Consider the following 57284-nt stretch of genomic DNA (forward strand, 5'->3'; position numbering starts at 1 on the left):
GCGCTATCAAATGCGCTATTTTGTTTCCCGACTACATATTAAGTAGTGGTGCCGGCGATAGGACTTGAACCCACAACCCCCTGATTACAAGTCAGGTGCTCTACCAATTGAGCTACACCGGCATTTGTTTTGTTTTCCGTTGTGTGCGTTTCGTGTGTGTCCCGCTCACGAGATTTAATATAGCACGTATGAATTTTAAATGCAATAGAAAATCTAAAATAATTTCATTCATAATAAAAATCTAGTGAAAAAAGAGCAGTGGAATTACTCCCCACCACTCTTTTCTTCTATAATAATATTATCCCGCTCGAAAGCCCTCTCCTAACACTTCTTGAGCAGGGCACAAAATAATAAATGCATCGGGATCCACCGAACGCACCATGATTTTCAGCTTACTCACTTCACTTTGGCTGACAACTGCCATGAGCACCTTACGCGCGTCTCCAGTATATCCACCTGCACCATCCAGCAAAGTGACACCGCGGTCCAAATCGTACAAGATGGTTTCTCTCAGTGTATCTGTTTCATTCGAAATGATATAAGCGACTTTGGAGGTATTCCAGCCCATCTGAACAATATCAATCGTCTTGCTGGTCACAAACAATGCGATAAGTGCATACAATGCTTTTTCCGGATCGAATACAATCCCTGCAAACAAGATCACTAGTCCATCAAACACAGCTACACATGCACCCAAGCTAATTCCTGAATATTTGTGGAGGATTTGCGTTGCAATTGAAAAACCGCCCGTCGATCCTCTCCCCCGAAACACGATACCAATCCCAAGCCCCACCCCGATTCCTCCATAAATACTTGCAAGTAGAAGATTCGTGGTTAACGGCTGCAGGTGACTGGTCAACATGACACACAAAGGGAGAACAATGGAGCCAACCGCCGCCTTCATACTGTATTGCCGATCGAGAAATTTGAATCCTAATAGAAACAAAGGAATATTCATTGCCCACTGCACCACCGCTGGAGAAAAACCAAACAAGTTGTGCAAAATCGTCGATAGCCCAGAAACGCCTCCAGAAGCAATTTGGTTTGGATTCAAAAACAGATTGAAGCTAGTTGCCAAGACTAGCGATCCTAAAACCAGCATGCCGTATTCGAGTACTTTTCGCTGCGGACTGTTCATCTGGATTGCGGTTCGTCTTTTTCGTGCCACATGGTCCCACTCCTGACATTATCACGTAAGCAAAATCCGCACATACACTACCATGTTTTGGTGGAAAAGAAAACCCCTTTTTCCTCATCACTCTTATGTAAGATTTACGCATACCTCAGAAACATGCACACGCAAGCCATGAGCCGGATAAGATACGGAAAGAAAAAGTTGACTGCACACAAAATAAAAAGGATAATTATCATATAGTAATTATTATAATATAACAACGAGGTGACCTGTAATGGACGATCATATTGTCAGTGTCACACAACAAGTCAAGCATCTAGGAAAAAGATTAACCATCCAAAGAAGAGCTGTACTCCTTCTTATGCTTACTACTCGGAAATTCTATACAGCCAAAGACGTTTATCACGCTTTGAAAAATGAGATGCCAAACATCACACTCTCAACCGTTTATACAAGCCTGCGCTTTTTCGTCAAAATGGGTATTTTCAAGGAGCATGTTCACCACGACTCCCCCAATCAATTTGAATGTGTGGTAACGATGGACGACATTCAGTTGCCAGAAGTCATTTGATTTCTATTTCTTTTTCTTCAACGCAAAAAACTCCTGATGATTTCAGGAGTTTTTTGTTTACCGTCAGCTATTAAAAATCAAAGTTATCTGGGTCTGGACCAACACGGTGATTTTGATTCAGAGAATGAATCATTTCCATGTCTTCTTTCGATAGTTCGAAATCAAATACGGATGCATTCTCGACGATTCGATGCTCTTTGGTCGACTTTGGAATGGTCACGACGCCATTTTGCAAATCCCAGCGTATAATGACTTGGGCAATGGACTTCCCGTATTTTTCTGCAATACCTTTTAGTACTGCATTGTCCAATAGCTGACCTTGCATAAGCGGAGACCATGCTTCAAATTGAATCCCTTGCTCCTTGCAGTAGGCACGCAGTTCATCTTGAGACAAACGCGGATGGAATTCCACTTGGTTGACCATCGGCTTAATCTCAGCGTCTTTAAGCAGTTCTTCTAAATGATGAACGTGGAAATTGCTCACCCCGATAGCTTTTACCAATCCTTTTTTGTACAGCGTCTCCAATGCTCTCCATGCTTCTTTGAACTTTCCTTCTACTGGCCAGTGAATGAGGTACAAATCCAAGTATTCCAGCCCGAGTTTTTTCAGGCTCGTTTCATATGCTTGCAACGTGGACTCATACCCTAAATCCGCATTCCATACTTTCGAGGTGACAAAAAGATCTTCCCGAGTAATGCCCGCTTCCTGCAAACCTGCACGGATTCCACGACCAACACCCTCTTCGTTGTTATAAATAGCGGCTGTGTCGATACTGCGGTAGCCATGCTTGATTGCGTTTTTTACAGCTAGCTCGAGCTCCTGACCTTCCTCTACTTTAAAAACACCGAGACCCATCCAAGGCATTTTTACTCCGTTGTACAGTGTAGTTGTATCTTGCAAATGTTTTGGCATAACTTGTCTCCTCCGTCCTTGTACTCTATGGTAGTATGACTGTTTCCAGTCACCTAATGTGCTTCATGTCGTTTGACAAGTGTTATTATGAGATAAACTAACGAAAAGAAAAAGTACGCACTTTTTTGTGTGATAGGCACTAATAAGTACCTATCGTTCAGGAGGAATCAACAGTGAAAAAGAAGTATAACATATCAGTGGAAGCTACACTTGAGGTCATCGGCGGTAAATGGAAATGCGTTATTTTGTGTCACCTGACTCACGGAAAAAAACGTACAAGTGAGTTGAAACGACTGATGCCGGGCATTACGCAGAAGATGCTGACGCAGCAACTTAGAGAGCTTGAAGACGATGGCATCATCAACCGGATTACGTACAATCAGATTCCGCCAAAAGTGGAGTATGAGCTCAGCGAGTACGGCTGGACCTTGAAAAGTATTCTCGATTCGCTTTGCTTATGGGGCGAAAAGCATATCGTTAAGGAATACGGCGACAAGTATGCTGTATTGGAAGAAAGTATCTTAAATCAATAATAGAACGATTCTAAGTTCTGTCCATCAACAGATAAAAAAGCTGCCGATCTAATTATCGACAGCCAAAATCGCGTAGTCATACACAGCTCTTCCCAGTAATCCCAGTGTGTTCAGAGCGGATTGGGGGGTTACATCTTTGGATAAGGCCGTAATGGAAAAGCAGCGATTGTTGGTATATAGCAAGCCTACATCATGCTGTCTGCCGGTATCCCAGCCGGATTTACACGGCAGTTTCCACCCAGGATAATTGGGTTCTTCCTCATTTGGCAATTGGGACGGCAGACCATTACGGACTTGCTGCTTTTTCATAATGGCGATCATCTCTTTGCAGGCACGCTGAGACAGAAAACTGCCCGTTGCCAAATGACCTAGCATACTCGCAACATCCCCAGCGGTTATCTTATTGTTTTCTGTGATATCGAGTGGATAAATCATGAGTTTGCGTGAATAACAGCTTTGGTGCATTCCCAAATCAATCATGGTCTGATCAATCTGATCTTTTCCTACCAAATCAATCAGCATATTTGTCGCTGTATTGTCGCTCTGAATAATCATGAGGGTCACCAAGTCGCGAATCGTGAGCCTCAAGCCTGGGGATAGTGCGTACAAAATCCCCGATCCCCCTACCAGATCCTCTTGGCGTAGGACAAGCTGATCATCCATTCGAAAATGCCCCTGCTCACTTGCCGCGAAAACGGCAGCCATGATCGGCACTTTGATAACACTCTCCGCAATAAACAGCTCGTCCGGTACATGTTCAAAACGGGTTTCTTTCGCTGAGCCCTGTTCCTCCACAACGACGCCCCAAGTCCCCTCCGCTTCTCCGATAATAGCCGACAACCTTTTTTCCAGCTCCACAGCTTTTCTTCCCTTCTCCCGTTGCTCGTAGTTTTTTGTTGCCTTCCGATTATCATACTATTCCGAAAACAATTCAAACAAGAGACCGTACCCGCTTACCGTTCGTTTATCCATCCTGAACTTGGAAATAATACGTAAAATAAACCTACGGACAAGGTGAGGCATCATGCAGAACTCCGATAAAATTGGCAGCCGTCAATTTGTCATCCTCGTAACGTTCATCACCATAGGAGATTCCATCTTGATCTTACCTTCCGTACCTGCGACTGAAGCCGGTCACGATGGATGGCTATCAGGCTTGATCGGCATCGCGCTGGGGCTAGCCATCGTATACTTGTTTTGTGTAGTCGGTCGCATCTACCCCGAACAAACGCTGATTGAAAAGAACAAGCTCATATTTGGACGTTGGCTCGGGACAGTCTTTTCCATCCTCTTTATGGGGGCTGTGTTAATCAATGGCGCAGTCTATATACGAACAATTGGCGATTTCATGACTACGCACATTATGAAAGCAACACCTATCCAAGCTGTCATGTTTTTACTTGTTGCCTGTGCCATATACGCTGTTCGTTTAGGCCTTGAAACTTTTGCACGGACCAGCGAAATCTTTTTCCTCTGGTTTGTCCTTACGTTCGTTTCGTTTTTTCTTTTGTTAACCCCTCAGTTCCAATTCGTGAACCTTCTCCCCTTCTTGGAAAATGGCATGAAGCCCGTTATAAGAGGAGTATTTTCCGTGACCGCTTTTCCCTTCTCCGAGCTGGTTATTTTCCTCATGATTACTCCACTTCTCGATGCAAAACAAAAGCTCACATCTGCATTTTTGCGAGGAGCAATATACGGTGGCGTTTGTCTGCTTGCCGTCATCTTCTTATCGCTTTTGGTGCTCGGCCCGGAATTGGTTTCCCGTGAGACGTTTCCGAGCTACTCCCTCGCCAAACGAGTCCTTGTAGGAGAGTTCTTTCAAAGGCAGGAAGCAATGATGGCTCTCATGTGGTTTGTCTCCATTTATTTCAAAGTCGTACTGTATATGTATGGTTTCTGTGTAGGGATAAAGCAGCTTCTCCGTTTAAAGGAGCATCAGTCGCTCACCTTGCCCATTTGCATCTTATTTGTCGCCATCGCGATTATCATCGTTCCAAACCAAGCTTTTTTATACGAAACGTATACGTACTGGCCATTCTTTGATTTAACAATAGGGTTCTTGTATCCGCTGATTCTTCTCGTCGGTTACTGGATACGGAAGCAAATGAACAACAAGCCGGCTACCCTCCAGAAGTAAAGTGTCGGCTTGTTCGCTTGTTTTATGCTTACAGTAGTTGTTTGATCGCTGCCACTCGCTCTGCATCGACGTATCGGAGAGCCTGTCCTTCCTCTCGTACTGCCGATCCAAAATGAACCTCTTTGACACCCGTACGTTTTACGAGGTCTCCCACGTTAGCCAGCGACAATCCGCTTCCTGCCAAAATCGCGAGCTGTGTGTTCTCTGTCAGCTTGACGAGCTGCTCGATGCAATCAGCACCCTCGATTGCCGTTTTTTTGCCCCCAGAAGTTAGAATCGTACGAACCTGGGGATATTCCAGAAGAATACGTGCTGCTTCCATTTGATCGACGGCATTATCAAACGCACGGTGGAATGTCACATGTAATGAACCTGATTCACCAAGCAACTGCTCCAGCCCCCGCTGATCAAGCCTATTTTCCGGAGTCAGCATGCCAATTACGACACCTGCCGCCCCAAGCTCACGGATGATACGTACATCCTGCCGCATGACAGAAAGTTCTTCTTCTGTATAGCAAAACGATTGGCTATGCGGTCGCACCATGACATTTACGGGAATCGAAACTGCCTTGACCACTGCCTCAATCAATCCCCAGCTCGGAGTAATGCCTCCCTCCAAAATTCCCGAGATGAGCTCCAGCCTATCAGCTCCGCCCTGCTCCGCACGTTTTGCATCCTCAACTGAAGTCGCAATCACTTCCACTAGCATGATACTTCGCCTCCCTTTTTAGCATTTGTTCAAGACAAAAACTGGTCGTTTCTCCCCGACCACCAGCTGATTGTCGTTTTTAATAGCTTTTGGCGCCAGCGTATGGAGTCGGTCGATGGTTTCCTGATTATCATACTGAATCTGCTCCAAGATCGACGCGATTATAAGCGGCCATACTAATTCAGAGCCATTCAGTACCTTCAGCGAGAAGCTGAGTCTCTCCTTTTTCAAAGCAAAGCCGTATACGCCCATCGCTCCGCCTTTGGCGATTATATTTTCATCCATTAAAAGGGCTGTACAGATGAAGTTGTGACTGGCAATGATCTCGGGACTGCTCGTCATCCAGCCTGTCACTCTCTCAACTGCCTCACGCGTCTTCTGATCCTCGATCAGATCCGGGCACGCGAGCTTTAGATAAGCAATCGCCAGGTTCTTGAGCGGCAATGCAAAAACCGGGAAGCCACAGCCGTCGACGCTTAGCTGTACCTGCGCTTTGGGATAATCAGCAAGGTTGGCAAACACCTCCAAAGCCTCTTGTTGCGCTGGATGCTCTGCCTTGTAGTAATCATGAGTGGAATATCCTTGAACCTTTGAAAGCGCCAAGTACCCCAAATGCTTTCCCGCACAGTTATGAAAGAGCCTGCGCTTTTCTTTGCCTTGGGACAAGCAAGCAAACTTTGGCTCCTCGTTGAGCGGATAAGTCGGGCACGTAAGCAATTCGTTTTCCTGAATGCCGGTCTTTTGTAAAATCGACTCCAAGCGTTCTATATGATAGACTTCTCCACGATGTGAGGCTGCAAAGAGTGCTGCTTCACTGTTATTCAGTCCGAATTTTTCATCAATTTTACGTTTGGCGATCGGAATGGCTTGAAAGGGCTTAGCTGCGGAACGCAATAAGGTGATATGATTCACATCGCCTGCCCGATAAACTGCCTCTCCTTTTTCATTCACGCCGCACACGATGCCGTTATGTACGTTCTCCAGAATACCACCGCGATATTCTTCTACTAAAGGGACATCTCTTATCAAAATCACCAACTCCACTCCATGTTGATCGATTATGAAAAAACACTAGCAGTAGCACCCTCCATCCGTCAATCTTTTTCCAAGCGATAATCCCCCCACTTTTGCGGTGATTGTTGTATAATGTCTCAAGGCACCCACTTGGGTTCCACAAATAAGAAATCCGTGCATCTGCACGGGAGAGGTTCGCGAACTCCCTCTATAAAAAACTAAGCTGGATAACAGTACCTTTCTTTGGTATTGTTATTGTTTTTTTGCAGGAAAGTTCAAGAACTCTCTTTCTTCCCATTCAATTAAGAGGAGATGGAGAGCAATGATGAAAAAGGAAAAAGCCGTTGTTGTCTTTAGCGGAGGTCAGGACAGCACTACCTGCCTGTTTTGGGCGAAAGAGCAATTCGGCGAAGTAGAAACCCTCACATTTGACTACGGTCAGCGACACAAGCTGGAGATCAAGTGCGCCCAGCAAATTGCCGCAGAACTCGGCGTCAAAAACTCCGTATTGGACATGAGCCTGTTAAACCAGCTCGCGCCCAATGCACTCACCCGCACAGATATTGACATTACCCAGGAAGAAGGCCAATTGCCATCGACGTTCGTCGACGGACGCAACTTGTTGTTCCTTTCCTTTGCGGGCGTTTTCGCCAAGCAACGAGGAGCACGTCACTTGATTACTGGTGTATGCGAAACGGATTTTAGCGGTTATCCCGACTGCCGTGACGCCTTTATCAAATCACTCAATGTGACATTGAATTTGTCGATGGACTATCCGTTTGTGATTCACACGCCGCTCATGTGGCTGAACAAAGCACAGACATGGAAACTGGCGGACGATCTGGGTGCCTTCACCTATATTCGCGAAAATACCCTCACCTGCTATAACGGCATCAAAGGAGACGGCTGCGGCGAATGCCCTGCCTGCCACTTACGAAAAGCCGGACTGGACACGTATCTTTCCGAGAAAAATCAGCCTGGAGAACAAGCCTGATGAGCGCGAACTTTGATTTTCGTATCGTCGATCGCATGCAGGCCCTGGGTACCCATATTCAAAAATCACAGCTTCGCTACCATAACAAGCGCGTTTTGGTAAGCAAGGAATTTACTTTTGACGCTGCCCATCATCTGCACGCTTATGAAGGAAAGTGCAAAAACCTCCACGGCCATACGTACACAGTCGTCTTTGGCATCAGTGGCTTTCCAGACGAGATCGGACTGGTGATCGATTTCGGTGACATCAAGCAAATCTGGAAAGAGCACATCGAAATCTATTTGGATCATCGCTATCTGAATGAAATGCTCCCTCCGATGAATACCACTGCCGAAAACATGGTCGTGTGGATTTTCGAAGAGATGGAAAAGCAATTGCAGTCAGATGCTTACCGCGACCGCTACGACGGCGCTCGGGTGGAGTTCGTTCGCCTGTTCGAGACACCGACCAGCTATGCAGAGGCAAGACGGGAGTGGATGATGGAATGATCCCGGTCTTGGAAATATTCGGCCCAACGATTCAGGGCGAAGGAATGGTTATCGGACAAAAAACGATGTTTGTGAGAACCGCTGGCTGTGACTATCGTTGCAACTGGTGTGACTCCGCCTTTACGTGGGATGGATCTGCCCGTGATGAAATCCGGCAAATGTCGCCCGAGGCGGTCTGGGAGGAGCTCACTCGCTTAGGCGGGGATCGTTTTTCTCATGTCACGATCTCCGGGGGAAATCCCGCGCTTTTGGCTGGCATCGGTGACTTAGTCGCCCTTTTGAAGGAACATGGCATTCGCACAGCAGTCGAAACACAAGGTAGCAAGTGGCAAGCGTGGCTTCCACTGATTGACGACATTACAATATCTCCTAAGCCGCCTAGTTCCGGGATGCAAACAGATTTTCAAGCGCTTGATCGAATTGTGCACGAGCTCTTGGATCAAAAGCATCCAGGACTTAGTCTGAAAGTCGTTGTTTTCGACGACGCCGATTTTGCCTATGCACGCACCATTCATCAGCGCTTTCCAGGAGTTCCCTTCTATTTGCAGCCAGGAAACAGCGATCTGACTGACGCTGATACGCCTTCGCTTCGGGATAAGCTTTTGGAGAGCTTTGAATGGCTGATCGATCAGGCGATGGCGACAGCTGACATGAATGACGCGAAGGTTCTTCCCCAACTACATGCGCTTGTCTGGGGCAATAAACGAGGCGTTTAAACGATATTTTACTTTCACGAAGAAAAGAGGATTGTACTCATATGGCACATCAACAAGAACGCGATTTATCCTCCCTCACTCTTTTGGGGAATCAAGGGACAACGTACAACTACTCCTATGACCCGAGCGTATTGGAGTCTTTTGACAACAAGCATCCGTACCGCGATTATTTCGTAAAATTCAACTGCCCGGAATTCACCAGCCTGTGCCCGATTACAGGCCAGCCGGATTTTGCGACGATTTATATCAGCTACATTCCTGACATCAAAATGGTAGAAAGCAAGTCGCTCAAGCTATACTTGTTCAGCTTCCGCAATCACGGTGATTTTCACGAGGATTGCGTCAATGTTATCATGAACGACTTGATCAAGCTGATGGATCCGCGCTACATCGAGGTATGGGGCAAGTTCACTCCGCGCGGCGGCATCTCGATCGATCCGTATTGCAACTACGGGAAACCGGGGACGAAATACGAGGAGATGGCGAGCCATCGGATGATGAATCATGATATGTATCCGGAAAAAGTGGACAATCGGTAGAGCGAACAGGTGATGTGAAAGGAGAAACCCTTATTTTTTTATAGGGGTTTTTTCCTTTTTTAATTGGAAATCAAGATCTTGATCGTTGGTGAGATTCTACTCCTTCTGCTACGTTTTAGTGCGGAAGGAGGTGATTACCATGACCAAGCATCTGTATTTCTATGCAAGTTTTGAAGATGCAGCGCGACTCAATCGGGAGTTGATTCAGCTCGGCTACAGGAACTACTATCTGGAGCCACATGAACATCTGGTTGCTTTTGTTTTTGAACCAGTGACCGAAGTGAGTCAAGCGATCTTGAGACACTTGTTTCATGCAGATGGTCCATCGCACCTAGACAACTAGCTTTGCAGTACTGGTGCTCCTCATTTGAGGGGCATCGGTACCTCCATTTACACTGTCGTTCATCTTGTGTTCATGTTCAACGATTACACTTACAAGCGTAGTCAAAAGAAATGAACAGGAGATGATTTTACGTGTTAGTAGCAGCTGTGATTTTTATAAATCTTGCTCTCATTGCCTATACGATTGGGGTATGGAGCGAAAAACGTTCAGGAGAGCTAAAGTTAAAACACCTTATCTTTTTTGGTCTTGGCTTAGCATTCGATACGATCGGAACTACGTTTATGAAACTACTTGCTGAGAACTCCAGTTTAAATTTGCATGGCATTACTGGGTTGATCGCTCTGATCTTGATGTTTTTCCATACAGTGTGGGCCTGTGTCGTCCTATGGAAAAAGAAAGAACATCAAATCAAGCAGTTCCATAAATTTAGCTTGATCGTCTGGATTTTATGGCTTGTACCTTATTCCATTGGTGTCGCTTTAAGCTTTATGAAATAGGAATGCTCTCCATTACGCTCCACACACGGACAGTCTACCTTTACCTCAACCCTCTCAACCGATGAGAGGGTCTTTTGCTTTTCTCGTGGCTGTTCAACCCATCGTCAACTTTGCCTACCATTCGACAATATCTCTTAAAGTAATCAGAATGATAATTGTATAAAATGTAATAAATTGGTATTTTTAGAATTATACTGAACCATTTCGGGAAGGTTGATGCGCATGTTTAAAAAAGCAATTATAATCCTGTCATTAAGTTCAGTCGTCGCAGTACCCTCTCTAGCCACACAAGTCCAAGGGGCGACGCTCGCTCCACAGGAAAAAGCAGCCACGTATGGTGAAGAATTTTGGGTGTCGCTTACCTCGCCTATTCCAGCCGGATGGGTTATCGTTAGAACGTTAGGAACGCAGAACCTGATCAGGAATATGAACGGTGCTTCTTATGGCACGGAGGTAGAGGTGCTGCTAGCTTCGCCTATCCCCAGCGGATGGGTCATGGTTCGAGCCTTTAGAGGATCGAATGTCATCAAGAATATGAACGGTGCTTCTTATGGCACGGAGGTAGAGGTGATGCTCGCCTCGCCTATTCCAGTCGGATGGGTCATGGTTCGAGCCTTTGGAGGATCGAATGTGATTAGAAATGTCAATGGTGCTCCTAACGGAACGCAGATTGAGGTAATGCAAGCCTCACCTGTTCCTGAAGGATGGATCATTGTCAGTTCAGGTGGACATTCGAAAGTAATCAGGAAAATTGGCTAAAACAAAGCGCGCATGGCATACACCGAGTCCGCAGGCTGACGTCGAAAAGCAATCGGCATCAGCTTGCGGGCTTTTCTTTAATAACCTTCCATTAATGGTGGAATATATAAGGGAAGCAAACGTCCTAAGGAGGCCAATGATGAGTACATTTTACGAGAAATACGGTGGGGAAGATACGGTCGCAAAAGTAGTAGACTACTTTTATGATTTAGTTTTAGCTGATGACACCGTGAACCACTTTTTCAAAAACACGGATATGGAAAAACAACGTAGACACCAAACTAAGTTCATCAGCTATGCCCTCGGTGGTCCGAATCAATACACGGGACAGTCCATGGCAAAGGTTCACGAAGGGATGAATCTGCAACCCGTTCATTTTGATGCCATCGTTAAGCATTTGCGTGATGCCTTGGCTCACTTTGGTGTCAGCGAAGAGGATATTGCCGATGCTCTCGGCAAAGTAGGATCACTACGGGATGATATTTTGTATAAATAACCGAGTGATCAGAACGTCTGATCCACTTTTTCTCCATGGCCCTTCGATTTCGATTGGCCATTTTTCGTTTGATCATACACATTTTGTAAAATTATTGTAACTCTATTTCCTTCATTACGTATATCATACGAGTAATATTTCAACTATGGAGGCTGATTCACAAATGAAAGATCAGTTTGTTGTTGGTTGGGGTACATTGGCCCTCATCAACGCCGGACTAGCTCAAGGAAAAAATCGTAGCGGTCTTAACTGGTTTTTTCTCTCTTTATTCCTCGGCCCTATCGCAACGCTAATCATTGTCGTCTGGGAAAAATTGCCCGAGCAGAAAGACTTGTCACAGTGAAACATGTTGAGAAGGAGGCACGCATGATGCAAATCCGAAATGTACAAGAGCAAGACTACTTCAAAGTGATTACCGTCCTCAACGATTGGTGGGGTGGGCGACCAATGTCTGATCTATTACCCAAGCTGTTTTTTATCCATTTCCAGTCAACGAGCTTCATTGTTGAAGAGAAGGGAGAAGTCATCGCGTTCCTCATCGGCTTCTTGTCCCAGACGTTGCCTGGCGAAGCTTACATTCATTTCGTTGGGGTACATCCGGACAAGCGAAAAGATGGCTGGGGACGCGAATTATACCATCATTTCTTTCAAACCGTAGAACAAAAAGGATGTAATACGATTCGATGCATTACCTCCCCTGTTAATAAAGGCTCAATCTCCTTCCACACGAAGCTAGGTTTTGCCGTTGAAAAAGGAGATAAAAGCGTGGATGGAATCGATGTGACTTCGAATTATGATGGAAAAGGAAATGACCGGGTTACTTTTGTTAAAAAGCTCTAATCTTATGGCTACTCGTCATTATCGTTTAAAATATCCAAAAAAGTAGGTCGTTCACATGCTGAAAGCACTTGGATTTGGCGCTGTTTTGCAGATTCTCTGTATGATCATAGCGATAACGACAGGGAACATCGATCAAGTTGGCAATTATGCTGAGTATCTTGCGTTTGGACTCCTTACACTAGCTGGATTAATGGTCTATAACGCCCTTAGCACTCCCTCAGCCTATTCCAAAGAACATGAAGTGCAAGATTATAAAAGCAGATGGAAATGGACCTTTTGTTTCCTGCTCGCCTCTGTCCCCAGCGGCATTTTTGCTGTCATCTTTTTCAGCTTTTTTGCTTAATTCCTTTTGTTTCACAAGCTTCTCTTTTCCATTTACGTAACCAAAAGGCACCTTTTCACGTACTACCAGTAGCCACACTAAAGTAATCTTTCACGGGGAAGGATGCGGTCTGATTTGAAAAGCGCAAAAGAAATATGGGGCTGGACCAAAACATTGGGCATCTCCCTTTCACTCGCAATGCTGGTTAACATATTTGTCCTCCAACCTTTTAAAGTAAATGGACAATCGATGGAGCCCACTTTGCAAAACGACGAACGCATCTATGTGTCGAAATTGTCCCACACATTTTCTTATCTCCCTGAGTACAACGATATTGTCGTGATCGACAGCCGTGTAAACCGAGATCGTACGTTAAAAGATGACATCCTTGAAAATCCTCTACTCATGCTTGCCATGGGTAACAGCGAAGCCAAAACATTCTGGGTAAAACGAGTCATCGGAAAACCTGGCGATACGTTGGAGTTTAAGAACGAGAACCTGTATCGGAATGGACAGCCGTTAAACGAGCCGTACATAAAAGAAAAAATGGTCGACTTACCTGATGCCAAAATCGTCATACCAGAAAACCATGTGTTTGTGATGGGGGACAATCGTAACAATAGCGATGATAGTAGAGTCATTGGCGTGATTCCACTCGATCATATCATGGGGAAAAAACTGTTTTAATCACACGTGAGAGAGCCTTTTCCACTGAGGAAGGCTCTCTTTCCTTTTTCCCAATAGACGAATGCCCGTTTCGAAACGGCTGACAAACGCATTTACTAGTGATAAATGCATACAAAGGGGCGTTTCTTGATGAGCTCTCAACACTCTCATTCATTACGCTTTATTCGATTTGCCGATCGACCCGGGCATTTTCATGGGTATGACACACTGACGAGCATTTCGGATCATCATCGTCACCGAATCCGTGGCAGAACATCGCCCCCAGAAGGAATGAGAGATCGACACATCCATTACTACGAAGGTACCACTACTTTTAATGATGGACATGTGCATCACTACAGGGGCTGGACGAGTCCGCCCATTCCATTGCCAGACGGAAGTCATTACCACGAGTTTTCAGGGCAAACCACTTATGATGACGGGCACACTCATTACTACCGGGGCGTAACTAGCGAGGCCTTTTCTTAAGCGAAAAAGGCTGTCCCTCTCCGGAACAGCCTTCCTTCCTCTTCTCATTTTCCCAACATGGACACCAACGGACAGTCCATTGTATACAGGTTGCGATACCTTGGATTGTCCTGATACAACTCCTCATGTGTCCCTCGCATCGAGATGAATCCCTGCTCCATAAAAATGATCTCGTCCATTTGCTCTAAGCCGCTCAAGTGGTGAGTCACCCAAATCAATGTTTTCCCTTGCAAGACACGAAAGATCGTTGCCATCAAATCGCGTTCAGTCAACGGATCTAATCCCACCGTCGGTTCATCCAGGAGAACAATCGGCTTGTTTTGCAGCAAAATCCGGGCAAGGGCTATCCGTTGCCTCTCTCCGCCAGAGAAGCGCAGACCGGTTTCCTGCATCCGTGTTTGATAACCGTCTGGTAGGGATTCAATCAGCTGATCCAAACCGACTTGAGCTGTCACGGCACGAACCTCTTCATCAGACGCATCGGGTCGACCAAGCCTAATGTTATTTGCTACGGTTGTGTCAAACAAATACGGCTGCTGATTCAACACGGAAAACAAACAAGCAGAAGCCTCTTCTGACTGGACAGGCTGTCCATTTACAGTCACCTGACCTACTTCCGGCTGTATGGCCCCTCGAATCAAGTTCAGTATCGTCGATTTACCAGCTCCGCTGCGACCGAGCAACGCAATTTTTCCCCCTTGAGCCACCTCAAAAGACACGTCCTGCACACTCCAACTGCTGGCTTGTGGGTAGCGAAAACGAACATGCTCGAGCTTCAAAATGCCCCCCGCTTGATCTGCCACCTTTTCCTCCTGCACTTCTACAATGGATGGACGACCGTCCTCAATCTCCCGAAGCCGCTCCAAAGACTCCTTATATTCTGGCATTCGCACAACTGCGTCAGAAATCCGGGTAAACGCATCCATCAACGGGAATGCGACCAGCCCAATCGCAGCAATCAACGTAACAGGAATCTGATTCGCAGCAGCAAGTCCGCCCGCCCAGATGACCAGTAAGACAATGGCTCCACCGATTGCACACTGCAACATCCACTGTACTCGCCATTCTCCGCGTCGGATGGCGTTTTCGATCTGGGCAGCTGTCTTTTGCCGTCTCGTAAACAACTGGAGAAACTGCTGGGTACGACCACTGAGAATCCAATCACTCATGCCAAAAACAGCATCAGTCAGCTCCCGATATGCGGCCTGTCTCTCCTGCTTGAACCGACGACTCTTGGCAATGGATGACCACAAGACTAATGCGGGTGCAACAAGCAGCAGAAAACCACAGTACAACGCCATCAGCAGCGCGAACGTCCCATCCATTCTTCCAAGTGCCACAATCCCTGCCCCGTAGAGGAGGACCGCCGAGACGGCTGGCAGCACAAAGCGCAGATAAACATTTTGTAGTTGCTCGATGTCATCCGCTAGAACACCAAGCAGATCTCCCGTACGAAAACGAGTGCGGAGGAGCTGATCTTGCGGCTCGATAGCCTGGTACAAACGCACACGCATACGCGACAACACACGCAAAGCTGCATCGTGTCCAACCAAACGCTCCAGGTACTGAATGACTGCTTTGCTAAAGCCAAAAGCCCGGACAAGTACGATGGGAACATAGACCATTAAGACGTTTTCGGGCTTGAGTGCGGAGCGGGAAATCAAATACCCGGACGTATACAGCAAAGCACTCGCACATGCCACTGCCAAGGTTCCCAGCAAAGCTGCTGCGGCAAGCTGCCAGAAAAACTGGCGAAAGTATGGAAGAAACCACCCCTGATTGCCTTCTCGCGCTTCCTTCATCCTTTCTCCCCCTTGGCACTAGCTGTCAACAACTGATAAAATACGCTTTTTTGTGCAACGAGCTGTTCATAGGTACCCGTTTCTACCAGCCGTCCCTGGTCCATTACCCAAATCCAATCCATGTCTCGCATCCAATGCAAGCGATGTGTGGCCAAAAAGACTCGCCTGTCCCCCAACACCGACAACATGGTCTGTTTGAGCTCCCATTCCGTTTCAATATCTAAGTGAGCGGTCGGCTCGTCGAGCAAAATCACTGGTCGGTTGCTAAGCAGTGCACGTCCTAATGCAACCCGCTGTGCCTGTCCGCCACTTAACGTGCGTCCCCCTTCGCCAATGATTTCGTCACAGCCATTTGGCAAGCTGTCCACCAGCTCTCCCAGACCAACATCACGAATCACCTGCTCCACCTGTTCCTGCGTCGCTTCCGGTTCATAGAAGCGAATGTTATCCGCCAACGATTGATTGAATAAATACGGATGCTGTGGAATGTAAGCGATTTGCCGCTGCCACTCCTGCTTCGCATCGCCAGTAATGGGGTGCCCATCTACTTGTATCAAGCCAGTTTCGGGATCAGAAAAGCCGCCGAGCACTCCGAGAAGGGTTGATTTTCCAGCCCCGCTCGCCCCTACAATGCCCACTCTTCTCGTGTTGCTGCCCAATTCCGCAGATACCTCACCCAGTAGCTGTCTGCCATCCTCACCGACGACCCGAATATCGGACAAGGTAATCGTTCCATTCCATACACCTGTCAGAGACGTCTGATTATCCGTTACTTGCGGTTCCGCCTTATGTTCATTTGTAGCGGCCCTATCGATAATGGTACGAATCGTCCCCAGCGCTTCCTTGCCATCCAATGAGGCATGATAATCCGATCCAAGCATCCGTACTGGCAAAAAGTATTCTGGTGCAAGAATCAGGATGACCAATGCCGTTTCAAAGCCAACGTTCCCTTCAATCAGCCGCAGTCCTAGACCAACCGCCACAAACGCAACAGACAGCATGCTGAAAAAGTCGAGCGCCAAAGAAGACAAGAAGGCCACGCGCAACGTTCGCATCGTAGCGGATCGATATTGATCGCTCACTCTCTCGACAGTCGCCCCGTGGTCTTTGCTGCATCCCAAAAACCGGAGCGTCGCAAGCCCGCGAAGCGAATCGGTGAAATGATGGGAAAGCATTCGATATGATCGCCATTGTTTGTCTGCCTGTTTACGTGCCGCCAGACCGAGAACGATAAAAAATCCGATGAGAACCGGCATCGTTACCATCAGGATCAGTCCAGAAATCACATCCTGCATGTAGACAAATGCCAGAAGCGGAAACGTAACAAAAACCATATCCAGCGTACGTGGAACAGACAACTCCAGGTAGGTACGTACACGATCTACCCCTTCCAGAACAAGCGTAACAAGCTTTCCGCTTCCTTCACTGGCTGCAAAGCGTGGACCACACTCGAACAATCGGGATAGAACACGCCCTTGCAAAGACTCACTGGCAGCTTCTGCAAAACGGCCAGCGACTTTCTTTTGTAGCCAAACGATGGTATGGCGAGCTACTATCAGGACCAAAAATAGGGCAAGCGGCTGATACACCATCTGAACCGTTTGACCTTCAAACAAGATCGCAATCGACCTCGCCAAAAACAGGGCCTGACCGATAATCGCCACACTTTGCAGGAGGGAAAGACCGGCTAGCAGCAGCATAACCGGTCGGATTCCTTGTAAGCGGAACAATTCCTTGTCCATTAGTACTCCAAATGATCCTTTTCAGTGACTCGTTTGTGGAAAACGAAGTAGCTCCAAGCCTGATAGGCTAGCACAAACGGTAAAAGCACTGCTGCAACAATGGTCATTGCTTTTAGCGTGTATGGACTCGAAGCTGCATTATAAAGGGTCAAATCAAACGCGCTATCAATCGTGCTGACCATCACCCGTGGGAACAAACCGATAAACATCGAGACGAACGTCAACAGGATCATCGCACCTGTCATCCCGAAAGCCCAGCCTTCCCTGCCTTGTCTCAAGTAGTGACGAGCCAGTACAAAAGCGATAACACCTAAGAGTACAGCTACTGTCAACAGAACACCCTGCCGCTCAAACAGATCAGTCACCATGAATGTCCACCCTACAAGCACCGCCATGAGAACCGCTTGCATCGGCAAGAGCTTTGCTGCCAGTACATGTGATTTTTCACGCAGCTCGCCCACTGTACGCAGCGCGATGAAGTTCAGACCGTGCAGCAAGCATAGCCCCGTGACTGTCACACCTGCCCACAACGAGTATCCATTCACAATATCAGAGAAGCCCGCACTCATTTCCATATTCTGATCAATCGGCACACCCTTCACCAAGCTGGCAAACACCATTCCGAACAACATCGGCGGGACAAAGCTTCCAATCAGAATCGCTGCGTCCCACGTCTTTTTCCAAGCCTCGCCTTTCCCTTTGCCTCTGAATTCAAATGCTACTCCTCGCCCAATCAACGCAAGCAGAATCAGCGTAAGCACGAGATAATATCCGCTAAACATCGTGGAATACCACTCTGGAAACGCTGCGAACATCGCACCAGCGGCTGTAATCAGCCACACTTCATTGGCATCCCAGAACGGGCCAATCGTATTGATCAGAACCCGGGTTTGCAAATCATTTCGTGATAGTAGGCGCGTCGCCATGCCGACTCCAAAGTCGAAGCCTTCGAGAAAGAAAAATCCGGTAAACAGTACGGCAATGAGCAGGAACCACAGTTCATTAAGCTCCATAACGTTCACTCCTTACACGATCAAATGGATCCTGAAGCTGCAAATCCTCTACTTCCTCATGACCATCCAATTCCGGCCCTTTTTTGGCCACACGAGCAAACAGATAAGCCAAGAGGCACAGCAGGATGAGATAAATCGTCGTGAAGGCGACGAGAGAGAACCATACCGCGCCTGTGCTAATGCTTGGGGAAACCGAATCTTCAACACGCAACAGCCCGAATACCGTCCATGGCTGACGACCTACCTCCGTCATGATCCACCCTGCTGAGTTTGCGATGAATGGCAACGAGATACCCGCAACCATCAGCTGCATGAATCGCTTATTTGGCTGTTCCAGCTTTTTGCGTAAAGCGAGATATGCCCCGTACAAAGCCAGTAAAATCATTGCACTACCGCCCGCTACCATGATGCGGAAGCTCCAGAAGGTCGTCCGAACTGGTGGTATGTAGTTTCCTGGACCGTAGGTTTTCTCATACTCTGCCTGCAATTCCAACATGCCCGGTACAGAACCTGAAAGTGAGTTGTACGTCAGGACGCTAAGCAAGTAAGGTATTTTTATTTCAAAGCCGTTTTCTTGTTTTTCTGGATCAATCGTTGCAAAAACCGTCCAAGGAGCTGGGTCAGCGCTTGTTTTCCACAGCCCTTCACTCGCTGCCATTTTCATCGGTTGGGTAGCAACCAAATACTGTGCCTGACCATGACCGAATTGAGCAATAGCAAGCGAGGAAATCAATGCGACCACGATCGCAATTTTGAAAGATTGCACAAAGAATGTAACATCTTGTTTTTTCAACAGCTTCCAAGCACTGATTCCTGCTACCAAGAAGGCACCTGTCGCAATTGCCGCAAATACGGTATGCGGGAATTCATATAGTAATTGTCCATTGGTAAGAAGAGCAAAGAAATCGACCATCTCTGCACGTCCGTTATTGATAGCGAAGCCAACTGGCCGCTGCATAAACGAGTTGGCTGCCAGAATCCAAAGAGCCGAAAGAATCGTTCCGATGGATACGAGCCAAATACATGCGAGATGCACACCTTTGGACAAACGATCCCAACCAAACACCCATAGTCCAATAAAAGTCGATTCGAGGAAAAATGCTAAGAGGGCCTCAATCGCTAGTGGTGTCCCAAATACGTCACCGACGAATCGTGAGAAATCAGACCAGTTCATCCCAAACTGGAACTCCTGCATAATCCCTGTCACGATCCCGACAGCAAAATTGATGAGCAAAAAGGTTCCCCAAAACTTGGCCATTTTTTTATACAAATCATTCTTTTTTACCACATACATCGTTTCCATAATGGCTACCAATAAGGACAGCCCGATGGAAATCGGCACAAAAACAAAATGAAAGATCGTTGTTATCGCAAATTGAAGTCGTCCCAAATCCACTATGTCCATGTACAAGATCCCTTTCTATTCGCGTTTTGGCCTTTATGTACCAGAATTATATCTGTGGGGAAATCGGCATATATGACGACTTTGTGAAAAATATCACAAATATATGTGAAAAAAATCACAAATCATTCTCTCTCCTGTACCCCCTTTTCGCATTCATCTTCGTGAGAGAGTTTTTTGTTTTCCCCAATATATCTCCGGTCATGTGTCATTGTAGCAGGACTTTTGACCCTAGGGGGTGTCCGATTCGTTACATGATTTTTAACACTCTGTGACAGCACATAGAAAAATGGGCCCTGTTACGAGGCCCATCTTGAGTAGAACCGTTATCGAAGTCGTTATTTTTTGGCGGATTTCGTTGACAAGGATTCGATGATGTTACCAATGGTCGCAGCATCAAAGCTCTTCTCTGCCATCTGGTACAGCTCGTACGTGAATCCTTCGTGCTCCCAAATCACGATCCCGTTTGCGAAATATACTTTTTTCCCGCCAATGGTTTCAATCTTGACACCCTCCGTCGTGCTAATGCCGTTTTCGCCACTGTTTGAAATCAACAAGGAAATAAATTCTTTCTCTTTTTTATACTGAATCTCTACCATACCCTTACCATGAACGACCGTGTTTTTATAGGAATAATGCTCTGACAACCATGTCGGTGCGGGAAAGTCCATTTTGCTGGCTGCGCGTGCTTCTTCCAACGTCATCTGTGGGGGAGCCTTTTGTTCTATAGGTATCTCGATTTCTTGGGTATTGGACTGTGTAGCAGGCAACTCTTTATCATATTGGGTAATCTCCATGTTCCCGACCTGAAAGCGTGCCAAGATCGTCTGGAGGATTCCTTGGGCAAACGATGTAGTCGAGAATGCACCTAACAGGCAAACAACAGCAACAGCACTAACTGTGGCAGCTTTCCATTTATTCATTTTCATAGAGATCCCGTCCTTTTTACTATCATGTGGTTGTATGTTTCCTGATTCCAATTTGAATTTCAGCCGATTGTAGATACTGGCTTTTGGAGTGGCGTCATCCAGCTCCAGATCAGTAAGCAAGTCGGTAAGTTTACGAAAATCGTCTAGATCATGCTTACTCTTCATAACGGAAGCCCCCTTTTTGCAATTCCATTTGCAGCTTTTTCAAGCATCTGTAGAGAACAACGCCAATATTTGAACCACTCACACCAAGCAGTTCTGCGATTTCTGCGTTTTTAAGACCAGCCGCATATTTCATGGCGATGATATTGCGTTCCTTGTCACTCAGCTTCGCCAGTGCTTGAAATAAGGCTTGATGATTGTCGTCGCGGATCACGATGTCCTCCGGTGACGACTTCGGCAAGACCAGATTCAGAATCGAATCCAATGAAAAGCTCATTCTTTTTTTCTGTGAGCGGAAGTAATCTGTCACAGCGTTTCTAGCGATCGCAAACAACCAGACCTCAAAGTTTGATTTATCCGGTGAGAAGCTGCTATATTTTGAAATCACCATTTCAAACACATGACTGCATATTTCTTCCGCTGTGTAGTGATTATTGATACGATAGCAAATATATTTGTAGACGCGCTTATAGTACGCCCCATAAATGTGGGCAAAAGTTTCTGTCGACATGCCTTCCACTTGCTTTTCGTGTTCTTCTGTTTGGCAGATGCCTGTGTTCACTGGGGCAATCTCCAACTACTTCCCCTCCCTTCTGGATAGAATAAACAAATTGCGCAATTTGTTTGGTTGTGAGCCTCACGATAGCTAATACGGCAAAAGTAGAAATGTATTAACAACGTTTTTCAAAAATCGGAGGAATTAACGTGTGGATACCCTATGAAGAAATAAGGAGACACCCCGCTGATTTTCGGGTGAAGTATCGATTTTACTCGGAAAATGAAGGCGGGAGAAAGTCGATACCGTTTCAAGGCTATCGAAGTGATTTTTCTTACGAGGGAGATGACATAAGCATAACAGGCATCTTTGCCATCCATCCTGAATTTGAGGATGATCACGGAGGAATCATTTTAGATAACACAAGCCCTGTTCCTACAGAAGGAACCGCACGCATGTGGATCCTTTTCCCCCATATGCGTAAAGAGGTCCACACAAAAAGAATGGAGCTTGGCGTGATCGGATATTTTATGGAAGGCCCGAAAAGAGTAGCGGTAGTCGAAACAATAGAAATAATCGGCCTGCATTCAAATCCACACTCGTAACATGCATCTGATCTTGGAGGTAAACAAATGACTAAAAAAAGCAGGCTGTCAACGAAACGATTGACATCCTGCTTTTGGTTGATTATTTAGCCCAATGCGGTGGACGCGTGAACGTTGGTGGCAGCTTGGTGCTTGCATCGCCCTTCGCCGCACTGAGCTGAACCTGCGTGAGAAACAACGTCTCCGTCAAGTTCGCTCCGCTCACATCTGTATCGCGAAAATCTGCACCAATGAGGTCAGCTCCCCGCAAATCCGCCCCTCTCAGATCAGCAGCAATCAAATAAGCGCCGCGCAACTGGGCTCCTCGTAAATCAGCGCCTTTGAGCTTGGCACCGATGAGATCAGCGCCTCGGCCGTAGGACTTTCCTTGCTTGCCCCCTTTGTACTTGGCAACAGCGTCCTTGCGTACCAGTTCACTTGTCCGCAGCAATAGTTCATTAACTTTTGCTCGATGAAGAGCGACGTCCAGCTTTAGGATGGCCTCGGGACTCTGATCCGTCAGGCGCTGTGTCTCCTCCAAAGCTTCCTGCAATGCAGGATGGAGGGACTGGGCAGCTTCCTTGGTCAACGCCTCCGTCATATACCAGAGCAGCTCATGAAGCTGCCACACGATCGGAAATACTTCGTACATTTGTTTCGCTGATCCGGGTTCTTTACGCCAATCTTGACCGCCATAAGTGACTTGAGACACCTTTTGACCCGCTCCAAAACAATCGTAGACCGTACAACCGCGAAAGCCGATGTCTCTTAGCTTTGTGTGAACACCACACCGGAAGTCTGCCTGTAGGTTATTACAGGGCTTGCCTGCGTCTTTGTTGATAGCAAAGTCAGAGGAAGCAGCAAAAGGCAATGCCACACAGCACAAGCCAAAGCAGCTTTCACAGTCACCTTGAAGATGACCGCGACTGTTATTGTTAGTCGAATGGATGTGTTCTTGATGTGTAGCCATATAAATGATCCTCCTGGAAAAAAACACGATTCTCTCGCGTGTGGCGAAAAGAATCGTGCTACTTTTATTAACCGTTTAATTGAATGCGATTTGAGATTCGATCAGGTAATTCCCAAAGACTTCGGCAAAGGCTTCTGCTGTATTATAGCCTTCTTCCAAGGTGTTGTTCGTACCACCGAATTCCAAAAGCAGGGCTCCCTCGGAAATGGACTGATTGTACACCCCGTTCCCTTGATTTGAACCTTTCAGGATAATCCCCCGCGATAAACCGGGATAAGAGGCTTCCAGACGAGCGTTCAGCTCTTCTGCCAGCTTTTTGTTCGCCAGATGGTTCGGGTTCGCTGTTCCGATTACAAACAGCATCCGGGAATAGGTTTTGCCATTGATCGTGATCGCTACCTTGCTGCGTGGCTCATCACTGTCCCGATGAATATCGAATATGTACTGCAAGTGTGGACTGGTTGCAGCCGCTGCCGCTACCGCCTTGTACGACTCGGTATAAGACATCGAGTAGCTTTTATTTTGTTCCCTCAATCTCTGAGCGAAATCGTCCTGGCTCGCCATTGCCGAAATACCTCTTCCTTGCAACAGCTCGCCCAGCCGTTTCCCAACAAGCGTGATGTTAATCTCGGGATCATCTACCGAGCTCCCTTGTTGGTTCCGCGCAACATTTCGCCATGACTCACGATTATGGGTGTGATAGATATACACTTTCTCGTTTCCAATCATCCCACTGTTGTACTCGTACGTTGCTCCTGTCGGTGGCAGAGTACCCGCTGGTTGAATCTTATCTACGATCCACCCCGCGATGTAGGCGGTCGAATTGTCTGCCAGCCTGATGAGGTACCAGTCTCCTACGGTTTGCACAACCGGGAATACTTGTCCGGGTTGAACGGTTCCGATAATGGCATGATCGGTTGTGGGGCCGTTGCGGATGTTGGAATCAGGGTTTTTGACGCGAATCTGTAGTTCTTGTACAGAGGGAGGCGGTGTTGTTGGCAAAGTCGCTGGTGCCCCCGGTGTTGGACTCGACGGTGGCTGAACGACCCCAGTCTGTTCCATAGGTTTGAAAATATAGGCATAGGTCCCGTTAAAGTTGATGGTGTACCAGCCATTTGCATATCCGTAATGATTAATTGTCATCCCGCCATGGATTTCACCAATGACGGTACCAAGAATATCTGGCTGTGCATAAACTTCATAGCCTTCAGTTAATACGATTGTCCCTTGCCCGAATCCACTCCCTGTATTGGATGGGAGTACAGGAGGGGGAGGCGGTGGTGCCGGAATTGTTGTCGGGTCTGGGATTTGTGCTGGTACCTGGGGTGGTTTTGGTGGTGGTGGTGCCGTTGTCTCCGTCAAGAAACTAGCTTTCACCCAGCCGTTCTTTTGATCCGACAGCTTAATTTGTGCCCATTCCCCTTGCTTTCTCATTTGCAAAAACACACCATTTTTGTCGATGATCTGCAAAATTTGTGCAGTGGCATTTGGTTCTGCCCGAACATTCAGCATGTCCACATTGCTTTTGACATATTTGATCTGTGGAACTTCTATCATTTTCACATACTTATTATTGATCCATCCGGTATTGCCGTTCGGCAGCTTTACCTGGGTCCAATCTTTTTGCTGTTTAGTGATTGGTAACCGCGTCGCTTTTTTGAGTGTTGCAACGATCTGGGTAGTTGTACCTGGCTCACTTCGAATATTTAACTGATCGACCGCCACTTCTACATGGGTGGCCGCTCGCGCAATGGACAGAGGCATCAGCAAAATTAGGAAGAAAACAGCTAGCAAGCTGACATTTACTCGTAAAAGCAAGTTCCTCGTTCCCCTCTGTTTTTCTCTTATTTTTGGAAAATCCGCTAATAGAAAGAACTTCTCGATTCGTCCGCATATTCCTTCATGTTTTGACATCTTTTGCTCTCAAAACAGCAATAACGTCACGATCTTTCTATCTCCTGAAAATAGTGACGTATTTGCTAGAAAAAAGTTACAGAAAAAAGGATGAAGCAAAAAGCCTCACCCTTTTCTTTCTCCTCTATTTCCTTCCTACCATTTCGCTGCCCAAGCTTCTATCTCCACTTTGAGCGAAGGGACTGCCAATGACGGGACGTAAGACATGGTCATCGCTGGCGGTGTCCCCCCATGGAATTTCTCCCACACTTGGTTAAAATGCTTCCAATCCATTTGCTCGGTTGCCCATATATTGATTTTGATGATATGGTCCGCAGTAACGGACTCACTTTCAAAATTGCGAAGTATATTCTGTAGCGTGTTTTCTACTTGTTCTTTCATATCTGTCGGCAACTCTCCGTGAAGGTCCATTCCTACTTGCCCAGAAAGTATGAGCAAATCGGCTCCTTTTGGAACGACCGTCAGATGTGTATAGGGTCCCATAGGCGGAGCCACTGTACCAGGATTTTTGCGCTGAACTTTGGGTTTCGCCTGGTCGGTTTGTTCTTCTTTGACGATCGCCAGTGTTTGGTGATCTTCCCACCGTCCATTGATTTTCACGTTTTTCTTGGCAATCCCTTCCTTGTGGAAACCAGCTTTTAGCAGCACCTTGATCGAGCCTATATTATGCGGCATCACTCCTGCTTCCAAACGGTGAAGACCTAATGTCTCGAAGGCATAGTCAACGACGAGCTTTACGGCTTCCGTCATGTAGCCTTTTCCATTATGCTCTTTGTCCAGGAAGTAGCCGATCCAGCAGCTTTGCAGATGAACTCTTACGACCTCGGAAAGGATGACTTCCCCAATGATTTCATCCTGTCCTTTTTTTGCGATGACAAAAGCATACCCTCTGTCTTCTTCTTTTAATGCCATCGCGCTCTTGATCCTGTCGATTTGTCCTTCCAGCGTGTAAAACGCCTCTTCTCTCTTCCCTGTGAAGTTTTGAAAGAAGTCTCTGTTTCTCAATTCAAGCGACAAGAGGCTCTGTGCATCCGATTCTTGTACCAGTCTTACATAAATGTTCTCGCCGTTTCTTTGCATACAATCCATCTCCCTTTTTTCGAAATAAAAAAACACCACAGGAAATCCTGCGGTGCCCTAAAAAGAAAACCACAGGAATGCGACCTGTGGCGTTTTTCCACTGTATCCTGATGAATCCAACTACATCAAAGGATGGTCGCTATATCCGTTTTTGGACATACTTCTCCCGTGATTGAGCCAGATCAAAGAAAACAGCGGTGGAGTATCCAATTCCTTTTGGCAAAGACAGTAATGATCTTTTTTTCATGTGGATACCCTCCTTTCCGCTGTTTTTACGTGCATACCATTTCGATATAGAGACGGTCGTAGCAACAACCGTTACATTATTATCCAGAAACTACTCCACAAGTATAGCGGCAAATGACATTTGTGGCAACAGCATCAGTGTCTCTTTTTGCCGTTTCGCCAAAGCATATACACATTCGCAATGGAGGTCAGTAAAAGTAGACCCAACAGGATGTTTGTGACAATCAATGTGTTCGTCAAATGCTGAATAGGTGCATGAATCACAGATACTACGCTCATCAGCTTGTTCGGAATATCATTGATCGAAGCGACAAGATTATTGAAATACTGCACATAGTCCCCCAAACCGGAAAACCTCCTCTCGCATACCCTATCCCGTCCATAGCCTTTGATAAAATTCGCCACCTTACTCCACTGAAGAAGAATAGATCCATTTTTTTGTGGAACAATGAAAAGAAGAGAAGATTTTCATCATTCATAATCTGATTGCAAGAAAGAAGGGAGCTACCTTTATGACGATTCAACGTTTTGTTCGGGAGTCGCGCACGTTCAAGGCAAGCCATGTGCTGCCCCCGGATACGAACAATCACAACACGCTGTTCGGCGGTAAGCTGATGGCGCATATCGATGATGTTGCATCGATCTCTGCCATGAAGCATGCCCGGGGGCCGGTTGTGACCGCCTCGACAGATTCCGTCGACTTTTTGCAGCCGATCCGGGTGGACAATGAGGTTGCACTCGAAGCCTTCGTCACATGGACACATAACACATCGATGGAGGTATTCGTCAAAATTGTTGCGGAGGATTTGCTAACGGGCGTTCGATGCGTCTGTGCCACATCCTTTCTCACGTTTGTAGCGATTGGCGAGGATGGGCGTCCTACCCCTGTGCCCAAGATCGTGCCGGAGACAGAAGAGGAAGTATTCATGCACAATGGTGCTGACGAGCGTGCTGCGGCACGAAAAATCAGGCGCAAGAATAACAAGCATCTCGCGGATATGCTCGGAACAAGACGTCCGTGGGAGCCATTACTGAACACCCCGTAACGCCAAAAGTCCCCTTACCTTTTACAGGAAGGGGACTTTTGGCTATAGCTTCATACCTTCTGCCAGCAGCTTTTTAAACAACGCACAAGCGATAGTGGAGAAAGTCATCCGGTGTTTCCGACTCCATGTCATAGGGTTCGAATCCATTTTTCAACAACACTTTTTGCGAGGAGATGTTATCCGGTGTTGTTTTCGCACAGATCATTCTGACATTCAAGTGGGGAGCATGCCCCTCTAAAAAGAGCTTCAGTGCCTGTGAAGCCACTCCTTTTCCAGCGGTATCTTCCCCGACTCGATAGCCGAGATGTCCGATTCCTTCGTCTTTCTCGATGTCTACCAAATTCATTCTGCCCAAGATGTCACCCTGGCTGTTTTTGATGAGGCCAAAAAACGAGATACCTTGCGCCTGTTCGTCGAGCAAGGCTTGCAGACCCCGTAAAAAATGGTCATATTGGTAGTAAGCGTCCCCCCGGCTTGGAACCGATTTTTCGAAAAAGGCGCGATTGCGCACTTCAAATTGGAACAAGCTGGCTGCATCTTGTATGCTTAATTTTTCGACAGTAATCATCATGAGTACGTATCCTTTCTTGAATCGAGGTGGAATGAATTTGGCAGTTGCTTATTTGGAAGAAGGCACGTTTATCGCCTTTATTGCCTTTACGATATTTTTCTTTGTCGCTTACAAGCTCGATCAGATTTCGTTTGTTTCGTTCATTGTGTCCTTGGCCGTCTCGGCTTGCGTTCATGCTGCCTTCTATTGGTTAATTGTAAAATATTGGCCGTTTTTTTAATAGTACGTAAAAAGGCGCAGGATGAACACCCGCGCCTGTATGTTTATTTGCTCACAGCTTCGCTTCATAGGCCGCCAACAATTGAGCCGCTTGCTTGTTGTACTGGTTGACCAAGCCTTGAATGGCTTTTTGCCACTCGGCTTGTGGGAGCGGCACTCGCAGTTGATTGGCAGGTTTGCCGTTCACGATCAGTGCTGTTGTAAGCATTTGCTGTTGTGCTTCACTGAGTGAAGTCGTCGTTAACACCTTAGGCTTGAGCACTTTTTTTCCTTTCAGGGAACGCATGAGCTCTGTCATCAAGATGTGCTGATATTCCGCGTACAAATTCATCGTCATGTAGTAGCTCATTCCCTCTCGCACCGGCACAATTCCCCTTTTCTGTGCCCACTCCATCACCTGTGGCGTCGTCATCGCTTGACTTGTTTTTCCTGTCGACATGAAATAAGCCACCCGGAACATATCTTCGTCGCTCATAACAGAACGATTCTCATCGGCTTTGATGATACCCTTGGACACCAGTTCTGAAAGTACCGCCTGCTTGCCTGCATCCTTCTGCAGATTCAAATAAAGCGCCAGATTGGCAAAAAAATGGCTCTCGCTGTTGCCACCAGCTGGCCAGCTATACGGTTTGCCGAAATCGATCAGCTCAAGCGGTCGTTCTCGCATTGTATCTGAGTAGGCCGTAAACGATTGGAACGTAATCGGACTATAGGAGACCACAGGTTTTTTCGTCAGGAATCTTGTAGCAAACTGCTCTTGCCCACCTTGATCGAGATAACCGAACTGGTCTTTGGTTGTGAATACATAAGGCGTCTGAACGTCTGCCTCGTTCCACACTTGTGGGAATACTTTGCTTGTTGGCAAAATCGCCTCGTATTTGGCCGCTGTCAGCACCTTTCCTTCCAGCGACATAAGGCCGTACAATCCCGTCTTCTTGTCCTGGTAGGCAATGGCACCCGTCTTGAGATCATATACGTGCATATACTTCATGGACTGATAATCGCCCGTGCTTAAGCGGAGCAACTGTGGTGAATAGACATCCCATCCTGTAGTTGACTGAATCAATACCCGATCAAAATAAGATTCCGTGTGAACACCTTTCACGCTAGTGAGCTTGCTTGCGAGCTGGTTCCCTTCTTGCGCCCATACATCCTGCGTGCCGTCCAACCGTGCTGTCATCACGATCTTTTGATTTTGTACTATCATTTCGTTTGCATCACGATACACAAAATCGCTCACGGCCTGGAGTTGACCGTCATCGACCTTGATCATCGCCATTCCGACATTCTCCGCTCTCACACCCATCGTGTATACGGAATCAGCTGCTTTGATCAAGGTAAGAGGCGGTCTATCGTTGCCTGACTTCCACATCGCTACTTTGATCTCCGTAGTCAACAGCTTGCCATCAGGGGTATAAAGATCCGCCCAATCGTGATCCATTGCAACGATGACATTGGTATCGGAATCCATATAAACATATTGGTAGAGCTTGCTGATTGGTTGGTTCGTCTTGCGGTCCACAATCATCTCGCCTTTTCCCGGCTCATACTTTTTCGTCAAATCATCGGACAACCTATTGGGATTGACAGCTTCTATTTGTTTCCCACTAATGCCGTATCGCAGCACCCTTCCATCCGGTTCTGTCACCAGCACCTCCCCCGTTACTCCCTCGTGGCGAATGATTCGATTCTCAACAGGAGACAGGACCAAGCCTTCATCTTCAGAATAAAGTCCGATTTTGTTTCCGTCCTTAATGCTAAGCATGCTGTAGCCGCCCAACGTCACATATGAGTCGAACCAAAAATCTGGCTCCTTGACTTCTTTTCCCCAGCCTTGGAGGATCGCTTTTTTCCCATCGCTGCGGACGAGCAAGCGCGCAGCTGGCGGACCTTCTGCCCGCGGATACGCAAAGGAGATGACCGTCTCTCCCCCGACTTGGAGGACACCGTACAGATTCGTTTTCGGGTCCTGTCCCAACACGTAGCTGCCATACAAGTACTGGGCTCCTTTTTTCAATGGATGCGACGTACCTTTAGACCTGGAATAATACGTGATGACATCTCCAGAAAACGTGTAGTACACATCAGGATTGTTATGCTCGAACCCGACTTCTTTGTAAATGGGCTCTGCCAGCATTCGTCCGTCTTTCCACAGCCCTTGTCCCTTGGGTCCGACCACCTGAAAGTATCCATTGTTCCAAATATAGAGCGCATTGTATTTCGGCTCAAGTACGTACTTGCCATTGCGATCAATCAAGCCTTCTTTTCCACCGGATCGCACCTTGAGATATGCAGTGTCAGGACCGCCTTCGTTTGGAATCAGTTCTGCTTTTGGCAGCGCAAACAGCTTTTTGCCAGAAGCAGGATCGTACATGATGAGCTCTTTTGGAGTAGTCGCGACGAAATAACGCACTTTTTCCGCCTCTTTATTTTCCGTCTGATCAGGAGCAACGAGTTCAACCATCGACAGCTTGCCTGCAACTGGCGGAATCAGCACCTTTCCATCTACATGGATCACCATCGATGATTTTCCTAAGAACATAATCGCTGTCCCCTGCTCATTGGATAAATAATACGGATGCGCCCCGACAAACTTCATGGTCGACAGCTTGTGCGTCTTCAAATCGATATATTGGAACCAGCCGCCTTTTTGAACAATCGCGATATTTTTGGACTCCGGAATGTCGATATAATCCCAAATCGCAGGAGTTATTTCTTTCCCTGTCCGCGCGTCGAGAATTCCTTTTTTACCGCCCTTTGTTACGATCATGTTTTTGGAAGATCGCTCAAAATCATCATAAATGGCCTGTGTGACCAGCTTGTTACCGTCCGTAAAACCGATCTTGTAGTCTGTTGTATACGGCTGAATCTGGGAAAACGTAGCAGCATGGACAGAAGAAGTCCACGTACTTGCCCCGAGTATGACCGCGGTAACCAGACTCGCGGTTTTTGTTTTTATGTTCATTGGTGATTGGCCTCCCTTGTCAAACATTCCCTTCCTTTGACGCTTTGTATGGCGAAATAGTTTCGTTGCACTTTTTCAAACAACTGGAACCTTTTCTTTCCCTCCACTCGCTTTTAAGCGTGCTATAATTGTTCACACCGACGCAGTATAATCATCGTATACGGATGGGAGTGCTGAAAAGAGCACTTGGAAAGGATGTTCCCATGAATTTCTTTGCTGCCGCCTTGCAAAAGCCGGATGTAAGACGATTTGGGATTTTGGCGTTGTTTTGTTTGTTGCTTTACTCCTTGGGAAGTATGCTGAACATGGTGTTGCTTACCTTTTTAGTTACCTATTTAATGAATCGGCTGCATCAATACCTCACGCGTCTCACACACAAAGTCGTGCCGATCCATCCCAAGCTGATTCTCATTTTTCTCTATATGTTGCTGACATTCTTTCTCGTAGTGGGTGGGATGAAAGCTATTCCGGCTCTAATTCATCAAACCGGACAATTGTTCCATTCCATCGAGGAAGTGTACCATCAAAATCAGAACAATGAGTTTGCCCCCTATCTTATGTCTGTTGTTGGGAAGCTAGATGTGAAGGGCATCGTTCAAGGCAGCCTTGATTTTCTCTCAGTGGTCAGAAACGTTGGGTTCAATGTCTTTCTGGCGATTATTTTGAGCCTGTTTTTCCTGCTCGGCAAAGACAATGTCGTTACGTTTACCGCTCAATTTCGTACGAGCAAATTATCCTGGCTATATAACGAAATCGCCTACTTCAGTCAAAAATTCATCCTGACCTTTGGCAAAGTAATCGAAACACAGTTGTTGATCGCCTTATTCAATACGACCTTTACCGTCATCGGTCTGTGGATCATGGGCTTTCCGAATCTATTGGGACTCGCGATCATGGTCTTCATACTGGGACTCATTCCGGTTGCAGGTGTCGCCATTTCATTGATTCCGCTCAGTGCCATCGCCTTCAGTGTCGGTGGTATCGCTACCGTCGTCTATTTGCTCATCTTCATCATGATGATTCACGCGCTGGAAGCCTATGTGTTGAATCCTCGCTTAATGGCAACGAAGACTCACTTGCCGATTTTCTATACGTTTATCGTTCTGATCTTTTCCGAGCATTTCTTTGGAGTATGGGGACTGATTGTTGGAATTCCGTCCTTTGTTTTCTTGCTGGACATCTTGGAAGTGAAGAAAATGGAACAACCCCCTACCAAAAATAAATCCGTTCAAAAAGATGTACGAGATGTACGAGTCAACACGTAACATGATGGACATAGAGAAGGAGCCCCTCGTGAAAAGGGCTCCTTTTGCCTTTACTTGCCTTCAAACCATTTGATCAAAGCTTGCGTGCCGCTATCTGCGTCGCCGTTTGCTGCCAGTTCTTCATAAAGCGATTTGGAGAGCGCGAGTCCTGGTGTCATCAGCCCCATTTCCTCCGCTGCTTCCAAAGCGATTCCCATGTCCTTGATAAAATGTTTAACGTAAAAGCCAGGGGCAAAGTTGCCCGCGATCATGCGCGGCGCCAGATTCGACAGCGACCAGCTGCCTGCCGCACCCGCTCCAATGCTCGTCAGCACTTTCTCTGGATCCAGACCTGCTTTTTTCGCATACGCGATCGCTTCACACACACCGATCATGTTCGTCGCAATGCAAATCTGGTTGCACATTTTGGTATGCTGACCTGCACCTGGTCCACCCTGCAACACGACGTTTGTCCCCATGATCGTAAACACAGGCTCCATCGCATCAAATACTTCCTGATCGCCACCAACCATGATGGTCAGTCGGGCTTCACGTGCCCCCACATCTCCACCGGAGACAGGCGCATCCAGAGAATGCAGCCCGTGCTTTTTGGCTTCCTCATAAATATGTTTCGCCAGCGACGGCTTTGATGTCGTCATATCGATCAAATAAGTACCCGGCTTCGCATTTGCCACAATTCCATCCGCACCGAGATACACTTCCTCGACATCAGATGGATAGCCGACCATAGTAATGATAACGTTTGCCTCTTTTGCCAGCTCACTGACATGTTCCTTCCAAATCGCGCCGGCTGCCAGCAAATCTGCCGCTTTTTCCTTTGTACGCGTGTACACCAGCACTGTATATCCTGCTTGCAGAAAATGGTTTGCCATGCTTTTCCCCATGACACCCGTTCCTACAAATCCAATGATTCTTTCACTTACAGGTAAAGCCATGTGAACCACTCCTTCGTTTCTCTCTTTTCTATTCTCTCGACAATTGTACTTCTCGAATCTATCCGAATATTCCTGCTACGCGCCTTCTGTGTTTCCATGCAAAAAGGGACATATGTCCTTTTTTTCGCGCGCCACATTGTCCAGCGATACAGGGTCGACGGCTTCCGAGGAGCTAAAGACGGCGAAGCTAACGGAGGTTGCCGAGCTGTTGGGTACGAGCTATCGGCATTTGAACCGGGTCATCCGCAATCTTTGCGCAGCATCCGTGATCGAACGCAAAAAAAGCGCACTAATTATCAAAGATCGAGAAAAAATCAGTGAGCTTGCAAGCGGAAACATCTATGAGTGATCAACCACATAGGAGGTCTTATTGTGCAAGGCATTCTCTTTTCGTTAGTCGCTGGCGTTTGTTCATGCGGTTGGCTTTCTTGTATCGTTCTCGATCTTTCTTTACGTTCGTGATGGCGATTGGAAAAGCATCGGGGAAGTGAACAAGGTGTATTTGCTTGGGGGCGTTTTCGGGGCAGTGATCGTTTTTAGTGTGATGAAAGGCATTACGTCCATCGGGCCCGCCTATGCCGTATCGATTCTGCTCATTTCACAATTGCTCGTCGCTCTGCTCATTGATTCTCTCGGCCTGTTCGGTGTGCAAAAGGTTCCGATCACCTTGAACAAGATCATCGGAATCGGCATCATGATCGCAGGCGTAGTCGTATTCAAACTCAAATAAAGGAGGAGGGCATTATCGCCCTCCCCTACAGGATCAATTGCTCCGGATTCAGCCCCAGCAACGCCTCATGTACAAACCTTCCGTCTTTTCGAATGAGTACATCGTCAAACCAGATTTCGCCTCCACCGTATTCCGGACGCTGAATGCAGATCAGGTCCCAATGAATCGCGCTGCGGTTGCCGTTATCCGCCTGATCATAGGCTCGACCCGGTGTGAGATGGAAGCTGCCAGCGATTTTTTCATCAAACAAAGTATCCCCCATCGGGTGCAAAATGTACGGGTTAAACGCAATGGCGAATTCACCAATGTAGCGTGCCCCCTCGTCCGTGTCCAATATTTCGATGAGCTTATCTGTATGGTTAGCGTACGCCTCGACAATCTTTCCCTCCCGAAAAGTAAACCGGACGTTTTCAAACGTCGTTCCTTTGAAGTTGCTGGGCGTATTGTAGCTGATCGTCCCGTGAATCGAATCGCGCACGGGAGAGGTATACACTTCGCCATCGGGAATGTTTCGTTTGCCTACCGCTGTCCGCGTCCCGATCCCTTTGATCGAAAACGTCAGGTCTGTCCCTGGTCCGACGATGCGCACCTTGTCCGTTTTGTCCATGAGGTCGTACAACGGCTGGCACGCTTCGGCCATTTTCCGATAATCGAGTGAACATACGTTGAAATAAAAATCTTCAAACGCATCTGTCGTCATGTTGGCCTTTTGAGCAAGGGCCGAGGTCGGGTAGTTAATGCGTAGTCCTGTAATTTGATTGTCGACATGATGGAAAATGGAATCATACGCCTCTGCGTACAGACGGTATTTCTCCTGCGGAACATCCTTCATCTCACTGTCATTTGTCTCGCCATGAATGCCGATATAGCCTTGGATGCCAAACCACAGGTCCTTTTCCAACTGCACGGTCTGGGCAAGCTGCTCTTCGGTTAGCCCTTTCAACCATTCCCGCTGGACCTTTGGCCGCACAAAACGCAGGTGAGGATACGCTCCTTTCGCATACAGGCGCTTCACCAACTCCATTGCCAGCGCTTCTCCTTCATCCACGACCATGATCATAATATGCTGCTTAGCTTGCACATCCAGGCTGTACGAAATTAAGTTGTCGGCTATTTTGCTTAGTCTCTCATCTCTCATCTGACACGCGTCCTTTCCGGATTATCATTACTCTTCCAGCATAGCGTGCGTTTGTCAGAGGAATATCATCTGAAAACAAGTGATCACCACACTGTTGTGGTCGGGAGAAGCCCTGCCACATGTTTTCCAGTCGCCTATATCCTCTCTTCGTTCGGGCGGTCTCCTTCCAAACATGTGGCAGGGCTTTCGGACAGCAGTAAATTCCTTCGTGTTATTAAAACGTTTTGCAAGTTAACGCAAGGAAGCTTGTGAAAGTCAATTCAGTTGAAATAGAACATCTTAGAACCACTTTCAACGAATGAACGAATAGCTACGTAGGAAGAAGCGAATTTCCAGTCCAAGCGCCTCTGGAGCCCAACCTAGCGTAGGAATAAATGGCGGGGAATTTAAGCTTCACTTATGAAATTCTTCCTCGAAACTTCTACGTTTGAAGCGCTCCCGCCATTTATTCCGAAGCGGACAGTCTTACCTCCCCTTGCAGGGCGGAGGCCGAAGCGCAGACTGGAAATTCGCTTCTTCCCCCACTACAGCCCCTTTTCATACAAAAAAGCGATGCTAAGGAACTTGCCCTGCACCGCTTCTCCATGATTCACTTTCCTAACCGCTTATGCTGGACATCCTCCACACGCTGACTGATCCTGGCGAGTACAAAGGCGATGATGACCGAGAATATCACAATACCGTAAAATCCAGCACCGATTCCTATGCCAATCCCTCCAGCGAAAAAGATCATGGCTGCGGAGGTCAGTCCTTTTACTTTCAAGCCGTCCTTCAAGATGACGCCTGCTCCCAAAAAGCCAAGACCTGTAACAATCTGCGCAGCCAAGCGCATCGGGTCCATCATCGTTCCGTTGCCCGGCGCACTGTACAGCTTTGTGCTGTAAATAGAAACGAGTGTGATGAGCGTGCAGGCTACAGACACGTACATGTACGTTTTCAGCCCAGCAGGCTTGTTTCTGTGCGAGCGATCCCACCCGATGAACAAACCGAGAATCGCGCTCACCACTACCCGCACATACATTTCCAAGTCATACTGCACATACAACCATTGAAGAGTCTCCATCCTCGTCACCTTCTTATTGCGATAGAGACATGATATGTGCAGAATCAAAAAATAGACCGTCTTTTTCTAAAGCTTACTCCCTTTCAATCTTCACTTCTGGCCCGACAAAGGCTTCAAACAACCGCTCCCAGGGAAGCCTGATCTTGCTATCCGTTAATTCGACGATTTCTCCTTCAAACGTATTCTTGCCTCTCTTTCCGATCACCAGCGATTGATTGGCAAAGTAGTTTTCGTACCATTCTTCCGCATGTGGTGTCAGTGCATCCCTCACAAAATCATTGACTTCGTCGTAGTCATCTCCGAGGTTCCATTCATTTCCGTTTAACTCTTTTACGAGGTTTCGTGCTTCTGCCATGACTTTATTTCGGTAATGATGGTCATTTACAAACGAAGACAAGAGCAGATTGATATGGGTCTCTGCCGCATCTACTGTTAAGGGCACACCGAACTGATTTCCTTTTTCCAAAAAGGCTGATCGTTGCAACGCCTGTCCCAACGCGCTTCCCATATTATTTCCTGCCGTTCCCCATGCCGTGTATGCGAATAGCTCCGGCAGCTTTACCTCTTCTTGTAGTCGCTTGATCAGCTCAGGGTCAGCTTTGTTTGTAATCGTCACGTCTGTAATGGCGACCTGCTTTCCTTCCTCCAGAAGATCATTGATTTCTTCGACGAACTCATCCAGATCTTCGCGTCTCTCTGCGTTGCTCTGTCCTTTTTTCTTCGGCGAGTTGATCATGAGTACGATATCTGCGTCGTCTTCATCCCGAACGGGCTTGCCGCCTGCTGCGACGATATGCTTCTCGACATTCACATCAAAGGTCGTGTCTTCAAAAGGCGCCGTCCATTCATCGCCGTCTACACCCGAATACTCGACGGCTACTTTTGGATGGATGCGCAGTTCGTTCAAGGCAAATCTGCTCAACAAGACGGTCCCTACTTCGTCCGCTCCGGGGAAAATCGCTACACGATCCTCTACATCCAGCTCCTTTGCTTTTTTGACCAAGGTCTCCCGCTCTGCCCGGTGAAGACCATGAGGAGCAGCATCATCCTGAGCAAGCACTAAATAATCAATGGTCCCATCCTCTACCCAGTCGATCAACAAGGAGTTAATCTTGTGATTCCGCTCGCGGGCATTCAAGTAATCTTCCAGCACAGACTCGGGAATCTCCCTTTCCAACTGATCGAGTCGATCCTCTTTTTCCGTCATGCCGAGGTTGTGCACCTCATCGTATAAACTCGCCCATTCTCTGATTTGCTCATAGTATTTCAATGTTTCAGGATCAGTCGCCGTCACCGCCAGGCGTTGAATCGTATCGAAGACGTAGATCGGCTTTTTGGAATGTTTGTCTCTCAGCCTCTTAATGGCTTCGATATTCGACAGGGCATCTTCATAGGACTGTTGATCGGTACGAGACGCAACCAGCCCGCCATACGCCAGCATGCTGACAGAGATAACCGAGCCGTCCACTTTGCTTGCCTGTTTAATCAGCCACTCGCCAATTTCATCCCCATCGCCCGGGGTCATAAAGTGACCAAGTATGTCTTCATCCGGCATAATCGCCTCCACCCCGCCTGCCCGTGCTGTCATTTGCGGAAAATACGTATTGACCGGGCGATCATCGAGGGGGACAAGGGCGACTTTGGCAATTGGCTTGGGTGACGCTTTTTTCGCCGCATCTGCACTCGTCTGTGTAAATGGAACCATGCCTGTTACTAGTGCTGCCATAGCCAATGTCGAAATGACAACGCGCAACTTTTTCATAGATCCAATCTCCTTTCAAAATGAAAAGGTTTAATCGAGGACGGCATTCGCTAGACGCAATTGTTCCTGTAATTTACCCACGTGAATCAAACGCGGAATGGTCTTGTCATGAAACGCGATGGCGGCGGCAGTACCTGCTGCTTGCCCTGTCGCCATACAGCTCGGGGTAAGCCTGGTCGTCGCCAGCGCTTCATGGGTCGTAGAGATACAACGCCCCGCTGCAAGCAAGTTGTCAATGGACGGAGGGATCAGACAGCGATACGGAATGTCATAAGCGCCCTCCCCTTCAATATCTGCTGCCACTACGCCTTTGCCAGAAGGATCGTGAATATCAACCGGATAGCCGCTACGTGCGATGACATCCGGAAAACGCCTGCCCGCGACCACATCTTCGATCGTCAAACTGTACTCTCCGACGATTCTGCGTGTCTCACGGATGCCAATTTGCGTTCCGACTGCGGAGACGGATGCTTTCGAGAAACCAGGAACTTTATTTTTTAAAAATTCAGACATCAATAAAACTTGACGTCTCCCTTCTTCCTCCGCTTCCGTCAAATCCTCGACATCTGTTCCATCCAGCCCCTGCACCCGCGTGCAATTGATCAGAACTTCATCGCTCTCAGGCCCTGTGAAAAACAGAACTTGATCCCGATTAATCGGAACACCTGACATCTTCCAATGCGTATAAAAGCCTTGGACACCCGTCAGTGGAATGGACGGCAGCTGTGCAAACGGTGTCTTATGATAAAACTCATCTGGATGGTCAAGCATGTACTGCTTCACCTGCTCCAGATCGACGCCGCGCATGCGGAACTTCATGGTCATCGGCTGTGTCAGCCCGTCTGCATCTCGCCCTTTGCTCGTCGGCGCTCCCGATAAATAAGCGATATCTGCATCTCCTGTCGCATCGACGAACACCTTGGCCTTGATCTCGTATTTGCCCGATTTGCTGGTGAGCGTAACCGAAGTAATCTCAGTCCCTTCTACCTTCACCTGATCGACAAAGCTGTGGACAAACAGCTTGACGCCCGCTTCCTTGAGCATTTCCACAGCGACCAGCTTGTAAATTTCCGGATGGTACGGCGTGACTGTGCTCACGAATCCCACCGTATCCTGCAAATGTCCAGGCGATCCCCCCTTTTCTTGTAAGCGGTCGACGATTTCCTGTGCAATTCCTTTGATGACTTGCTCGCCTTTTTCCGTATGAAACGTCATCCACGGATAAACAAGCGCAATCGTCGACATCCCTCCGAGAAAGCCGTACCGCTCGATCAGGATTGTCTTGGCTCCCAATCGTCCGCTGGCAAGAGCGGCACTGATTCCTGCCGGGCCCCCGCCTACCACGACTACATCTGCTTCCACTACTCGATTCATCTGCACTCACTCCTTGTAGAACTTCCTTCCCACCCATGCTTCCTCTAGTCTTTGAGGCCCGTCATCGATACGCCCTCGATAAACTGCTTTTGGGCGAAAAAGAACACAATCAAAAGCGGCAAGGTTGCCATGACGGATGCACTCATCAAATGATGCCATGCTGTCCCTACTTCATCGGTAAACAAGGACAAAGCGAGCGGCAGCGTCATCAGCTCTCTGTCGTTGATGAAAATGAGCGGATCATAAAACTCGTTCCAGCTCGTCAAAAACGTAAAAATCGTCAGCGTTGCGATGGCTGGCTTCGCCAGTGGCAGCATGATGCTCCAATAAATCCGCCAACGCGAGCAACCATCAATCATCGCCGCCTCCTCCAGTTCCTTTGGAATCCCGAGGAAAAACTGGCGCATGACGAACACACCAAAAATTCCGCCTGCCCCGAAAATGGGAAGGACAACTAGTGGTACATGCGTATTGATAAATCCAAGCATGCGCATGAACAAAAACATTGGAATCGACGTCACTTCATGCGGGATCATCATTGTCGACAGCAGCACCAGAAAGACGATATTACGTCCCCGAAACGGGATTCTGGCAAACGCATAGCCTGCAATCGACGAAAATAAAACCGTTCCAACCGTGACTAGAATCGCAATGTACAGGCTGTTCCAATAGAACAGATGAAACGGCGTATTCGCCAAAACCTCTGTGTAGTTCTCCAAGCGAATCGACGAAGGGATAAACTCTGGCGGAAAGACGAATATTTTGGCCGGCTCTTTTAATGATGTAGAAAGCATCCACAAAAAAGGCACCAGCATCAGTAGAGAGATCGCTCCTAACGCGACATAGTGACCGCCAATCCCCAATAACTTGCCCGCTTGTAATCCGTGGCGATTACTCTTCATGGAACACCCACCTTTTTCTAAACTGCCACTGCAAGAGCGTAAATACTAAAATGATAAAGAATAGCACAAAGGCAAGTGCAGACGCATAACCGAATTCAAAGTTTTTGAAGGCACGCTCCCATATGTAATAGACAAGCACCTTTGTACTGTTATCAGGCCCCCCTTGGGTCATGACGTAAATCTGCCCAAACACCTTGAGCGAGCCGATGATCGTCAACAACATGGTTAAAAACACCGTCGGACTGATCATCGGGATCGTAATCTGAAACAATTGGCGCGTCCGACTGGCTCCATCAATGCGCGCCGCCTCGTATAAGTGAACAGGCACCTGCTGCAAAGCAGCGATGAACAGAACCATGTTCAAGCCCACATTTTTCAGGACACTCGTTACGATCACCACCGGCATCGCCAGCTTTGGATTGTACAGCCATGAAGGGCCTGTAATCCCAAACATCTGCAAGATCTGATTGATAAACCCCGTGTCTGTCGCAAACAAATACTTCCACACAATTGCCCAGACGATCAGCGATGTCATGACTGGCACAAAAATCGCTGTGCGGAATATCCCGATCCCCGGCAGCTTGCGCACGAGCAGTAAGGCCAACCCCAACGCCAACACGATGTTTAAGGGGACCAGTCCAGCCGAGAACGCGAATGTATTGCCCACGACCGTCCAAAATTCGGCATCTTGAAAAATCGCTTTGTAATTTTCCAGCCCAATAAATTCGGCTTCCCCCAGTAACGGCCAATCCGTAAAGCTCATGTACAGCGCGAGTAAAAGCGGACCTAACAACAGCACCACAAACCCGATAACCATTGGGCTGACAAACAGCCATCCTGCCAGATTCGCGTCCCGGTTGAAGGATTTTTTTCTTGTTCCACGTGTTCTCTTGTCAGGAGAGAGCCGGACACTCAACTTGCTCTCCATACGATCCCTCCTTAGTTGTCTATCGCATTCCGCAATGCATGGATGGAACGGCGGATTTCATCCTCGGTTCTCCCGATCGCCATCGCTCCAGCTAACAGGACGCGAACCCCCGTTTCACGTAGAGCTTCCACATCCTCCGCCACAATTTTTCGCTGTGTCGGGACGATGATGGGGATGCCTGCCTTCTCTACGATAAACCGATAGGCAAGCAGGTCGGCAAACGTAAGCCTCTTACCATACTCGCTCCCCGGAATAATCGACGCCTCTAATGCGGTCATGGGAAAATGCTTCACGGCTTCCAATCGTTTCAAATCGAACTGATCATCAATGGCAAACGTACTCGCCACCCCTTCTATTTTCAAAAGGGACGCTGGCAAATGATGACTATAGATGGAGATGAAGTCGATTCCCAGCGAATCGAACCGCCTGATTTCCTCGGGATTGAGCTCCTCCATTGACCCGCCAGGAACAATGCCAATCGGCCCTGCGAACTGGCTGCGTATCGTTTGGAGAAAGTCCGTATATTCAGCCAGAGGCCCGAACCGGTTGCCACTGGCACGATGGTACACATTGATGTGCATCTTCAAGCCATCTGCGCCTTCCTCCATCGCTGCTCTGGCCAAGGTCTCATCGTTTTGCGGGAGACTGACCATGAGCAGAAACGGCTTCTCTTCCAGTGCCTGTCGAAAACGATTCATCGTAACCTCCCTCTCCATTCACAACGGCCTGTATCCCAGACCGTTGTGATGAGCTTGCTTACTTTTTCATGATCGGATTAACTTTCGCTTCCAGTGACTTCACAATATCCGCAGGCTGTGCCGTTTGACCGAATAATTGATCAAAACCGGCCAGGATCGTCGTGTCGATTTTTTGCCAGTCCACATGACCTGGTTGCAGATGTGCCTTAGGCATTTCATCGATAACGGCCTGCTTGATGTGTGCAGGATCAGGGTTGCCTGGAACATTCAAAAACGGATCGGAATTCAACACAGACAAACGCGGCGGGACAAAGTAAGTCGAGGTCTCCTGGACACCCTGCTCACTCGCGAGGAACTTGAGGAACAGCTTGGTCTCCTCCAAATGCTTGGTTCCTTTGAAAATCGAATACCCTGCCTGACCGAGCATCGGTGCCGAGCCTTGTGAACCCGCTGGCATCGGAGCAATGTCCCACTTGAAATCCTTGATCGTCCGCGCCTTCGAAACGTAGCTGTACACATCAAAGAACATGCCAATTTTGCCTGATTCAAAGCTGACCTGTTCACCTGCCTTCGGATGTGACCCATCTGTAAACATCATCCGTTGGAGCATGCTGAGTGTCTCCACTCCGTATTGGTCATTCCACGTAAACTGATTCATCTCTTTGTTGAACGGGCCGCTGCCATTTGACCATGAATAGGAAGACAGGATGATCCACGTTTTCCAATCGCGGAAGAAGTTGGCCCCGTAGATTTTGCTCGCCCCGGTTCCGCTCGAGATCGCCTGCGCTGACTTTTCGAATTCCTCCCACGTCCATTTTCCTTCCTTCGCTAGGTCGTTCGGCGATTTCAAGCCAGCCTTGTCAAACAAGTCTTTGTTGTAGAACATCACGGTAGGTGGGGTAGAAAACGGCAGTCCGTACAATTTGTCGTCTTTTTGGAACAGCTCAAGCGTCGACGGGATAAAGTCATCCAGCTTAAATGCAGCGTCGTTCTTTACATCCGAGACATCTTCCAATATCCCATTCTCCATAAACTGCGGCACCATTCGCTCAGACACCCAACCGATATCAGGCAGCTCCTGACCTGCAGCCAGCACCGTCACCTTTTGCTGGTAATCGGGGAATGGCACAGATTCCAGCTTCACCTTGATAGTCGGGTTTTGTTGCGTAAATTTTTCAGAGAGCTTCGTATACAGGTCCAAGTGGGCTTGGTTGCCCCATGTCAAAAACGTAAGCTCAACTGCTTCTTTCTTGCCCGTTGCGGAGTCACCGGGAGTCGTCGCAGTATTGCTGCACCCAAATGTAAACGCTGTCAAAGCAGTTGACAATGCCAACAGGATTGCCTTTTTCATGGCGTACCTCCTTATCTGTTTTCCCTGTCACCAGTATAAAATTGAATGAATAGTAAGATAAATCATACAGGATTTAGATTTGGTATGAGATTTAAAGATCTTTACTGCCGACGAGATCTCGGTAGCTCCCAGGTGTCATCCCGACTTCCTTTTTAAATACCAGCATGAAATGCTTCGCGCTCTGATACCCCACTAAGCGCGCGATATCATATACCTTCAGGCTCGTCTCGTGTAAAAGCTGCTTGGCGCGGTTCATCCTCACCTGCGTGATGTAGTCCGAGACATTTTCCCCCGTCTCGGTCTTGAACAATTGACTCAAATAGATTGGATTCAAATGAACACATTCTGCCAGTGTCTGGAGTCTCAGATCGCCGCCCAAATGATCGTGAATGAATGCTTTTACCTTGCGAATGGTTTGTCTTTCTTCTCTATGGCTGCCGTCGACGGTGTTTTGTTCTTCCCGGACTTTCTTTTTGCGATCCAGCACCTCCCTGATTTTTGCGAGCGTGCTCACCAGTTCTACTCGATCAATGGGCTTCAAAAGGTAGTCGGAGACTTTGTACTTCAACGCTTTCTGTGCGTAGTGAAAATCACCATAGCCACTAATAATCACAATGGGCAGCTCCTCGTACATCTCCCGAATTTTCCCGATCAGCGCCAAGCCATCCACTTCCCGCATGCGGATATCTGTCACAACCAAATCAGGCATTTCCGTGCGCAGATATTGCAAGGCATCCTTTCCATTTTCCGCTTCTGCCATGACCGCAAAACCAGATGTTCCTTTTTCAATTAACGCTCTCAAGCCTTCCCGAATCATTCGTTCATCTTCCACCAGCAATACTTTGTACATGGCGTGATTCTCCCTTCTGAAAATCGAGTGGAATCTTCATCGTAATTTCCGTGCCTTGGTCCAGCCTGCTCACAATCGTTAGCCCATACTCATCCCCGAACAATAAGGTCAGCCGCTGGGAAATGTTTCGCAAGGCTGTCCCATTGTGTGCGTTTCCTGTCATCTCATGCTGCTGCATAGGCGTACGCAGACTTGCGAGCAGACGACTCAAAGTTTGCTCTGACATTCCCTTGCCATTGTCTCTCACACTAATCTGCATCACACCCTCCTGACAAAGCGCCGTGAGCCATATCGTCCCTCCCTGTTCCTGATGCTCAATCCCGTGTGCAATCGCATTTTCAAGCAATGGCTGTAGCAGTAGCTTCGGGATACGCTGATCCGACAGGCTCTCTTCTACGTCCATAAACACCTGAAGGCGCTCTTCCAGACGAATCTTTTGAATACGGATGTAGGATTCTAACGATATCAGTTCTTGCGTCAGCGTAACCTGCCCATCCTCTCGCGCGATCGTATAGCGCATGAGTTTTCCGAGCGAAGCAACCATATCGGACACATCGTAATTACCCGAGCGGATCGCCATCATATTGATCGATTCGAGTGTGTTGTAAATAAAATGCGGATTGATCTGACTTTGCAAGGCCGCCAGCTCCGCCTCCCGCTCACGCAAGCTGCTGAGATACACCTCATTGACAAGGCGATTGATTTCCTCGACCATCTGATTAAATTGCTCGCTCAGCTTCCCGAGCTCGTCTTGGGAAGCGACGGGAACTCGTTCATGAAAGTTTCCCCGCTTTACTTGCAGCATTTTTTCTTTCAATTGAACGAGCGGCTTGCTGAGCGAATAGGAAAAATAAATCGCGAGTCCGCCAGCCACGAGCAAAAACATCGCCGCAATCAGCATCGTAAAGCTGCGCAAGCTATTGGATTCTGCGAGCAGGATCTCGAGCGGAATCAGACTAATCACCACAAGCCCCGTCTCTCTCGATTGATGATCCACGAAGAGATATGGCTGTCCCTTAATCACCATCTGATTCGCATCCCCACGATTGATCGCAGGGGTTTCTTGCAGGAAAGTACGATAACCAGGCGAGCCTTCGCTCTCCCTCTTTTCATAAAACAGCTCGTTTCCCTCGTTGACGATGATCAAGCTCCCATCCTTGGTAAAAGGCATATCAGACAAGATCTGGTCAAACATGTCCATTTTCATATCGATTTTCATGATTCCAAGCGGTACTTTCGTATACGGCTCACGCAATAACCGAGCCACTGACATATAGCGCTCCCCAGAGGCATCCAAATAATAGCTGGGCCGATGCTGTGGAATAATGACGGCTGCGCCCTGTTCCTTGATCACGCGCGAATACCATCCCTCTTCTGCCAAATCTCCCTTGCTCTTCATGACAGAGGGGTCCAGATTGGAAAAAATCATGCCATTTCCCGCGATGATTTGAATACCTTTTACTTCCGGTCGGCTATAGGAAAGACTGGAGATAAACAGCGTCATCTTCTCCCTTTTTTCCATGGAGAGAAAAGAAGTAGCCGACGTATTTGTCTGAATTTCTTTTAAAATGGACAGGACTTCCGGATCGTAGAGCGGCATGAGTGATAAACGCTTCATCTCCCGTATATTGCGCTCCAGGTTACGGTTGATTTGCCCCACAATCTGCCCCGTGTATTCAGCCGTTCTCAATTCCGTTGAAGCCGTAAACTTGCTGTACGTGATGACCCCTTGTAAGCTCAACGGGATTGCGATCAAGCAGAGAAAAAGCGTGAGAATCTTCGCACGCAGTGTTCCGTTAAAAAAAAGCATCGAGACTTTCCTTTTCATGATGGCCCCTTTCAACCTGTTTGAATAATCAGTATTTTATTCATCAAAAAATCCGTCAGGTCCAAAATCCTGACGGTCTGTTCCTCAGTCTATTTCGATGCCATGTAGCGACAATCGTAGAATGTATCCCCAATCAAAAACTCTCTCGTCAACGTACCGATTTCCTTGAAGCCCAACTTTTTGTACAAATGAATAGCAGAATCGTTGTCTGAACGGACTTTCAGATTGATTTTCCGAATGACTTTTGATTCCTTGGCCCACTCCAGCAAGGATTCCCCAAATTCACCTACATGCTGCGTCCGCGATCGGATACCTCCTCGAAAACAAAGTCGATTGTGAGCTTCCAGACATCTTTTGATGTTTTCTTTTTGCTCATCAGGGGTGACTGTCCATTCTTGCGGTCCAAATGACAAATTATCCGTCTCTCCTGATACGCAATGTATGAACGCAACCAAGGCTTCAGCATCTGCCAGCTCCGCTGATCGAATGATGACATTTTGCCCAGACTTCAATTTGGATCCCTTCATAAGGACCTCCTCGCATCGGAAACTTTTCATACTATTTAAACAGAAAAACGGACGCCTGTTAACCGTCCGCTTGTAGCTGCACTCTAGTTTTTTAAGGTCGATATCCGTACATACTGAAAACAAACAGCAAGCATAGATAGATAATCGCTGCGGGTACAATGGTAAGAGAAATGAGAAACCGCTTCTTCACACCGTTGGCATTTCGAAACAGCCAAAAGTAGATGAACAGCAGGATGAGAAGAAATGGGACAAAATAAAAGCCGAGCATAAGTCCCACCCAATCCGAGTTGGTTTCCCAGAACTTCTCTGGCACCGGCACCCGATGATATTCACTATATATCTCTTCTTTACGAGAGATAAATAGGTAAGATAGCACGAGATAGTAACCGAATATAACGAATTTCAGCCAAGGCTTGATCTGTTTCGTGGCGAGTGTTATGGAAAAAACAATTCCCAGAATAAACCATAATGCCATGTATTCCATCTGGATCCCTCCTATGAAGGATTATAGGGACCCGTTCTGCTGGAGATAAGTACCAACTTTTTTTGGTACCTCACCCTCACGTGATTACAAGAGTCGACAAAATTTGGAATCCTTCCTATAATAGACTTGTCAAACAACACGGTATGCGGGTATCTTTGCATATAGAAAGCTCACTACCTGTAGGAGATGGTCACGATAACGTACGCTCTTTCGTTTTTACTGTCGTTTTGTATCGTTATGGTGCTGATTCCGCCTCTGGCTAAATTGGCATTTCGCCTTGATTTTGTGGACAAGCCACGTAAAGACGTGGAAAGAAAAATTCACCGGGAGCCTATCCCATTGACCGCCAGCTACGCTATTTTTGTCGGCTTTGCTGCATCGTTTTTGCTCTTCTCGAAAGAATCGACTGGGCAAACGATCGCTGTTCTGTCAGGCTCACTACTGCTGCTGATTATTGGTACCATTGATGACTGGTACAAAACGCAAGGCAAGGATTTTTCCGCCCTGCCCAAGCTGATCGTCCAAATATCAGCCGCTGTGATTGTCTACTTGTCGGGTATTACTTTTTCCGGCTTTTACAATCCATTAAGTGGCGAATACATCCTGCTCCCGCAATGGTTGCAGTTCATCCTGACCATCCTGTGGATTTTCGGGGTAACGACGGTCATCAATTTTTCGGATGGCATGGACGGTTTGGCTGGAGGACTTTCCGCGATCTCCGCAGGCACGCTCTTCGTAGTCGCTTTGGTAAAAGGACAAAGCACATCTGCGATTATGGCGATCAGTCTGATCGGTGTTGCCCTGGCTTATCTGCGGTACAACAAGCCGCCGGCCAAAATTTTCATGGGAGATGCAGGCGCGACCTTCCTCGGCTTTATCTTGGCGGTTATCGCGTTGGATGGTGCTTTTAAGCAGGCAACTGTTCTCTCCTTGTTCATTCCGATTTTAGCACTCGGTGTGCCGATTTTTGATAATCTGTTTGTGGTGACCAAGCGCTTCCTGCAAGGAAAGCCGATCTACCAAGCAGATGCCAGTCAGGTTCATTATCGCCTGCTGCGTTCTGGACTCAACCCAAAACAAGTCGTCACCTTCCTGTGCTTGATCAGTGTTTGCTTTAGTCTGACGTCTATTATCCTGCTCCTTCTCGGAGTATAGTTATTATCGGTCAGAACGAAAAATGCCGCTTGGTTCTAATCCCTGCGGCATTTTTTTATGAGTGATCATGCGAAGTCTCTCTTCGCTGTCGTAGTCGTCTGAAACGTCTGGAAGCCTGTCCGTTCGTACAACGCAATCGCGGGTTCGTTGTGAGTACCTGTGACGAGATACGGCTTCAAGCCCTTTTCCAGCGTCTGGTTTACAAAAAAGCGGACAAGCTCTTTGCCGTAGCCTTTGCCTTGATGCACGGGATCTACGAATACATCGTAGACTTCGCCATGTCCTGTGATGATCAGGGAGCCTACGAATACTCCCTCATGCTCGAACAAATAAATGTCCTCCCTCATCTCACACAGCAGCCAGCTTTTCCATGCGTTCATCGTTTTCTCAGGATAGTCTGCCAATCGGTATGGCTGAAGATCGATGCCTTTGCGCACCTCATAGTAAGCGTCACTCTGCGATTGGATGTACATATCCATATCGGACTCGGTGAATTTTCGTACGTCCAGTGTCGGCGCAGGCCCGATCTCTCCTGTGTATTTCATCAGATGATGTCCCCAGATAGAAGCAAAGCCTCTCTTGGCAAAAAAATCAGCACCTTGCCCGTGGTCTACCCGATAGGTAGCCATGACTGCCCTCGGCTTCTCCTCGTGCTGTTGCAGTTCCAGCCATAGCTGATCAAACAGCTGGGAGCCGATTCCTCGCTTCCGATGATCTGGTCGTGTATAGACGTATATTTCTGCTGTCCCGTCTTCTCCAGAGGAGTTCAAATCATATGTGCCACAACCGATGATTTGATCGTTTTCCTCCCAGATGAAAACCGTAGCTTTTTCCACGATATCAACAATCTCTTCGCTCCTCCAAAGCATGCCCTCGCCAATCATCGTCACGATTGTCTCTTTGTCATTGGATTGTGCTTGTCGTATCATCTTACGCACTCCTCCGTTCTCTCCCGCTAGCTCTGCTGGACGGTTGCTGCTTCTGCGGCTTTTTCCAACTTCTTGCGATGTTGCAGGCAAGCTTCGCACCTTCTGCTTTTTCGCCCGAAAGCCGTGTAGTATTTGCTTTTTTTGCATGATCGGCACGTAATATACAACGAGCTCGACAAATTATAGTTCTCTTCTGGCGTGTTTTCTTTCAAGTGTACGGTCTTGTTATATTTGATCAGCAAATGAGCTGTGTGGATAGCATCGACCAAGGCCGAGTGCAGCCTGCCCTCCTGGATGATTCCTGCCGTGTCGATCGCTTCTTTCAGACTCATCTGTTTGCGATCAGCCAAAAGCAGGCTAATTGGCGGCTGGATGTCATTGTAATTACGCATCCAGTTGAAGTCCAAACCGAACCGCGCACAATGCTCAATCATCAGCCGCTTGTCGTCTTGCCCCCATGTACACAGGTAGTATTCAGAATCGTTGCCAATCCACTTCATAAATTCTGCGAATGCCCGGCGAAACGGAATAAAGGTGGGCATGTTCTCTTTATCGAGACCGATGAACTTACGCGTTCTCTCTGAGATTCGGCGCTCAATGGCTGGAAAGGTATAGCGCTGAAATGTGTCGACCTCCACGCCATTTTTTCCGGGTACGACTTTTGCCGCTCCGATCTCAATAATTTCCGGAATCTTGTCTCTCTGATAAGTCAGTGTCGTTTCAAGGTCAAAAACAATGATCTGCAAGCGTAATCACATCCTGTATGTATTGTCTCTATTATGGCTTGGATCGGGTATAGAAAGCAAAACAAAGACAAAAGGGCTACCTGATTGAAATGAAAAAGGATAAGAACCCATCGGATTCCTACCCTTGTTTATCTGTTTTTCTTGATGGTGACTCAATCTGCTGAGCGTACACGAATCGCTTGCTCATAAATGGCTTTTGCAACACGGGCGATGGTAAGTTCTGCGGCTTCTGTGTCAGTCACACCGCGTGATAAGGCAGTGATCGCAATCATCCCTTTTTCCTCGGGCAAATAAATGATGCCAGCATCATTGACGACTGCATTGACGGTCCCTGTCTTATGCGCGACCTTTGTTCCTTCTGGCAACAAGTACGGCAGACGGCTGTTGTAATGCTGACGTCGCATGATGTCCAGCATAAGCTCGCAGGAGGCTTCCGTGAGAATTTCTTTTCGCGCAATCATGATAAGCAGGCGGTTCAGCTCGGCTGGTGTCGCTACGTTATTGTCATGGGTAGGCATCGATACATCGTGGAGCAATTCGTAATTGCCTGACTCCTCCCGTCGCATGAACTCATCGAACCCCGCCTGCGAAGGTGCAGGCTCATTCATACCTACACAGTGGTTGAGGAGCTCCCAGCAATTATGCCGCAAGTGAATCTGCGAGAGACCCAGCTCATGCATGTGATCATTCACCTTGTCGATGCCGCCGATCAGCTCGAGGATTTGGTCCGTCGCATAGTTATCGCTGACAATCGTCATCAGTGTCGCCAAGTCTTTGACCGTTAAGGCTGCTCCGGCATCCAGCTCTTGCAAAATGCCTGACCCCGGCACGCGATCCTCCCATTTCAGTGCCACACGCTGGTCGAGACGGATTCGTCCTGCTTCCACCTCGCGCATCAAGGTGACCATGATCGGAATTTTGAATGCACTCGCCAGTTGAAACAACTCTTCATCCAGATGCCCTGCTGTCTCTCCTGTTTCCAAATGCATAGCTGCGATTCCAAAAATACCGGGCGCTTCCTTTAGCACGTCTTCTACTGCTTGCTGCCATGTCATGAAAATTCCTCCCCCATCGCTCGCGAAACGGCCCACACATGGATTTTCGTATCGGCCATTTCTTTTCAGCGCTATTGTTCTTTGTATCCCCACTTGAAATCGATGTAGCCCAAAGGGTCGACCGTGATGCCTTTTACCTTTTCATTTTGCACCCATGAATTGACGCTAGAGTACACACCCGTGACCGGCATTTCTTCCATCAGGATGCTCTCCGCTTCGACCAGATACTGATTGCGTTTGGCCTCATCTGGTTCGGCGTACGCCTTTTTCACCAGCTCTACGTACTTCTCACTAAACCAGAAGGTAGAATTATTGGAGCTGTACTTCTCCATCATCAGCTCCAGGAAGTTAACGGAGTCGTTGTAATCTCCCGTCCAGCCTGTTCGGGAAATCATGTACTTCCCTTGCTCCTGATCGTCAAACATGACCTTTAATTCTTTGTTAATCAGCTTGACGTCCACACCGAGAGCTTGCTTCCATTGCGCCTGCAACGCTTCGGCAATCTTCTTGTTGAGGTCGGAGGTATTGTAAAGATAGGTGACTTCGGGCAGCTTGGTGATACCCATCTCCTTCATTCCTTCTACCAATAACTTTTTCGCCGTCTCCACATCGTTATCCTTGAAATATCCTTCTGGCTTCAGGGAAGCGGAAAGTGGGACGAAGCCCATCAAGGGAGTCTGTCCAGCCTGACCAATGTTTTCAGCAATGTCACTACGGTTAATCGCGTAGGCAAATGCTTTGCGGATTTTGCTATTCGTAAATGGCGGCTTCTCTGTCTGGAACAAGAGATAGTAGTTGGTCGCACGTTTCATAGTTTGCAGCTTGCCTTCGTCGCGCAACGGTCCAATGGCATCCGCAGGTAGTCCACTAATCGGGCCGCCTGCCCAATCCAGCTCGCCGCTATTGAACAGCTCCAGCTCGGTATTCGTATCTTCGATCATGGAAAACTCGATTTCATTAAACTTCACGACGTCTTTGTCCCAATAGTGCTCGTTTTTTGCCAGCTCAATTTTGTTTTTATGCTGCCAATTCACTAGCTTGAACGGCCCATTGGTCACGATGGATTCGGGCTTTCTCGCCCAATCGGGATTGGCTTCTACCACCTTTTGATTGACCGGATAGTAGAAAGTCGCAAGTGTCAAGAAGTAAGGAGTAGGGTTTTCCAAGGTGACCTGCAGTATCTTGTCATTGACGACCTTAATGCCGACATCCTCTGCTTTCGCCTTTCCTTCGTAAAAGGCGCGGGCATTTTTGATTGGATAGTACTTGTAGGCGGAGCCGCTGGCTGTCTTCGGATTGAGCACGCGCATCCAGCCGAAGGCGAAGTCTTGAGCCGTAACCGGGTCACCATTGCTCCATTTGCTGTCGCGTAAAGTAAAGGTGTACACCTTTTTGTCCGCCGATACTTGAATGTCGGATGCAACAGAATGGACTGGCTTGCCATCCTTGTCCAATCGAACGAGCCCGTCGTACAGCGAACGAATGAAGGCACCAGAAATCACATCGTTGGACATGCCTGAATCAAGTGTTTCAGGCTCGGCGGCATTCATGTGCAACGTCTGCTCTGCCGCAGTCTGCACAGTTGCCTGCTGTGCTGGCGTTGGTTGCTGCTGCTTGTCTGGTGTGGTTTGAGTCGGCGTATTTCCGCTGCTACAGCCTGCAAATAGTCCCGTAAGCAAAACGAAGAGACTTGTCATGACAACTGGTCTTTTCATGCTGTACCCCCCTTGTTTGAGTCGGATTCAGATTATTGAATAAATATTCTGCAAATTTTATGCCATTCGTGTTTTCGCTTGTTCTTTGGTTGGTTTTATTCCCTGCTGAATACTTTTACCCGAGTCGGTCCGACAAGTTCCTACCAGTAGTCTCTGCCACGCAAAAAAGAAGTATTCATCGTTGAATACTTCTATTCATTCGCGCATATGGGGCTGTCCTCTCTAGCTTATCGCTGGTTCATAAATGGCTACCGCTTCACATGACCGCCGGCAAAAAACGATCGGGACATGCTTTTGCTTCGCCAGCTTCTTGATATTTTTACTCAAGCTGTGACTCACGAAGTTAATAAAGACAAGAACAAGCTCCGTATCAGAAGGAATCGTCGCCTTCACATCGGATTTTTTTCGACCTGATACGTGATAGACATTCTGGAACCCTTTGTTCTGCAACAAGCTCTCGATTTCTGCTACCCGATCTCCTCCTACCACAAGAACGCCTGCCATAGTCCTTCCTCCTCTCTTTTTCTCACGCTTTTTCTTCTATTTCCCGGTCCGCGCTTGCGAAATCTTTGCCTCAGGCTTTTCCACCGGGAGCCTGTATTTTTCCGTTCGCTCAATCTGAACGACCTGTGAATCGTGAACCACAATATGTAGGGAGCCGTATTCCAGACCGTCCAGTGCGCGTGCGATTTTCTCTAATAAGAGATCATCTAGGGAAATCTCATTCTTTGCCACGGGGATCACCTTCCTGTTTTGTTAAAATCAATACATATTATTCCGACCTACTTAGTTTGTTTTATAATCTGATAATACCCCTTGATCCCGACTGCTGTCAATGTCAAACAGTTTAGGCATCAAGAGGCTTTTCTCACCTCATTTTCCTTCGATTGCTTTCATTCCCGTTACACCAAATGGCAGGCGACAAATCGGTCAGTGCTTACCTCACGAAAAGCAGGAATTTCCTGTCGGCAAATCTCTTTCACATACGGGCAGCGCGTGTGGAATTTGCATCCTGCCGGAGGACTCGCCGGACTTGGCATGTCTCCCTGCAGGACGATGCGTTCGCGCTTGTACTTTGGGAGCGGGAGCGGCACAGAGGAGAGCAATGCTTTGGTGTACGGATGGAGCGGCTCCAAAAACAACTCATCCCGTGGTGCCAGCTCCAGCAATGATCCCAAATACATGACCCCGATCCTCGTGCACAGATGCTCCACGACGCTCAAATCATGGGAAATAAATAAGTACGTCAGCTTCCTTTGCTCCTGTAACTCTGCAAACAAATTGATGATTTGGGCTTGGATCGACACATCCAGAGCAGATACTGGCTCATCCGCGACGATAAAATCAGGATTCATCATAATGGCCCGTGCGATACCGATCCGTTGACGCTGACCTCCCGAGAACTCATGCGGATACCGATCAACATGATAGGGCGCCAATCCACATAAAGCCATCACCTCTAAGACCCTTTCCCTGACCTCCGCTTGTGGGAGCAGCCCATGATCAAGCAGCGCTTCCCCCAGTGCTTCTCCGATTCGGACGCGCGGATTCAGCGAGCTGTACGGGTCTTGAAAAATATATTGCATCCGGGGGCGCAGTGCTCGGAGCTCTTGGCGATTTAGTGCGTGCACATCGATACCCTGGAAGCGGACTTCTCCCTCTGTTTTTTCCAAAAGGCGCAGGATGGTGCGACCTGTCGTGCTTTTCCCGCTGCCTGATTCACCGACCAGCCCGAACGTCTCCCCTTTTTGAATAGAAAAGCTGACGTCATCCACCGCTTTCACATGGCCGATCGTCCTGCCTAATAGCCCTCCGGTAATCGGGTAATATTTTTTCAATCGGCGCACTTCCAGCAAATTATTTTCCACGGGCGATCTCCTCCTCATACAGCCAGCACGCGACCTTTCTACCGTCTTCCCCATCACGCAAAGGCGGCTGCTTCACCCGGCAAATGGCCAAGCACTGATCGCATCGGTCAAGAAAATAGCAGGCTTCACCGAGTGTCGTCGGATTCGGTACTTGACCAGGGATGGAATACAGCTTGGCTCTGCGTTGATTCAACACAGGCTTGGATCGGAGCAAGCCTTGTGTATACGGATGCTTCGGCTCCTCAAACAGCTCGACGACAGGAGACACCTCTACCACTTTCCCTGCGTACATCACGACTACTTGATCAGCCATTTCCGCAACAACACCCAGATCATGCGTGATAAAGAGAATCGCAGTTTTGGCTTCCTCCTTGATTTTGCGCAGCAGATCGAGAATTTGTGCCTGAATGGTCACATCCAAAGCAGTCGTCGGCTCATCGGCGATCAATAGGCGCGGATTGCAAGATATTGCAATCGCAATCATAATGCGTTGCAGCATGCCTCCGCTCAATTCATGGGGGTATGATTTTGCGATTTCTTTTGCCCGTGGGATTCCGACTAGCTCGATCAGTTCAATGGCTCGTGCTTGGGCTACTTTTTTGCTTAAGCCCTGATGCTCCATGATCGGTTCCATGATTTGCTCACCGATGGTCAGTACGGGATTGAGTGACGACATCGGCTCCTGAAAAATCATGGCCAGCTCATTGCCGCGGAGCTTGCGCATTTCTTCTTTGCTGACTTTTCGCAGATCACGGCCTGCAAACCATATCTCACCCGAAACGATACTGCCTACCGCCTCTGGGATTAGTCCCATCAATGACATGGCTGCCGCGCTTTTGCCGCAGCCTGACTCGCCTACGATGCATACGGTCTCTCCTTCATGGACGCGCAGATCGAGGGCATCGACTGCTTTGACCACGCCTTGTTCGGACTTGAAGTAGGTGCTTAGATTTTGGATTTCGACTAGAGCATTCATGCTTGGCTCACCTGCCTTTTCGTGTATTTGAAGGAGCTGTAGTGGAGAGGGAGAAGTGATTTCCAGTCTACGCTTCGGCCTACGCCCGCATGGGGGTATCACTGTCCGCTTCGAAAAAAATGGCGGGAGCGCTTCAAACCAGAAAACGCGCAGGCGTTTTTGTATGTAATAAAAGCTGAAATTCCCCGCCATTTTTTCCGAAGCTGGGATGGGCTCCAGAGGCGCTCGGACTGGAAATCACTTCTCCCTACGCTGCTTTATTTTAAAAGCTGGTTCACGATGGTGATATTCAAAAACTCATCAACGCTTCTGCTTCGGGTCCAAAGCATCCCGCAGTCCATCCCCCAGCAAATTAATCGAGATGACAGTAGCGAAAATAGCAATCCCAGGAGGAACCCACAGCCACGGTCTTTTCTGAAAATCGATCAACGTGTTTGCCGCATCCATCATATTGCCCCATGTCGGCGTTGGCGGGACGACTCCGAGGCCGAAGTACGATAATACGGATTCGCTCAGGATCGCACCTCCGACGTTCAAGGTGGCAACGACAATCAAGAGCGGTGTCAGATTGGGCAGCAAATGAAAGAACAGCTTGCGTCTGTCGCGCAGACCAAGTACTTCTGCTGCTTGCATGAATTCACTTTCGCGCAGGGTGAGCATCTGACTCCGGACCATTCGCGCCAAGCCGGGCCAGCCAATCAGGCTCAGCATAACCATGACGATGTAAATGCGATAGTCGGTCGGGATTTTCCACTCGGAGAGGACTGCACCCATAATAAACAAGAGCGGCAGACCAGGAATGGTCATGAGCACGTCTGCTACGCGCATGATTACTTGATCGACCCACCCGCGGTAAAAGCCAGCCAGTGCCCCGAGAAGGGCGCCAATGGAAACGGAGAGCACCATGGAAGCGATGCCGACTGTCAATGAGATTCGGCCAGCCTGCATCAATCGCGTCAAAATGTCTCTGCCCAAGCTGTCCGTCCCGAGCCAATGGGAGAAGCTTGGCGGCTTGTTAATCATAACCGTATTAATCTTGCCGGATGCGTACGGAGAAAAAAACGGACCGATGAAGCATACCACTGCCATGACGAGTAAGAACACAAGTCCTACCATGGCCAGACGCTTCTTTTTCAGTCGCAAAAACGCCTCGTGCCACAAGGAAGAACGCAACGCTACCTGCTCCGGTCTCGTCACCTCTGCTACTTCACTTACCGTTGATGCCATCGTTTTTCCCTCCTATTTCAACCGAACCCGCGGGTCGGCCACTCTGTACAGCAAATCAGCAGATAAGTTTCCGATGACGGTGAGAATCGCCAGGAACATCGTAAAGCCCATCAAGAGCGGGTAGTCCCGTACAGAAAACGCCTGCATGTACAACTGTCCGACACCGGGCCAGTTAAAGATTTTTTCCGTGATGATCGCCCCACCAAACAGAGCTGGCAGCTCAAAGCCTAGCAGTGTAATGGCAGGCAGGAGCGCATTGCGCAGCGCGTGCTTGTGCAGAACAACTTTTTCCTTCAGCCCTTTTGCCCGGGCCGTGCGCACGAAGTCTTGTTGAATGACCTCCAGCATGTTCGTGCGGAAATAGCGGGTCAGCGTCCCTACGCTCAGCAAAGTCAGCACTGTCACAGGCAAAAACATATGCTGAACCACGTCCCACGCATAGGTGAGCCCTGTTTCCTTGCTGCCGATCATCATCA

63 protein-coding genes, 1 tRNA gene and 1 riboswitch (1 of these 65 running past the window's edge) are annotated in these 57284 nt (G+C 47.9%); of the genes, 23 read left to right on the forward strand and 41 right to left on the reverse strand.

Translation table 11 applies throughout. The features are described from left to right. Positions 1–46: 46 nt before the first annotated feature. Both HPY31_RS12840 and HPY31_RS12845 read right to left on the reverse strand, forming a co-directional pair. Positions 47–122 (reverse strand) — tRNA-Thr (locus HPY31_RS12840). Between the two features lie 176 nt (positions 123–298). Continuing rightward, positions 299–1168 (reverse strand): YitT family protein, encoded by an 870-nt coding sequence (locus tag HPY31_RS12845; RefSeq protein WP_015892813.1) that lies wholly within the window; start codon positions 1166–1168, stop codon positions 299–301. A 241-nt stretch (positions 1169–1409) separates the two neighbouring features. On the opposite strand from HPY31_RS12845, the gene HPY31_RS12850 reads away from it, so the two are divergent. Next, on the forward strand, positions 1410–1706 hold the full coding sequence (locus HPY31_RS12850) for a Fur family transcriptional regulator (protein ID WP_137027499.1): 297 nt from the start codon (positions 1410–1412) through the stop codon (positions 1704–1706). A gap of 70 nt (positions 1707–1776) precedes the next feature. Here HPY31_RS12850 and HPY31_RS12855 read toward each other — a convergent pair whose 3' ends face one another. Beyond that, positions 1777–2619: an aldo/keto reductase gene (locus HPY31_RS12855; RefSeq protein WP_172141036.1), complete on the reverse strand. Its 843-nt coding sequence runs from the start codon at positions 2617–2619 to the stop codon at positions 1777–1779. A 173-nt stretch (positions 2620–2792) separates the two neighbouring features. Between HPY31_RS12855 and HPY31_RS12860 the strand changes: the two genes are divergently transcribed. Beyond that, on the forward strand, positions 2793–3152 hold the full coding sequence (locus tag HPY31_RS12860) for a winged helix-turn-helix transcriptional regulator (protein ID WP_172141037.1): 360 nt from the start codon (positions 2793–2795) through the stop codon (positions 3150–3152). A gap of 48 nt (positions 3153–3200) precedes the next feature. Here HPY31_RS12860 and HPY31_RS12865 read toward each other — a convergent pair whose 3' ends face one another. Next, positions 3201–4010 (reverse strand): serine hydrolase, encoded by an 810-nt coding sequence (locus HPY31_RS12865; protein ID WP_172141038.1) that lies wholly within the window; start codon positions 4008–4010, stop codon positions 3201–3203. 166 nt (positions 4011–4176) lie between these two features. On the opposite strand from HPY31_RS12865, the gene HPY31_RS12870 reads away from it, so the two are divergent. Further along, a complete protein-coding gene (locus HPY31_RS12870) occupies positions 4177–5289 on the forward strand; it encodes a GerAB/ArcD/ProY family transporter (RefSeq protein WP_172141039.1) in 1113 nt (370 codons plus the stop codon). A 28-nt stretch (positions 5290–5317) separates the two neighbouring features. Here HPY31_RS12870 and HPY31_RS12875 read toward each other — a convergent pair whose 3' ends face one another. Together HPY31_RS12875 and HPY31_RS12880 are read right to left on the reverse strand one after the other, a co-directional pair. Beyond that, a complete protein-coding gene (locus tag HPY31_RS12875; RefSeq protein ID WP_172141040.1) occupies positions 5318–5998 on the reverse strand; it encodes a copper homeostasis protein CutC in 681 nt (226 codons plus the stop codon). An 18-nt stretch (positions 5999–6016) separates the two neighbouring features. Next, entirely contained in the window at positions 6017–7042 is a 1026-nt protein-coding gene (locus tag HPY31_RS12880; RefSeq protein ID WP_172141041.1) for an asparaginase, read from the reverse strand. 154 nt (positions 7043–7196) lie between these two features. After that, a riboswitch (PreQ1 riboswitch) is annotated at positions 7197–7240 on the forward strand. Between the two features lie 97 nt (positions 7241–7337). Between HPY31_RS12880 and queC the strand changes: the two genes are divergently transcribed. The 13 genes from queC (at position 7338) to HPY31_RS12945 (ending at position 14161) form a co-directional block, all read left to right on the forward strand. Next, on the forward strand, positions 7338–8006 hold the full coding sequence (gene queC / locus HPY31_RS12885) for a 7-cyano-7-deazaguanine synthase QueC (RefSeq protein ID WP_172141386.1): 669 nt from the start codon (positions 7338–7340) through the stop codon (positions 8004–8006). Beyond that, positions 8006–8494 (forward strand): 6-carboxytetrahydropterin synthase QueD, encoded by a 489-nt coding sequence (gene queD / locus HPY31_RS12890; RefSeq protein ID WP_015892823.1) that lies wholly within the window; start codon positions 8006–8008, stop codon positions 8492–8494. Before queC ends, queD begins: the two co-directional genes overlap by 1 nt. Beyond that, a complete protein-coding gene (gene queE / locus HPY31_RS12895) occupies positions 8491–9210 on the forward strand; it encodes a 7-carboxy-7-deazaguanine synthase QueE (RefSeq protein ID WP_172141042.1) in 720 nt (239 codons plus the stop codon). Before queD ends, queE begins: the two co-directional genes overlap by 4 nt. A 41-nt stretch (positions 9211–9251) precedes the next feature. Beyond that, positions 9252–9749, forward strand: a complete 498-nt coding sequence (gene queF, locus HPY31_RS12900; RefSeq protein ID WP_007729714.1) for a preQ(1) synthase — start codon at positions 9252–9254, stop codon at positions 9747–9749. A 139-nt stretch (positions 9750–9888) separates the two neighbouring features. Next, the gene (locus tag HPY31_RS12905; RefSeq protein ID WP_016738696.1) at positions 9889–10092 is read left to right on the forward strand and encodes a hypothetical protein; all 204 of its coding nucleotides are present in this window, start codon (positions 9889–9891) and stop codon (positions 10090–10092) included. A 131-nt stretch (positions 10093–10223) separates the two neighbouring features. Then, positions 10224–10589: an HsmA family protein gene (locus tag HPY31_RS12910; RefSeq protein ID WP_015892826.1), complete on the forward strand. Its 366-nt coding sequence runs from the start codon at positions 10224–10226 to the stop codon at positions 10587–10589. Positions 10590–10811: 222 nt separating this feature from the next. Beyond that, positions 10812–11348, forward strand: a complete 537-nt coding sequence (locus HPY31_RS12915; RefSeq protein ID WP_172141043.1) for a hypothetical protein — start codon at positions 10812–10814, stop codon at positions 11346–11348. 139 nt (positions 11349–11487) lie between these two features. Then, on the forward strand, positions 11488–11844 hold the full coding sequence (locus tag HPY31_RS12920; RefSeq protein WP_172141387.1) for a group I truncated hemoglobin: 357 nt from the start codon (positions 11488–11490) through the stop codon (positions 11842–11844). A gap of 163 nt (positions 11845–12007) precedes the next feature. Further along, the gene (locus tag HPY31_RS12925) at positions 12008–12187 is read left to right on the forward strand and encodes a hypothetical protein (protein ID WP_172141044.1); all 180 of its coding nucleotides are present in this window, start codon (positions 12008–12010) and stop codon (positions 12185–12187) included. Positions 12188–12213: 26 nt separating this feature from the next. After that, positions 12214–12684, forward strand: coding sequence for a GNAT family N-acetyltransferase (locus HPY31_RS12930; RefSeq protein WP_172141388.1), 471 nt, complete (start codon positions 12214–12216; stop codon positions 12682–12684). A 55-nt stretch (positions 12685–12739) separates the two neighbouring features. Further along, on the forward strand, positions 12740–13027 hold the full coding sequence (locus HPY31_RS12935) for a hypothetical protein (RefSeq protein ID WP_172141045.1): 288 nt from the start codon (positions 12740–12742) through the stop codon (positions 13025–13027). Positions 13028–13129: 102 nt separating this feature from the next. Beyond that, positions 13130–13693: a signal peptidase I gene (gene lepB, locus HPY31_RS12940; protein ID WP_172141046.1), complete on the forward strand. Its 564-nt coding sequence runs from the start codon at positions 13130–13132 to the stop codon at positions 13691–13693. Between the two features lie 129 nt (positions 13694–13822). After that, positions 13823–14161: a YmaF family protein gene (locus tag HPY31_RS12945; RefSeq protein ID WP_172141047.1), complete on the forward strand. Its 339-nt coding sequence runs from the start codon at positions 13823–13825 to the stop codon at positions 14159–14161. Between the two features lie 44 nt (positions 14162–14205). Here HPY31_RS12945 and cydC read toward each other — a convergent pair whose 3' ends face one another. The 6 genes from cydC to HPY31_RS12975 all read right to left on the reverse strand — a co-directional run bounded on the left by cydC (position 14206) and on the right by HPY31_RS12975 (position 21788). Further along, the gene (gene cydC, locus HPY31_RS12950; RefSeq protein ID WP_172141048.1) at positions 14206–15963 is read right to left on the reverse strand and encodes a thiol reductant ABC exporter subunit CydC; all 1758 of its coding nucleotides are present in this window, start codon (positions 15961–15963) and stop codon (positions 14206–14208) included. Then, a complete protein-coding gene (gene cydD / locus HPY31_RS12955) occupies positions 15960–17705 on the reverse strand; it encodes a thiol reductant ABC exporter subunit CydD (RefSeq protein WP_172141049.1) in 1746 nt (581 codons plus the stop codon). Before cydD ends, cydC begins: the two co-directional genes overlap by 4 nt. Next, on the reverse strand, positions 17705–18718 hold the full coding sequence (gene cydB, locus HPY31_RS12960) for a cytochrome d ubiquinol oxidase subunit II (RefSeq protein WP_172141050.1): 1014 nt from the start codon (positions 18716–18718) through the stop codon (positions 17705–17707). The genes cydD and cydB overlap by 1 nt, the downstream gene beginning before the upstream one ends. Beyond that, positions 18708–20123: a cytochrome ubiquinol oxidase subunit I gene (locus tag HPY31_RS12965; RefSeq protein WP_172141051.1), complete on the reverse strand. Its 1416-nt coding sequence runs from the start codon at positions 20121–20123 to the stop codon at positions 18708–18710. Before HPY31_RS12965 ends, cydB begins: the two co-directional genes overlap by 11 nt. 335 nt (positions 20124–20458) lie before the next feature. Beyond that, positions 20459–21214 carry a hypothetical protein gene (locus HPY31_RS12970; protein WP_172141052.1) on the reverse strand — a complete coding sequence of 252 codons (756 nt, stop codon included), beginning with the start codon at positions 21212–21214 and terminating at the stop codon, positions 20459–20461. Next, entirely contained in the window at positions 21204–21788 is a 585-nt protein-coding gene (locus HPY31_RS12975) for a sigma-70 family RNA polymerase sigma factor (protein ID WP_172141053.1), read from the reverse strand. The genes HPY31_RS12970 and HPY31_RS12975 overlap by 11 nt, the downstream gene beginning before the upstream one ends. 128 nt (positions 21789–21916) lie before the next feature. Between HPY31_RS12975 and HPY31_RS12980 the strand changes: the two genes are divergently transcribed. Beyond that, complete coding sequence (locus HPY31_RS12980; protein WP_172141054.1) at positions 21917–22312, forward strand: hypothetical protein; 396 nt, start codon at positions 21917–21919, stop codon at positions 22310–22312. 82 nt (positions 22313–22394) lie between these two features. On the opposite strand, the gene HPY31_RS12985 is transcribed toward HPY31_RS12980, so the two are convergent. The 4 genes from HPY31_RS12985 to HPY31_RS13000 form a co-directional block, all read right to left on the reverse strand. After that, positions 22395–23261, reverse strand: coding sequence for a pentapeptide repeat-containing protein (locus HPY31_RS12985; protein WP_172141055.1), 867 nt, complete (start codon positions 23259–23261; stop codon positions 22395–22397). A 75-nt stretch (positions 23262–23336) separates the two neighbouring features. Next, a complete protein-coding gene (gene spoIIP, locus HPY31_RS12990) occupies positions 23337–25079 on the reverse strand; it encodes a stage II sporulation protein P (RefSeq protein WP_172141056.1) in 1743 nt (580 codons plus the stop codon). A gap of 231 nt (positions 25080–25310) precedes the next feature. Then, entirely contained in the window at positions 25311–26255 is a 945-nt protein-coding gene (locus HPY31_RS12995; RefSeq protein WP_172141057.1) for a GNAT family N-acetyltransferase, read from the reverse strand. A 381-nt stretch (positions 26256–26636) separates the two neighbouring features. Then, positions 26637–26846 (reverse strand): hypothetical protein, encoded by a 210-nt coding sequence (locus HPY31_RS13000; protein ID WP_172141058.1) that lies wholly within the window; start codon positions 26844–26846, stop codon positions 26637–26639. A gap of 167 nt (positions 26847–27013) precedes the next feature. Between HPY31_RS13000 and HPY31_RS13005 the strand changes: the two genes are divergently transcribed. Further along, on the forward strand, positions 27014–27547 hold the full coding sequence (locus HPY31_RS13005) for an acyl-CoA thioesterase (RefSeq protein ID WP_172141059.1): 534 nt from the start codon (positions 27014–27016) through the stop codon (positions 27545–27547). Positions 27548–27620: 73 nt separating this feature from the next. Here the strand turns inward: HPY31_RS13005 and HPY31_RS13010 are convergent, their stop codons facing one another. After that, complete coding sequence (locus HPY31_RS13010; RefSeq protein WP_172141060.1) at positions 27621–28118, reverse strand: GNAT family N-acetyltransferase; 498 nt, start codon at positions 28116–28118, stop codon at positions 27621–27623. Here HPY31_RS13010 and HPY31_RS13015 point away from each other — a divergent pair. After that, positions 28117–28338, forward strand: coding sequence for a hypothetical protein (locus HPY31_RS13015; protein ID WP_253901792.1), 222 nt, complete (start codon positions 28117–28119; stop codon positions 28336–28338). The two genes, HPY31_RS13010 and HPY31_RS13015, sit on opposite strands and share 2 nt — an antisense overlap. A gap of 51 nt (positions 28339–28389) precedes the next feature. Here HPY31_RS13015 and HPY31_RS13020 read toward each other — a convergent pair whose 3' ends face one another. After that, positions 28390–31302: a WG repeat-containing protein gene (locus HPY31_RS13020; RefSeq protein ID WP_172141061.1), complete on the reverse strand. Its 2913-nt coding sequence runs from the start codon at positions 31300–31302 to the stop codon at positions 28390–28392. Positions 31303–31505: 203 nt separating this feature from the next. Between HPY31_RS13020 and HPY31_RS13025 the strand changes: the two genes are divergently transcribed. Next, on the forward strand, positions 31506–32567 hold the full coding sequence (locus HPY31_RS13025) for an AI-2E family transporter (protein ID WP_172141062.1): 1062 nt from the start codon (positions 31506–31508) through the stop codon (positions 32565–32567). 50 nt (positions 32568–32617) lie between these two features. On the opposite strand, the gene HPY31_RS13030 is transcribed toward HPY31_RS13025, so the two are convergent. Then, positions 32618–33502 carry an NAD(P)-dependent oxidoreductase gene (locus HPY31_RS13030; protein ID WP_172141063.1) on the reverse strand — a complete coding sequence of 295 codons (885 nt, stop codon included), beginning with the start codon at positions 33500–33502 and terminating at the stop codon, positions 32618–32620. Positions 33503–33638: 136 nt separating this feature from the next. On the opposite strand from HPY31_RS13030, the gene HPY31_RS13035 reads away from it, so the two are divergent. Both HPY31_RS13035 and HPY31_RS13040 read left to right on the forward strand, forming a co-directional pair. Beyond that, positions 33639–33851 (forward strand): helix-turn-helix domain-containing protein, encoded by a 213-nt coding sequence (locus HPY31_RS13035; RefSeq protein ID WP_253901793.1) that lies wholly within the window; start codon positions 33639–33641, stop codon positions 33849–33851. A gap of 51 nt (positions 33852–33902) precedes the next feature. Further along, positions 33903–34232 carry a DMT family transporter gene (locus HPY31_RS13040; RefSeq protein WP_253901805.1) on the forward strand — a complete coding sequence of 110 codons (330 nt, stop codon included), beginning with the start codon at positions 33903–33905 and terminating at the stop codon, positions 34230–34232. A gap of 25 nt (positions 34233–34257) precedes the next feature. Here HPY31_RS13040 and HPY31_RS13045 read toward each other — a convergent pair whose 3' ends face one another. The 12 genes from HPY31_RS13045 to HPY31_RS13100 all read right to left on the reverse strand — a co-directional run bounded on the left by HPY31_RS13045 (position 34258) and on the right by HPY31_RS13100 (position 47137). Further along, complete coding sequence (locus HPY31_RS13045) at positions 34258–35370, reverse strand: aminopeptidase (RefSeq protein ID WP_172141064.1); 1113 nt, start codon at positions 35368–35370, stop codon at positions 34258–34260. Between the two features lie 589 nt (positions 35371–35959). Continuing rightward, the gene (locus tag HPY31_RS13050; RefSeq protein ID WP_106785905.1) at positions 35960–36433 is read right to left on the reverse strand and encodes an MgtC/SapB family protein; all 474 of its coding nucleotides are present in this window, start codon (positions 36431–36433) and stop codon (positions 35960–35962) included. A 73-nt stretch (positions 36434–36506) separates the two neighbouring features. Continuing rightward, positions 36507–38195, reverse strand: coding sequence for a DUF4127 family protein (locus HPY31_RS13055; protein ID WP_172141065.1), 1689 nt, complete (start codon positions 38193–38195; stop codon positions 36507–36509). 30 nt (positions 38196–38225) lie between these two features. Then, positions 38226–39569: an FAD-dependent oxidoreductase gene (locus HPY31_RS13060; protein WP_172141066.1), complete on the reverse strand. Its 1344-nt coding sequence runs from the start codon at positions 39567–39569 to the stop codon at positions 38226–38228. Between the two features lie 44 nt (positions 39570–39613). Further along, entirely contained in the window at positions 39614–40471 is an 858-nt protein-coding gene (locus HPY31_RS13065) for a carbohydrate ABC transporter permease (RefSeq protein ID WP_172141067.1), read from the reverse strand. Beyond that, positions 40461–41399 (reverse strand): carbohydrate ABC transporter permease, encoded by a 939-nt coding sequence (locus HPY31_RS13070; protein ID WP_172141068.1) that lies wholly within the window; start codon positions 41397–41399, stop codon positions 40461–40463. The genes HPY31_RS13065 and HPY31_RS13070 overlap by 11 nt, the downstream gene beginning before the upstream one ends. Before the next feature lie 11 nt (positions 41400–41410). Continuing rightward, entirely contained in the window at positions 41411–42097 is a 687-nt protein-coding gene (locus tag HPY31_RS13075) for a hypothetical protein (protein WP_172141069.1), read from the reverse strand. Between the two features lie 58 nt (positions 42098–42155). After that, positions 42156–43448, reverse strand: a complete 1293-nt coding sequence (locus HPY31_RS13080) for an ABC transporter substrate-binding protein (protein ID WP_172141070.1) — start codon at positions 43446–43448, stop codon at positions 42156–42158. Between the two features lie 91 nt (positions 43449–43539). Continuing rightward, the gene (locus tag HPY31_RS13085; protein WP_172141071.1) at positions 43540–44298 is read right to left on the reverse strand and encodes a response regulator transcription factor; all 759 of its coding nucleotides are present in this window, start codon (positions 44296–44298) and stop codon (positions 43540–43542) included. Then, positions 44270–46126 (reverse strand): sensor histidine kinase, encoded by a 1857-nt coding sequence (locus HPY31_RS13090; RefSeq protein WP_172141072.1) that lies wholly within the window; start codon positions 46124–46126, stop codon positions 44270–44272. Before HPY31_RS13090 ends, HPY31_RS13085 begins: the two co-directional genes overlap by 29 nt. 89 nt (positions 46127–46215) lie before the next feature. Next, the gene (locus HPY31_RS13095) at positions 46216–46653 is read right to left on the reverse strand and encodes a GNAT family N-acetyltransferase (protein ID WP_172141073.1); all 438 of its coding nucleotides are present in this window, start codon (positions 46651–46653) and stop codon (positions 46216–46218) included. A 91-nt stretch (positions 46654–46744) separates the two neighbouring features. Next, complete coding sequence (locus tag HPY31_RS13100; RefSeq protein WP_172141074.1) at positions 46745–47137, reverse strand: hypothetical protein; 393 nt, start codon at positions 47135–47137, stop codon at positions 46745–46747. 186 nt (positions 47138–47323) lie between these two features. Here HPY31_RS13100 and HPY31_RS13105 point away from each other — a divergent pair, with 186 nt between their 5' ends. Further along, on the forward strand, positions 47324–48292 hold the full coding sequence (locus tag HPY31_RS13105; protein WP_015892855.1) for an MraY family glycosyltransferase: 969 nt from the start codon (positions 47324–47326) through the stop codon (positions 48290–48292). 65 nt (positions 48293–48357) lie between these two features. Here the strand turns inward: HPY31_RS13105 and HPY31_RS13110 are convergent, their stop codons facing one another. The 10 genes from HPY31_RS13110 to HPY31_RS13155 form a co-directional block, all read right to left on the reverse strand. Then, positions 48358–49221 carry a GNAT family N-acetyltransferase gene (locus HPY31_RS13110; protein ID WP_172141075.1) on the reverse strand — a complete coding sequence of 288 codons (864 nt, stop codon included), beginning with the start codon at positions 49219–49221 and terminating at the stop codon, positions 48358–48360. A 26-nt stretch (positions 49222–49247) separates the two neighbouring features. Next, positions 49248–49967, reverse strand: coding sequence for a 3'-5' exonuclease (locus HPY31_RS13115; protein ID WP_172141076.1), 720 nt, complete (start codon positions 49965–49967; stop codon positions 49248–49250). A gap of 152 nt (positions 49968–50119) precedes the next feature. Next, a complete protein-coding gene (locus tag HPY31_RS13120; protein ID WP_172141077.1) occupies positions 50120–51022 on the reverse strand; it encodes a serine hydrolase in 903 nt (300 codons plus the stop codon). 71 nt (positions 51023–51093) lie between these two features. Next, entirely contained in the window at positions 51094–52737 is a 1644-nt protein-coding gene (locus HPY31_RS13125; protein ID WP_172141078.1) for a peptide ABC transporter substrate-binding protein, read from the reverse strand. A 222-nt stretch (positions 52738–52959) separates the two neighbouring features. After that, the gene (locus tag HPY31_RS13130) at positions 52960–53241 is read right to left on the reverse strand and encodes a DUF2325 domain-containing protein (protein WP_172141079.1); all 282 of its coding nucleotides are present in this window, start codon (positions 53239–53241) and stop codon (positions 52960–52962) included. Positions 53242–53277: 36 nt separating this feature from the next. Further along, positions 53278–53472 (reverse strand): YezD family protein, encoded by a 195-nt coding sequence (locus HPY31_RS13135; RefSeq protein ID WP_172141080.1) that lies wholly within the window; start codon positions 53470–53472, stop codon positions 53278–53280. A gap of 167 nt (positions 53473–53639) precedes the next feature. Further along, positions 53640–54605: an ABC transporter ATP-binding protein gene (locus HPY31_RS13140; protein WP_371811706.1), complete on the reverse strand. Its 966-nt coding sequence runs from the start codon at positions 54603–54605 to the stop codon at positions 53640–53642. Next, a complete protein-coding gene (locus HPY31_RS13145) occupies positions 54595–55581 on the reverse strand; it encodes an ABC transporter ATP-binding protein (protein ID WP_172141082.1) in 987 nt (328 codons plus the stop codon). The genes HPY31_RS13140 and HPY31_RS13145 overlap by 11 nt, the downstream gene beginning before the upstream one ends. A gap of 300 nt (positions 55582–55881) precedes the next feature. Further along, positions 55882–56808, reverse strand: a complete 927-nt coding sequence (opp4C, locus tag HPY31_RS13150) for an oligopeptide ABC transporter permease (RefSeq protein WP_172141083.1) — start codon at positions 56806–56808, stop codon at positions 55882–55884. Positions 56809–56820: 12 nt separating this feature from the next. Continuing rightward, positions 56821–57284 carry the 3' portion of an ABC transporter permease gene (locus HPY31_RS13155; RefSeq protein WP_172141084.1) on the reverse strand. The gene runs 493 nt beyond the window's last position, so the window shows 464 of its 957 coding nt (coding positions 494–957); its start codon lies off the right edge, out of view; its stop codon occupies positions 56821–56823.

The organism is Brevibacillus sp. HB1.3 (genome assembly GCF_013186635.1).
GTDB lineage: Bacteria > Bacillota > Bacilli > Brevibacillales > Brevibacillaceae > Brevibacillus > Brevibacillus brevis_D.

What these genes read in the sequence shown, in the direction of transcription:
- cydD (WP_172141049.1), bottom strand. Translation starts at nt 17,705, where the DNA reads ATGGACAAGGAATTGTTCCGCTTACAAGGAATCCGACCGGTTATGCTG.
- HPY31_RS13045 (WP_172141064.1), bottom strand. Translation starts at nt 35,370, where the DNA reads ATGAGAGATGAGAGACTAAGCAAAATAGCCGACAACTTAATTTCGTAC.
- HPY31_RS13090 (WP_172141072.1), bottom strand. Translation starts at nt 46,126, where the DNA reads ATGAAAAGGAAAGTCTCGATGCTTTTTTTTAACGGAACACTGCGTGCG.
- HPY31_RS12935 (WP_172141045.1), top strand. Translation starts at nt 12,740, where the DNA reads ATGCTGAAAGCACTTGGATTTGGCGCTGTTTTGCAGATTCTCTGTATG.
- HPY31_RS12965 (WP_172141051.1), bottom strand. Translation starts at nt 20,123, where the DNA reads ATGGACATAGTGGATTTGGGACGACTTCAATTTGCGATAACAACGATC.
- HPY31_RS12870 (WP_172141039.1), top strand. Translation starts at nt 4,177, where the DNA reads ATGCAGAACTCCGATAAAATTGGCAGCCGTCAATTTGTCATCCTCGTA.
- HPY31_RS13070 (WP_172141068.1), bottom strand. Translation starts at nt 41,399, where the DNA reads ATGGAGAGCAAGTTGAGTGTCCGGCTCTCTCCTGACAAGAGAACACGT.
- HPY31_RS13130 (WP_172141079.1), bottom strand. Translation starts at nt 53,241, where the DNA reads ATGGCAGGCGTTCTTGTGGTAGGAGGAGATCGGGTAGCAGAAATCGAG.
- cydC (WP_172141048.1), bottom strand. Translation starts at nt 15,963, where the DNA reads ATGAAGGAAGCGCGAGAAGGCAATCAGGGGTGGTTTCTTCCATACTTT.
- HPY31_RS12875 (WP_172141040.1), bottom strand. Translation starts at nt 5,998, where the DNA reads ATGCTAGTGGAAGTGATTGCGACTTCAGTTGAGGATGCAAAACGTGCG.
- HPY31_RS13085 (WP_172141071.1), bottom strand. Translation starts at nt 44,298, where the DNA reads ATGTACAAAGTATTGCTGGTGGAAGATGAACGAATGATTCGGGAAGGC.
- HPY31_RS12930 (WP_172141388.1), top strand. Translation starts at nt 12,214, where the DNA reads ATGCAAATCCGAAATGTACAAGAGCAAGACTACTTCAAAGTGATTACC.
- HPY31_RS13145 (WP_172141082.1), bottom strand. Translation starts at nt 55,581, where the DNA reads ATGAATGCTCTAGTCGAAATCCAAAATCTAAGCACCTACTTCAAGTCC.
- opp4C (WP_172141083.1), bottom strand. Translation starts at nt 56,808, where the DNA reads ATGGCATCAACGGTAAGTGAAGTAGCAGAGGTGACGAGACCGGAGCAG.
- HPY31_RS13095 (WP_172141073.1), bottom strand. Translation starts at nt 46,653, where the DNA reads ATGAAGGGATCCAAATTGAAGTCTGGGCAAAATGTCATCATTCGATCA.
- HPY31_RS13065 (WP_172141067.1), bottom strand. Translation starts at nt 40,471, where the DNA reads ATGAAGAGTAATCGCCACGGATTACAAGCGGGCAAGTTATTGGGGATT.
- HPY31_RS12855 (WP_172141036.1), bottom strand. Translation starts at nt 2,619, where the DNA reads ATGCCAAAACATTTGCAAGATACAACTACACTGTACAACGGAGTAAAA.
- HPY31_RS13020 (WP_172141061.1), bottom strand. Translation starts at nt 31,302, where the DNA reads ATGAACATAAAAACAAAAACCGCGAGTCTGGTTACCGCGGTCATACTC.
- queE (WP_172141042.1), top strand. Translation starts at nt 8,491, where the DNA reads ATGATCCCGGTCTTGGAAATATTCGGCCCAACGATTCAGGGCGAAGGA.
- HPY31_RS12945 (WP_172141047.1), top strand. Translation starts at nt 13,823, where the DNA reads ATGAGCTCTCAACACTCTCATTCATTACGCTTTATTCGATTTGCCGAT.
- HPY31_RS13105 (WP_015892855.1), top strand. Translation starts at nt 47,324, where the DNA reads ATGGTCACGATAACGTACGCTCTTTCGTTTTTACTGTCGTTTTGTATC.
- HPY31_RS13075 (WP_172141069.1), bottom strand. Translation starts at nt 42,097, where the DNA reads ATGAATCGTTTTCGACAGGCACTGGAAGAGAAGCCGTTTCTGCTCATG.
- queF (WP_007729714.1), top strand. Translation starts at nt 9,252, where the DNA reads ATGGCACATCAACAAGAACGCGATTTATCCTCCCTCACTCTTTTGGGG.
- HPY31_RS12925 (WP_172141044.1), top strand. Translation starts at nt 12,008, where the DNA reads ATGAAAGATCAGTTTGTTGTTGGTTGGGGTACATTGGCCCTCATCAAC.
- HPY31_RS13005 (WP_172141059.1), top strand. Translation starts at nt 27,014, where the DNA reads ATGACGATTCAACGTTTTGTTCGGGAGTCGCGCACGTTCAAGGCAAGC.
- HPY31_RS13125 (WP_172141078.1), bottom strand. Translation starts at nt 52,737, where the DNA reads ATGAAAAGACCAGTTGTCATGACAAGTCTCTTCGTTTTGCTTACGGGA.
- HPY31_RS13060 (WP_172141066.1), bottom strand. Translation starts at nt 39,569, where the DNA reads ATGAATCGAGTAGTGGAAGCAGATGTAGTCGTGGTAGGCGGGGGCCCG.
- HPY31_RS13050 (WP_106785905.1), bottom strand. Translation starts at nt 36,433, where the DNA reads ATGGAGACTCTTCAATGGTTGTATGTGCAGTATGACTTGGAAATGTAT.
- HPY31_RS13120 (WP_172141077.1), bottom strand. Translation starts at nt 51,022, where the DNA reads ATGACATGGCAGCAAGCAGTAGAAGACGTGCTAAAGGAAGCGCCCGGT.
- HPY31_RS12985 (WP_172141055.1), bottom strand. Translation starts at nt 23,261, where the DNA reads ATGGCTACACATCAAGAACACATCCATTCGACTAACAATAACAGTCGC.
- HPY31_RS13015 (WP_253901792.1), top strand. Translation starts at nt 28,117, where the DNA reads ATGAGTACGTATCCTTTCTTGAATCGAGGTGGAATGAATTTGGCAGTT.
- HPY31_RS13080 (WP_172141070.1), bottom strand. Translation starts at nt 43,448, where the DNA reads ATGAAAAAGGCAATCCTGTTGGCATTGTCAACTGCTTTGACAGCGTTT.
- HPY31_RS13100 (WP_172141074.1), bottom strand. Translation starts at nt 47,137, where the DNA reads ATGGAATACATGGCATTATGGTTTATTCTGGGAATTGTTTTTTCCATA.
- HPY31_RS12920 (WP_172141387.1), top strand. Translation starts at nt 11,488, where the DNA reads ATGAGTACATTTTACGAGAAATACGGTGGGGAAGATACGGTCGCAAAA.
- HPY31_RS12970 (WP_172141052.1), bottom strand. Translation starts at nt 21,214, where the DNA reads ATGAAGAGTAAGCATGATCTAGACGATTTTCGTAAACTTACCGACTTG.
- HPY31_RS12850 (WP_137027499.1), top strand. Translation starts at nt 1,410, where the DNA reads ATGGACGATCATATTGTCAGTGTCACACAACAAGTCAAGCATCTAGGA.
- HPY31_RS13010 (WP_172141060.1), bottom strand. Translation starts at nt 28,118, where the DNA reads ATGATGATTACTGTCGAAAAATTAAGCATACAAGATGCAGCCAGCTTG.
- HPY31_RS13110 (WP_172141075.1), bottom strand. Translation starts at nt 49,221, where the DNA reads ATGATACGACAAGCACAATCCAATGACAAAGAGACAATCGTGACGATG.
- HPY31_RS12905 (WP_016738696.1), top strand. Translation starts at nt 9,889, where the DNA reads ATGACCAAGCATCTGTATTTCTATGCAAGTTTTGAAGATGCAGCGCGA.
- lepB (WP_172141046.1), top strand. Translation starts at nt 13,130, where the DNA reads ATGCGGTCTGATTTGAAAAGCGCAAAAGAAATATGGGGCTGGACCAAA.
- HPY31_RS13055 (WP_172141065.1), bottom strand. Translation starts at nt 38,195, where the DNA reads ATGAAAAAGTTGCGCGTTGTCATTTCGACATTGGCTATGGCAGCACTA.
- HPY31_RS12915 (WP_172141043.1), top strand. Translation starts at nt 10,812, where the DNA reads ATGTTTAAAAAAGCAATTATAATCCTGTCATTAAGTTCAGTCGTCGCA.
- cydB (WP_172141050.1), bottom strand. Translation starts at nt 18,718, where the DNA reads ATGGAGCTTAATGAACTGTGGTTCCTGCTCATTGCCGTACTGTTTACC.
- HPY31_RS13030 (WP_172141063.1), bottom strand. Translation starts at nt 33,502, where the DNA reads ATGGCTTTACCTGTAAGTGAAAGAATCATTGGATTTGTAGGAACGGGT.
- queC (WP_172141386.1), top strand. Translation starts at nt 7,338, where the DNA reads ATGAAAAAGGAAAAAGCCGTTGTTGTCTTTAGCGGAGGTCAGGACAGC.
- HPY31_RS12995 (WP_172141057.1), bottom strand. Translation starts at nt 26,255, where the DNA reads ATGCAAAGAAACGGCGAGAACATTTATGTAAGACTGGTACAAGAATCG.
- HPY31_RS13025 (WP_172141062.1), top strand. Translation starts at nt 31,506, where the DNA reads ATGAATTTCTTTGCTGCCGCCTTGCAAAAGCCGGATGTAAGACGATTT.
- queD (WP_015892823.1), top strand. Translation starts at nt 8,006, where the DNA reads ATGAGCGCGAACTTTGATTTTCGTATCGTCGATCGCATGCAGGCCCTG.